We start from the raw sequence: 43,631 nt of genomic DNA, 5'->3' as shown, positions 1-43,631 counted from the left end.
TCCTGGAGCCTTAGTTTCACTTACGGTTGGAAGCTGGTTTTCATCCCCGAAGGATTCCCCTTGGCCCGCCCCCATCCAAATATCCAGTCCGTCCCCTTGGCCCGCTTTCCTGCGTAACTTCCTCGACTAAATAAATATCCAGAGCTTCTAATCCGCCGTTATATTCACAATCGCCGCCAGCCGTTTATCCCCTCTCTGCTCCAACGCATTCTGCATATAGAAATTATTCTCAAATTCCAGATGCACCACCCGGTAGGGATCCGTCTCAAGTTCCACTTTCACCACATTTTCTTCCATCTTAACGGTTTTCGCCAGCTTTCCGTTCATGTAAATCCTGGATTCGTCGCGGCCGCTTAAATTGCCGGGGTACATGAATTCCAACTGGATCACTCCGCTGGCTCCTGCCATCACCCGGATGCTGGCCTCTTCGTCCATCCAGCCGTCCCGGTAATAGCCGTACTCCACTTCGCATTTCTGGTTTCTCACATACTCCGTGATATCCTGGAAGCGGTTAAATTCCGGCTCTTCCCGCAGCACCAGCATGTGATCCGTGATCTGGCCGATGTCCCGGATGCTGTCGATGAATTCCACTCTCGTGCCCTCTGCTTTCCGCTCCTTATCAAATACTTTGAAAAAGGTGTCAGCGGTAAAGCGGCTCATTTCATAGCTGTCCCCGATGATATAGATGGTCTTTCCAAAAATGCCGTCGCCATATTTCTCATAGGTTTCCTCTGCCAGGGAATTATACCTCATCTGGTTGGGCCAGAGATAGATATTGGGGTATTGGGAACGGTAAAACAGTTCCACAGGGAACATTAAGATTACATACCCCAGAAGCAGGGCTCCGCAGACCAACTGGCGGCGGTATGTAAAGGTCTTATCATACCAGGCGCTCATGCTGCCGAACATATAGCAGAGGAACAAAAGGGCTCCTGCGTAGGACACGTAGACCCAGCGCATTTCCACCCGGATCGTAACGCTGGAAGATGCGATGCAGCCTCCCACAAATGCCACAAAGAGCAGGGAATTTGCCAGATAGGCGCCCCGTTTCTCCTTATTTCTGATGATCTCAACGATGAAGCAGACCACCACCAGCAGAAGGAGTACGTCCGCGGACAAAACCAGCACCCGGATATAACGGGGGGAATCCAGCCAGGACAAGCCGTTTAAATGCTCCGGCCCCGCATTGATCCCAAACACATATGCCACCTGGCTCAGCCCGTATTTGATGGCGCTTTGGATGGAGAAGGTATCGGCCACATCGGTTCCGCCCGTCCCCGCAGGCGATACGGTTCCGATGGTAAGGAGGCGGATCACCTGAACCAGCAGAAAGGTGAGAGCCGGATAACTCCAAAGCTTCAAGTCCTTTTTCTTCTTCAGAATCAGCACAATGAAAAACAGGGGCAGGAGCACCATATACCGCTCGTGAATAAAGCACACGGTAAAATAGAGAACCACCGCGCCTATAAATCCCCGGTCCTCATTGAGATAAAGGTAGAGGCAGTAGAGAATCCCCACAGCCGCCCACAGAGCCATGGTCTCCATCAGCCCGTACACCTGGCCGATCTGGTAATAGGACATTCTGGACAGCAAAAACATGATTCCGCAGAAAAATCCCACAGGCCCCAGACGGCTCATCTTCTTTCCCATCAGATAGATGGTTCCGGCCAGCAGGCCGTTTAACACAATATTCACCGGGACCAAAAGGTCAATATGATTGCCGATGAGCCCCAGTTCCAGGTAGGCCGCCAGATAATAGATAAAGCGGAACCTGGTGCTTCCTATGGGGAATACATATTGGAAAAATGACTGTTCCCCATAGCAGGACCACAGGTATAAATCGTCCATATACAGTCCTTTGATCGTAATCCCCCTGTTAATAAAAAAGGCAAATCCAGTCAAAAGGCAGAAAGCAATGATATCATTTTTCCATTGGTCTTTCTGTGCCTGTGTATATTTTTTCTCCATTTTTCCCTCACAATCTGCCGTATCGACGGCATTTCAATCAGTATTCCTATTTGTTGTGATCCACGCGGGCAATCATGTTGCCGTATTCGTATTTCACATCATACAGGCTTCCGTCCTCCAGCATGTAGCGGACGATTTCTGCGGCCCGGGGGCCGTCCGTCTCATCATCGGCCTGGACATACAGGTAATCGATCTTTGCATACCTGAGAAATTCTTTGAAATAATCCAGTTTCTTCACCAGATAGACATTGCCGCCGCTTCCTGTAACATCGTAGTAGCTCTGGACATTGCATGGAAATGTGACCACATCCAGATGTTCTCCCATGGCGATCACCCGGTTTCTGGGGTCAGACGCCAAAAGGTTCCAGATAGCCTCATTCCCCTTTTCCGCCATCCTGTTTCTGTTTTCCTCCAAATGGCTGTAATACCCGGAGTGGCGGACCTTCACAGGCGTCAGCCCAAGGGTTCCCGACCAATTGGTAATACAGGTCATCACCACAGCAAAAAACATCACAGGCGCCAAAATCCATTTCACAGCCCTTTGTGCCTGCCGGGAAATGCCTCCGTATATGGATGCCGCCGCCAATATGACGGTCATGCTGTAGAACAGCATAAAATAATTTCCATCCACCTGCCACAGCATCTGAACGCTTACCAACGAAATAAATGCCAGCGGCAGGTATAAAAACAACAGATAATTGTGCCTGATATCACGTTTTCCTCTAAATAAAACCACTGCCGCGGCCAGCACCGGGATCATGCTGCTTCCCCAGGCGATGATCACATGAGCCATGTCCTCACCCACTGGCGCCGCCGCCATTTTCCAAAGGCGGTCCCACAGGTGCATGAGATTCTCTGCTAACGTCAGCTCCCCGCCCGCGTCCGGTATCCCCTGAAAGGAAAAAGGGTATTTGATCTGAAATCCCAGCAGGTCCCACACCGAAGTGAACACGGAAGTCACCGGATACCCTGTAATCAGGAATGTCCTGGTCCAGATTCCGGCCCAGGCCGCCGCACAGACAGCGGCGCACAGCCAGATTCTGTGCTTCAGCTTAACGCGAAATTTCCGTCCGGCCAGAAGGTAAATGAAGGTCAGGCCGTAAATAGCGGTGGTAAAAACCAGGGATGTGGGTTTTAAAATATACGTAATAAGACAGGCGCAGCTTCCGGTTACGAAGAATTTTGTGCTGTCGGATTCTCTGGTTAAAGATCTGCCGGATTCCCTGGCAGAACCTTTGTAAAAGCCTCGGCCGGATTCTCCGTTAAAACCTCCGTCAAAATCTCTGTCAGGACTTCTGCTAAATCCCCCGTCAGCCACACTGTCCAAATATCTGAGCATCGTCAAAAAAAACACCAACTGAAAAAACAAGGTAATGCTGTCCGTCTTAGCGGTTATGCCCATATTCATGATTCCGGGAATACAGGCTGCCGCTGCGGCGGCGGCCAAAGCGCCATGTCTGTCTGTAAATTCTCTCCCAATCCGGTAAATGAGAGCCAGAATCCCGGCGCTGACCCACAGGTTAAAAGAAAGGACATATCCATAGGTAGCCGTTCCCGCCAGAGGCAGAACCAGCGCTTCCAGCCCTTTCGAATAGGTGTAGACCAGATTAATATTTCCCAGGTTTTCATATATCCCTTTTCCGTTGTCCAGGACATAGGGCGACCGCAGTCCGTAATGGATGGAATCATAATCAACCGCTATATTCATCCGTCCCGCCTGCAAAGCCAGCATTGCAAAGATCAGAGCCAGGGAAAACGCCATAAACCAGCCATTGGAACATGCGCCGCGAAACACTTCGGCCCGGCACATTTCCTCATCCCCGCCCTGTCCATTTTTCCGTTTTATGGCTTTTATCACTTCCGCCAGATACAGCCCCGCCGCCGTCACAGCGGCAATTCCTCTCCAAAGGGTCAGTCCGCCCCGGCCAAAAGCCGACACCAGGCATACGGTCAATATCCAGGTCCCGCTTCCCCATAAAAACCCCTCATACCAGGAAACCGGACATTTACGCTCTCCTGTCAGAAGGCGGAAAACGGCTTTTCCCAGAAGGATCAGGTATCCTGCATACAGGCCGGAAACCACCAGAGGCAGAAAGATCCTGTGGCACCAGGCGAAAATGACACCGCCCGCAGCCGCAGCCACAAAGCCCCACAGCTTATTTCCGCCTTTTTTTATCCAGAACAGATTCCACAAAAATACCAGGAGAATCTCCCCCATCAAAAACAAGGTTTCCTCCGCCAACAGGCGTTCTGTCATCCCGCCTTTTAAAAACATATAATAAATGCCTGCGGCAAGAGAGATAACAGCTATCGCCGCTATCCCGCCCACCGCGGCCTTTTCTCTCTTCTCCATATAAATTCCTTACATTCTTGAATTATTGGCAGCCGTTCAGACAGATGATCTTATTGACCGGCTTTTGGAGTCACGAAGATGATCTGCCTGAACCGCTGCCTAGTCATAGGCATGATAAGCCCTCATGTAAAAATGGGCGATCAGCTTAACCACCGGCGCAGGCCAGAACTTGGCAAACATCTCCATCTCTTCCCTGGACCTTCTGTTGTCCAGAATACATGCTTTTGTTGTGGCACCCTCATGAATCCGGTAAAACATCAAAGGTTTTTCCACACAGAGAAACCGTCCTGGCATTTTAGCCAGTTTCAGGGTGGTGTCCCAGTCCAATGCGAATTTATAAGGCGAGTCAAACAGAGGCTCGCCGATCAGCTCTTTATTATAAGTGCAGGACGGGCAGATGATGGGATTGCCGAATACCAGAGCGCTTGTCTTCACCCAGGACAGATGGCAAAGGGCCGGAACCCTCAGCGGCAGGCGGAGGATTTTTTTCACAAATGCCACTCCGTCCGGCTTTTGGAGGACGTCATTTTTTATGACCGCGCAGTCTGTGGTAAACATGGTGCAGTCCTGGTATTTTTCCATGGTTTTGATAGCTGTCAGGGCATAATCCCTTTGATACATATCATCCTGATGGGCTATGGTCACATATTTGGAATCCGCCATATGGTAGGCGAAATTCCAGTCCGCCTGGATGTCGCTCTCTCCCGCCCTCACAAACATGGGGATTTTGTATTTTTCTGCCAGGTTTTCAATATAACCGCAGGGGGTGGAAGTGCACAGGATCAGGCTGCTTCCCACCGTCTGGGCTTTCAGCGAGCGGATACAGGATTCCAGATAAGGGGATTCCCTGTAGGCGCAGATCGCAAATGTGTGTTGTTTCATTTAACCGCCTCATTTAAACAGACGTTCCGTCCGCTTCTTTTCAAACATATTGTTGTACTGCAGAATCTCAAATTGGTGCAGAATCGGATATTCCTTCTTCTCTTTCCAGTTGGTCCAGCTCTCCCACTGCATGTCCTCATTGTAGTATCCCAGCATATGAACTACGGGAGCGGCTTTCTGCATGGAATTCAAAAAATACAGATAATCCGTCAACTCCAGATTGGCCCTCTGAAGGATCACATTGGACAGATACTGGGCGCTCATCTTCTCTGACAGCCTGCTTTCCGAAGGATAATTGGTCCATACCAAAAATGGGGTGATATACCGCCTCAAATAATCTTCCGGCTTCAGCGTGTCAATGCTCTGGCCATAAAGCGCGTCATAAAATTCTGGCTCCACGCTGGGCTGATGATCCCCGAACAAAATGATCATGGTGGGCTCATCTATACTGCTGTAGTAATCCAGCAGATAGGAAAGGGCATCGTCCGATTCTTTCATCAGGGACAAATACTGTTCCGTCATGGGCATGTCCTCATACTCAGTCAGATGGACGGTGCTTTCAAACTCTTCTTCATAACCGCCGTGATTCTGCATGGTCACATTAAAGATGAATAAGGGCTGGCCCTCTTCTTTATTTTCCGTCACTTCAATAATTTTATCGTAATCCCCCTTATCGCTGACATAATTGCGGATCAGAGGGGAATTTTCATAATAAGCTTCATCTAAAAATTCATCAAATCCCATCCTGGCATAAGCTTCCGTCCGGTTCCAGTTATCCGCCGGATAAGGATGCATGGCCACGGTCCTGTATCCCTGATCTTTTAAAATCAATGGAAGGGAGAAGGTGGGATTTCTCATATAGATCTGATAAGGTACGGAACCGGAAGGCGCAAACGCCATGGAATTTCCGGTCAGCACTTCATATTCGGAGTTACTGGTCATGGAGCCGAACACAGGCATGTAGAGATCGCCTTTGATGCAGTTGTCCGTAATGGAATTATAAAAGGACAGATAGGGTTCATCCGTCTCAAAAGGAGCTATCACATTCAGTTCTGAAAAACTTTCATTCATAATGCAGATGATATTGACAGGCACTATGCCGGTATTGTCTCTCCATGGAAGTTCCTGTTCCTTCATCCCTTCAATCTCCGCCTGAATCCTCCCAACTTCCGCCTGGGAATAACCCTGGGGCGGTTTATTATCCAGATAGCCGAACATTCTCATGGCACAGAGCATGGTGCCGTAATTTTCATAGGATTCTTCCGGGTTCCACATGCTCACGTCCAGGCTGACGGCATTTACCAGCACCTTGAAGAACAGGACGAGAAACAGGGCGCTGCCAAGACAGGAAATCCCCGCCGCTGCCCCATGGACTTTCCCTTTTTTCAAACGGAACGGGAATTTGATCACCAGCAGGTCCAGAACAATCATGAAGAAAACCGCCGCCACAATATGAGGGGTGATTTCATAACTGTAATTTCCAGAAACCGTCGCCGCTGTCTTTACCGCCAGAACATCCCACAACATGATAGGGCGTGCCCTGAACTGCACCACATAATACTCCGCCAGCCCCCAAACGGTAAAAAATGTATTCAGAACCAGATAGGAGCCTCTCATGGAATTGGAAACGGCAAATGCCGTCCAATAGATCAGGCAGTAAAAACACAGATTCAAAAACAGATAAATCCCCCTGATCTGTGTCAGGCTGCCTGTTATGAATTCAAAGTTAAGGTAAATCAAAACCGGGGTAATGAAAAGCAGCGCGGCCCCGACGCGCCTGTAACCGTTCTTTTCTATGCTGTTTTCCATCATTTACCTATGATACAAAAAAGTGTTCTTCAAGCATCAGGCAGAGCGCATGATAAATCGGCAGATGCAGTTCCTGAATTTTATAAGTTTCCTGTTCCGGCACGATGATGGCCGCGTCCGCTGATTTTCCCAGCCTGCCGCCGTCCTTTCCTGTCAGTCCGATGACCTTCATGCCGATGGCTTTCGCCGCAACGACGGCGTAATCCACATTTTTTGAATTTCCTGAGGTAGATATCCCCAAAAGGACGTCATTTATCCTCCCATAACCATAGGTCTGCTGTGCATAAACCAGATCGCCGTCCACGTCATTCAAATATGCGGTGGATAACCCCGGATGGCCGGACAAGGCGATGGCTGGAAGGCCCCCCTGAAGCTTTTTGGCCAGTTCCGTTCCTTTTTCCTCGTCCACCTCTTTCAGCGCGGCTGCAAACTCAGGAGATACCGGCCTCCTTTTAACAAATCCTTTCATCAGCTCTCCCACGATATGTTCCGAATCCGCAGCGCTTCCGCCGTTTCCTGCCACCAGGAGTTTTCCGCCCTGTTCGAAGCAGGTTTCTAAAATCCGGTATGCCTCCAGAATCTGGCTTTTTACCGCATTTAAACAGGGATAGCGTTCTGTCAGTTCATCCAGGTACTTCATCTCGTTCTTTTCTTCCATATGTGCCTCCATTCTGCCTTGGTCATTCCCTTCCTCTGTTATCCTGTCCTTGTTCCAGGATATACCGGGCTGCGCCCATAAGATCTTCCGCGTAAAAGTCATAGGGTTCTTCCTTCCTGCCGGATTTCTCTTCTTTTTTTATTTCCTCATAAATCCCCGATCCATATCCGGTTCCCACCAGGATGGAACGGACGCCGTAATTGCGGCCCGCCTCCACATCGATCAGCTTGTCCCCGATCATAAAAGACCGCTCCTTGTCCACCTGATAGAATTCCTCCGCCCGCTCAAACAGGCCGGTTTCCGGTTTCCGGCAATGGCATTTCTTCTTATATTCGCCGATTCCATGTTCCGGGTGGTGGGGACAGTAAAAAAAGTGGTCGATGTGGGCGCCGGCGCATTTTAAAAGGTCATTCAGATACCGGTGCAGATTTTCCACATCCTGCTCGGTATAATATCCCCGGGCCACCCCCGCCTGGTTTGTGACCACCACCACCTGATAACCATTTTCATTGAACAGGCGGACCGCTTCGGCCACTCCTGGCAGAATCCGCAGGTCTTCAGGCTTGTACAGGTAATTCACCTCTTCATTCATGGTTCCGTCACGGTCCAAAAAGATTACGGGCTGCATGGTCCGGTGCCTCCTCTCATTCGTTAAAAATTGAAATTATATTCCTTATTGGGCATGTGGACACGCACGTTGCTGTAGTTCCAACGGTTTTCATCGGCCGTCCATGCCTGCGCTCCCCTCAGTTCGAAATTCCAGTCTGCAAGCTGTCCGCCCACCTCTTCCATGCGGGCCGCCACTTTATGTCTGACGTTATAAGGGCAGTACATCAAAAGGAATCCGCCGCCGCCGGCTCCCAGAAGTTTCCCGCCCAAAGCTCCTGCTTTCAGGGCTTCGTCGTACAGTTCATCTATCTGGGGATTGGTGATCTTGCTGCTCATCCGCTTCTTGCTCTGCCATCCATAGTCCAGAAGCTTTCCGAAGCTGTGGAGATTGCCCTTTAACAGCTCATCCTTCATGGCATAAGCCAGTGCTTTCACCTCGCACATGGCCTCAAACGCGTCCTTTTTCTCGTAGTTGCTCACCTGGTCTTTGATGATATTGGCGGAAACATGGATATTGCCTGTATAGCAGAGAAGCAGGTTATACTGGAGTTCGTGGATGATGTCTTTTTTAATCCTCAACGGGTTCACCACCACATTATTCCGTCCGTGGAATTCGATAAAATTAAATCCGCCGAAGGTGGCCGCATACTGGTCCTGGTATCCGCCGTCGATCTTTAAATCTTCCCTCTCCACCTGATAGGCCAGGTCGGCTAAAGCGTAGGCGTCCAGCTCCACGCCTTTCCATTTGGCCATTGCGATTAACAATGCCACCATGACCGTGGAGGAAGTCCCCAGGCCGGAGCCGGGAGGGGCGTCGCACTGGAGGTAAACTTCGCAGCCGTCCTTGATCTCCATTGCATTTAAGGCCGCCGTAACCAGATCCAGCTTGCCGTCGTAGACATAGTTTTCCTTTGTATTGTATTTTACAGTCATATCAAAATCCAGAGAATGGACGACGATCTGGTCATCCTCTCTGGGCACGATGGAACAATAGGCGTATTTGTTGATGGTGCTTCCTATGATCGCGCCTCCCTGTTCCACACAAAACGGCGCCACATCCGTACCGCCGCCGCCAAAGCTGACCCGCAGCGGGGCCCTTCCCCTGATTACCATGCCACGACTCCTTCCTTCACATCTTCTATGAATTTAAAATAATCTGCCGGAACGCCTATGTCGATAAAATAACCGTCATTAACAATCCCGCCCAGCCGTTTTCCTTCTTTCAGCCATTTGGGTATCATCTCATTTTCCAGTGACACTTTGCCGCCTGGTATTTCAGAAAGCAGTTCCCGCTTCATCAGATAGATCCCTCCGTTTATGGTGCCGGGGCGGGGCTCTGTGGTCTTTTCATTGAAAGCGGTCAGCATCCCGCCTTTTAACAGCGCCTCCCCATATCTGGATACGTCCGGCACCTTTCTTAACACCAGAGCCATGTCCAGGTTTTCTTCCTGCTGCAGCTGCATGATGCGGCTGTAGTCGATCTGGTAGAATGTATCTGCGTTCAGCACAAAAAAGCGGTCTTCCGATACAAATTTTCCCGCATTTTTAATGGCGCCCGCAGTGCCCAGAAGTTCTTCTTCGTAGGCATAAGAAACTTTTATGTTGAAACCGGAACCGTCTTTGAAATGCTCTTCCACCATAGAGCCCTTGTAGCCGACGGCAAAGATGATATCCGTAATTCCGTGTTTTCCCAGCTCATGGATCACATACTCCATAAATGGTTTTTCCTGTATCAGGGCCATGGGTTTGGGGCGGTCGTTTACAACGCTCTGCAAACGGGTGCCTAAACCTCCGGCCAGCAATATTGCCTGCATAATGGGTTATCCTCCTGTTTTTTACATCAAAGGGTGACATCAAAGGGGTGACATCAAAGGGTGAAGGCATTTTCGAAAATGACTTCATCCCTAATGTAAAAAAAGAACTCACCGCGTTGTAAAATCCTCTTCAATCCGCCCCCACACCGCATCCACACTGAAGTACTTCCTTATATAAGCCTGCGTCTTCTTACAAAGCTCCAAACATCTCTCATCATTCTGATAAAGCTCCGCCACCGCATCCGCAAAGCTCTCCGGCTCATCCCTCACAACCAGCACATCTTCCACATCCGGAATCCCTTCCGCGCCTATGGACGTGGTGACAATGGGAGCCCCGTTATAAATGGCCTCCACCACTTTTCCCTTCACGCCTGCGCCGTATCGGAGAGGAACCACCACCAGTTTACAGGAAGCGTACAATTGATCCAGTTCTTCTTCACTCACAAAGCCTTTGATCACAATGCCATTTCCCGGCTCTTCTAAAGCCTTGATCTCATCCGTAACTTTAGAGCCCACCACATACCAGTTCACCGGTATCCTGGCCCTGATGATCGGGAACACCTCTTTTGCAAACCACAGCACAGCGTCCGCATTGGGCGGATGGGCGAAACCGCCCACAAACAGGATTCCTTCCCGCCTGCTAAAGTCCTCTTCCAAATGTTCCTTAAATTCTTCATATACATACGCCGTGATATCCTTTACATGGATGTCAGGATTGACGGCCTTGATGGCATCCCGTTCAATATAAGAGGGATAATAGGACACTGCCGCCTTCTCCATCAGCGAAAATTCCACCGATTTCCAATAATCCGCCGCCTTCTTTTTCTCCAAATCCCCGGTCAGTTCATATTCCCGTCCCTCCCTGAGGAAATGGAGATCATGTCCGTAATAGATCACCTTCATATTGGTGTTGTCTAAAATATAATCCACATATTTTGATGCAATATGGGGCCGGTTTAAATAGGCGAATCCAATATCGTCCCCATGGTCTTTCAGCCAGTCCCAAATCTTAACCTGGAACTCCGCTCCATATAAAATCTCGATTCCCATCTGCAAAAGGGTGGTGGAATAGGGCTCCTCATGAAGGAAATTATCTCCCAGGAACTTGACCACATATCCCTTTTTCAGGAACATCTTCAGATATTGGAAGGTAGTTTTGGATCCTGCATCCTTATCAAAGGTAGGCACATAATGGTCCACAACCAGAATCATGGGTTTGCCCATGCTGCGCTCCCTGGCCCTGAAAGGATCGGGATTTCCGTTGTTCACACACTGCTTCGCAAACTCTTCGGCCCATTTTTCTTTTAATTTTTCGCTGTTGGCCACCTGGTAACGCTTCAATCCGCTGCCCTGGGTATCGGTTCCATTGGAAATGCCTTCAAAATGGATCACTTTGGAAAGCGGCTGGTAAACCACCCGGTATCCCGCTTTTCTCACTTCAAAAGCCAGATCCGAATCCTCACAATAGGCCGGGGCAAATCTGGTATCGAATCCTCCAATCTGCTTCCAAAGCTGGTTTGACAGCAGAATCGCCGCGCCCGAAATATAATCCACATCTTTCACATAATTGTATTCCGGCTTGTCCGGATCATCCAGCCGCCCGTAATTCCACCCACTGCCGTCGCTCCAGATAATGCCTCCTGCTTCCTGCAGCCGTCCGTCCGGATACACCAGTTTTGATCCAACCATGCCGATGGTGGAATCCGATTCGATCAGATTCACCAGAGAACTGAGCCAGCCTTCCGTCACCTGGGTATCATTGTTCAGGAACATGATGTATTTTCCCTTGGCGTAACGGGCCGCATTGTTGCAGTTGCGCAGAAATCCCTGGTTTATGCTGTTGCGGCAGATCCGCAGCCCTTCCGTAAACTGGTCAAGCTGGGCCGTGGCGTCCGTGGACACATCGTCCGCGATCAGAACTTCATAAGTTACATCCTGAGTGTGCTCCAGTATGGACACCAGGCAGGCATAGGTATAGTGAATCTGATTGTATACAGGAATGATAATGGAAACTACAGGGTTTTCCACAACAGGAAACTTCAATTTCCCGTGTTCCCGGTAAATGTCCCCGATCCTGAAGTCCCCTTCCCGCAGATTCTTTCCCTCTTCGGTGGAATAAAATTTATAAGAACGGATGGGATGCATCACATACTGCTTTTTATAGTTCAATTTCTTCCGTTCCAAAGATCCCTTGGGATATTTTTGATTAAATTTAGCTCCCAGTTTTCGTCTGAATTTAAAAACCAGCGCTTCATGGCTGTTGAGATAGGTGAGGGTTTTGCCCAGTTCATTGATCTCATGGCTCTGGTTTTTAATGGTGATTTCCAGGTTTGTCACATGGTTGTTGGTAAGCCGCTGGATCTCCTGGATTTTGCGGATCATCAGGTTCTTATCCGCCACCTCTGTCTTCAACTGCTCAATCCTCTCCCTGGCGTGGTTCAGTTCCCGGTCCGTCCGCCCGAAATCGGAAATATTTCTGGTATCCACATAATAGTTTTCCAAATAAATGCGCTGGTTCTCTCCATGGACATATTCCTGGAATCCCTGTTCCATCTGACGGTAAACAGCGGTCATCTCCGGCGTGATCCCAAATTCCATCAGAAAGCTTTCCGCGCTCTCATAGTTCATCAGCGCATGGTAACGGTCATAGAAATAGAATAAGGTGCGGTACTGCACAAAATGCACCGGAACCGGGAAGGTGAACACCCACTCGTAATCCAGGCAGTAAATCCCATCCTCCGTAACCAGCATATTTTCAAATAAGGCATCGATGTTTGCCACCGAATAGGCATCGTCCTCCAGAGGCCCGGTCTCTCCGAACACCTCCGTAAATTCAGCCGTCACCTCAAAAGGCTGGATATACTCCGGCTGTATCTCGTAGACCATGGCCATGGCCGCGCGAATCGCATCGAGGGGGGCTTTTCCGCCCCCTATCTCTTCGCCCAGCCGCTCCGCCAGGGTATCCCCCTCCAGATAGGGGAAACGGGCCACACACCGGTCGTCGCTGATCTGGGGTCTGGCCACTTTCAGATTGTGGTTCTGGCTGGAAAGCTGTTCATATTTGGACGCAAATGACCAGATATGAGGGACACCGCTGGCATTCAGCGCTGTCTTTTCCACATATCTGACTCCATCTTCTTCCAGAATGGTGGTCTTTATCTGAAATTGTTCTTTTCTCGTTCTGTTATATTTAACAAATTTAATCTGTGCCATGGTTTCCTCTCAATCCGCCTCTCAAATTGCAGCAGTTCAAACAGCGTGTCTGAACATGTTTTCAGACAGATTTTTTCCATATTACTAAAAATGAATTCGCATACTGTTCAAATTCCCCGTCCTCACACACCTCATCATACTTCTCCCCCACATCCATGCGGATATATTTGGGATAGTCATAGGCAGTGATGGTGTGGGTTAAATCCCCCTTTTTCGGCAGGTAGGACTGGGAATACACGGTGATCGGAATCCTGTAATCCGGCATGGGATAATACCACTGGGCCGTCCCTTCCCCGCCTGTCAGCGCGGCCAGTTCCTTTCTGGAAACGCTGACAGGTTCCCGTTCACAGCCGGCCCAGTATTTCATTCCAAACTTATTGCACACGGCCAGAATCAGGCATCCGCCCGGCTTTACCAGGGATTTCGCAATTTCTATCTGGTCTTTTATCCAGTCCTTGGGCTGGGCGGCTGACTGGCTTTTTATCCTGTCTTTCGGCCGGACACCTGACTGGCCATTTAACTGTGTTTCAGGTTCGGCGGCTGACTGGCCTTTTATCTGATTCTCATCCTGCGTTCCATATAATTCCGCCAGAGATCCGATCATCATCACATAATCATAGCCTTCGGCATGGTTTTTCCCATGTTCTTCCAGGCTCTCTTCCATATAAATGATGTTGTCAGCTTCGGGGTAGCGCATTTTCACGATTTCCATATTCCGGGAATCCTCTTCCAATACGCAGACTTCCTTCACCCGCCTGCTGTACAGACCGGTGAGGGCGCCATAACCAGCCCCCACTTGAAGGAGGCTGGCATCCGGTTTGAATTCAAACCATTCGATTACATTTTCCCGCTGTTCGCTGAGGGCATAGAGGTAGTCCAGATTGACATTCTCCTCCAAAATCCGCTTCGTATCCATGCCGTATTTTTTGAATAAATTAGCTAAATCAAAACTGATATTTTTCATAGTTTATTCTCGGGCTCCTGTCCTTTCCTTCCTCCTGCCTGCTGTAAAAATTCAATCCTGAGGGTTTAATTTTACCTCAACCTGGGATTCCATATCGTAAACGCCTACCGTATTTTTATTGGAAATGACCGTAATATTGGCCACATCGTACAGACGATGGTATACCACATGCTCGCCGTTTTCAAACCCGGTGCAGCTCATGGAAAGCAGATATTCCCCGCCCTGCAAGGTCATTTTCTGGGTAAATGAAGCTTCATAGGTATCTCCCCGCTTCACCGGCTTCACGTCCGTTCCTTCGAACATAGTATTGGTTCCGCTTAAATCCGTACCTTTTTTATCCTTAATTGTATAAGTGAAGATAGGCGCCTCCAAAGGCGCGTTAAAACGGATTCTCTCTTTTATGGTAAACATCTCGCCTTTTAATAGGAGGTTTGTCAGATTCCCTCTCTCATCAAATAACCCCAGATCATAAATCTCCGCCCTTCCGTCTCCATATTCGGTACGGTTTGAATTGATGGTAATTTTATCTTTCATAAGGCCGCCTTTGCCGCCTTTTTCCTTCTTCTCTTCTCTGCTGCCGGAAAAATCATTCATCTCCTGAAGTTCTTCTTCCAGGGAATCCATCTGATTTGCCAAAATCTTTTTATATAAATCCACCATGTGTCCCGGCGCGCCTTCTGCCACAAAGTCCCCTTTGTTTAACAGCACCACCCGGTCGCAATATTTGATAATACTTCCCATATCGTGGGTTACCATCAGGATCGTGGTTCCCTTTTGGCGTATTTCTTCCATACGCCGGTAGCACTTGGACTGGAAAAATACGTCTCCTACGGACAGGGCTTCGTCCACAATCAGAATCTCCGGCTCCACATTGATGGCCAGCGCAAATGCCAGGCGGACAAACATACCGCTGGAATAAGTTTTCACCGGCTGATAGACAAAATCTCCGATATCCGCAAAATCCAGAATATCCTGAAGTTTTTCTTCCATCTCTTTTCTGGAAAATCCCATCATAGTGCCGTTCATATAGATATTTTCAATCCCTGTATAATCCATATTGAACCCGGCTCCCAGTTCCAGCAGGGCGGAAATGGTTCCCTCCACCTGCACCTCTCCGGTCGTGGGCGTCAGCACCCCTGTTATGATCTTTAATATGGTAGATTTTCCAGAACCATTGGTTCCTATGATCCCTACCGTTTCCCCTTTTTTCACCTCAAAAGAAATGTTGTTCAGGGCGTAGAATTTCCTGTGGTATTCTTTATGGGTGGGATTCAGGGATTCTTTTAACCGGTCCACAGGTTTATCGTATAATTTATATATTTTCGTCACATCTTTTACTGTAATCGCATTGTCTGCCATCTGTTGGGACATAACATCCTCCATCATCTTCCACTTGCCGTCACCGGCGCATCTGTGTATTTTGCGCGGGTATAATGTCGAAAAACATTATACCATATATTTTCAACTTGTAAAAGGGAAGTTATTCCTTGGAAAATGGGGATATGATACAGTTCACGGCCCCCGCTGACCTGTCCGGCCAGTCCGCTGTGCCGTCCAAAAAGGCCACGGATTCCCCGTCAATTCTCCTCGGTAAAGGGAATAAATTCAGGACGCTCATAAATGTACTTTTCTCTGATTTCAATGGCCTTCTCTTCACTTATGGGCTCCGCATTTTCTGAATAGAATTCAGATTCTGTCGAATAAAACCATGGATCAGCCGCGTCCTTCATCCCATCATAAATAACCGCTTCCACTAAGTGAAGCTCTGATCCTTCAAAGGTGAAATAAGCATAATTGGAATTAGCAGCACCACTGGATCCCTCGTTGGCAATCATTCCATTTTCACAGAAAAAATACTTGTTTCGTTCCCATCCATTTAACACCTGCACCAGTTCTTCATCAGAAATGGTGTAGATATTGAAGATAACGCCGTCCCACTGGCTATCTGGGTTTGTTCCATTCTCCCCAAAAATCAGTTCGTCTATTCCGTTTCCATCAATGTCTTCAATCAAATATCCCCGCGTTCCATAGGAACCGGTGGTTATCAGCGCGGTACTGAAATCGAAACCAGCGGGTATTTCTAACTCTTTGTTTGTGATGCATTTTGTTGCAGCAGCTATTAACTCTGCATAAGATTGATCCGGGTTTTGTAATATATCTTCTTTTGTATTTTTCTCAGTATCTTGTTCTGTAGATTTCTCTGCAACATTTTCTGCGGCTTTCTCTATATCCTCTTTTGTTGCTTTCTCCATATCTTCTTCCAATTTTCGTTGGGAGGTAAGTACTGTTTCTTCCACCACACCGGACGGTGCTTTTATGTCCGAAGCAGCGCCGCATCCGGTTGCCGGAAATAATAAACACATGCACAAAGTGCCAATTAATAACTGATTTTTCATAAATATTGCCTCCGTAATCTTGATTTTCAGTTCTGTAAAATGAGAAGTAAGCAGGTATTAAACACTATGCAGCTAAAATAAACAGCAAACAAAAAGCTCTGCCTTTTCCCCAAGCAAAATGTCATCCATCTCCCATTCCATGTCTTGTAAATCGTTAAAGCCGCTCACCTGTCTGCAAAAACCCGAATTAATTGATTGAGGGTCAATTGATACAATACCTGCTTTTAAAAAAGCGGATTTATGTTCCTCTATAAATTTATAGTCAATGTCGAGAGTTCTGATTCCGTATTCTCCCCCATTTACCTTTTTCGTAACAGGAATTTCTTCATACAAAACAGTTTCTGCGGACGGTTCATCCCCGCTGTTATATGTTGTCACCACGAAAGAATAATAACCATCATTCCTATGTTGATAAAATCTCTCAAAAATCACACAGCGGTATCGGTTATTGACATGAACTGCAAGGATTTCTCCCCGGGAAAAGAGGACATTTGAGATTTTTTTATATTTTTTCCGCTTCTTAATTTTCTGGTTTGGCTGTTCAATTTTTTGCAGAAGCTGGCTAAGAACTCTCTGACGCTGTTTTTGGGCATCAGGGGAAATGTCCTTCCATATACTGCTCGCTCCTTTTGAAATGATATCCCGAACCGCCTGCATCTGCTCATTGGTAAGACCTCCAATTTCCCACATAGCCAGAGCACAAGCAGCCGTAAATATTTCACCGTCCATTTCATCGGATGATGAATTAAATTCCTTAATTTTAATTCCGATCTGTTCAATTGATTCCCCGTTATGATACATTTCCATGATGTGATTGTATACATCATAGGCCAGATCACTGTCTAAAATTCCGATTCCGTCAATGGCCATTCTTTACCTCTATTCACCGACCTTTATATTCACGCCGTTAACCTTTTTATAGATCCGCTTGCGGTTCTTCTCAATTTTATTCAATATCTCCTTCTCCAGATCAATTCCGAGAATTTCGGAAATGCCCAGCAGATAGATGGCAACATCAGCAAGCTCTTCTCCCAAGTCTTCCTTACGCTTTAAATACGCCTGATACGCTTCAGCCAGTTCTCCATAAGCATGACAAAATTCATATTCAATATTATCCAGATTAAATCCGTGATCCACTTTATTTTTATAGATCTGGGCCTGCAATTCCTTTAAGTCCACCATCCGCTTTTCCTCCGTTATTTCTGTATTTTCCTCCGTTATCCCTTCTGCTTCCCCAACATGCCAGAACCTCTTTTGTCCAGTCATGCGCTGAGTTCTCAACTTCTCATCTGGGATTCATTTTTGTGACTCCGGCTCATATTTGAGTGTAAAAATAGGGCGTAGGGATTATTTTTTCATACCATTTCCCTGTCTAAAATTATCAAATGATTTTGAAGCAACCGGCCGCAGCATTCACAAGCCTTTTTCTTGAAAATTCCGGGGACCGGGGGCATCAAACTGCGGATCGGATAAACTGTTGTATCGCATTCTGCCATAGGCATGATTATAATTCCACGATGGATATGACCGCAGTTCCTGCACATCCACGTATCCCGGACAACTACATGATAATAATCCTCTCCGTGCTTTAAACAATTTAACGGCAGCCACGAAAAACGCTCAATTCTGCTCCCGGAATGTATAAAAGCTAAATACATGCTAAACTCTGACGTTTTAACATGTTCACTGCATTTAATATAATATTTAATAAATTTGGGAGATGCAGACAACGATGACAGCAATAAATCATCCGAAGCAATGTCCCCGCAGAACTCAGGATCAACAATATACGTTTCAACTCCGCCTATAGGGCGTATTTCCATGCAGTATTCTTCTAATTGCCTCATACCATTCCTTCCATGCCAACACCAATGAACTTCTCTTCATTCTAATATCAGTGTATTGAAATGTCAAACGTATCATTTTACCTTTTCTCTAAGGGATATTATAATGCCGGGATGAACATAAAATAAGCGGCTGGAATTTTGTTTCCAACCGCTTATTTTATGCTTACTGCATGGTGTTATGTACTTCGCTGAAAGGCTTTTTAATATAAAGCGTGAAGGCCTTTTCTGAAATGCCTTGGGACTTTACTGTAAAGCGTGAAGGCTTTTTCCGAAATGCCTTGGGACTTTACTGTAAAGTGTGAAGGCTTTTTCGAAAATCCCTTGAGGCTTGGTTGAAGAGGCTTGGTTGAAGAGGCTTGATTGTAACCCCCCTCACTCATAAACCCTGATTTCCCCATCCTCAAATCCCATCGGCACAACATAAACCTGCCGGTCCCCGCTGGGATTATCATAATGGGTATGCGCATGATAAACACAATAATACTCCCCCAGCTCATTCCTCACCACACTGTTATGCCCGGGGCCGGATATCCTTTCGCTGGTACACAAAATAGGGTTCTTCTCATATTTTACAAATGGCCCCATAGGCGAATCCGCCACCGCTCCCCCGATCCCGTATTCCCTGGAAGCGTAATAATTGGCGGAATACATCATATGGTATCTCCCGTCTTTTTTGATAACAAATGCCCCTTCATTCCAATACTGGTTCACGGCTCCGCTGTTTTTCTCCCATTCCTGTTCCGGCCTGAGGATCAATTTTCCCTCTCCTTTTACAGAAATAAAATCGCCCCCCAATTCCACCACATAGATGTCCGATTCCTTAGCCCCATCCACCCAGTGGCCCTCTCCTGCCCGGGAATAATAGAGATAATTCCTGCTGCCATCCTTTAAGATATGGGCATCCAGCGCCCCGTAGCCAAAGTCAAACATTGGCTTCTGATCCAGGACATCTTCAAAAGGGCCTAAGGGATCATCGGATACCGCCACGCCGATCCGCAGGCTCTCTTCTTCATAGATTTTCCATTGGGCCGTATAGTACATGTAAAAACGGCCGCCAAATTCATAAACTTCAGGCGCCCAAAAACAACTGTTTCCAAAGCTCTTTTCTGTTGCGCGGTAGCAGATACCGCTTTTTTCCCAGCGAACCATATCATCCGATACCCAGCAGTAAAACCCGTTAAAATGACTGGTAGCATACAGATAATACCGGTTCCCGTAAAACAGCACATAAGGGTCTCCAATGTTGCTGATGGGAAGTGGATTTTTAAGTTCCATATCCTTTTCCTCCATTCAGATGTCAGTTCAAAAAACAGGCATTTCATCTCACCACCTGTAGAGGAAGGGAGAATTCTTGCAATTATATGTTAAAATACTGGGCCGGAGTAACGCCCGTATATTCCTTAAATACCTTAAAAAAATAATTGTAATTCTGGAATCCCGCGCGCTCCACAATATCCTTTAATTTTCCGTCTCCATTTTTAATTGCCTCAATCACTTTATCAATGCGCAGTTTGTTCAGATATTCGTTAAATCCAATGCCCACGTCATTTTTAAATGTATTGCTCAAATAGGCGGACGAAACTCCCAATTCTCTGGACAGATCCGTTAAGGATAAGGGCTCTGAATACTGGGTATGGATTTTTTTGAGAATGTATTTGGTATATTTGTGATAGTTCCCGCAGCCGAAGTCAGGGCAAAGCGCCTCACGTAAACGTTCAAATATGGCTTGAAACAATTTTTCCCACTGCGTCAGTGTCCGGATTTTTCCCATTTCTTCGTCCAAATTGCCATTTCCCTTCAGAAGATAGGGCTTCTTAACTCCCTGTTCCTCAGCGATCAGAAATACCCAGCCCAGCTCTTCCCGCAATCCCTTTACCAATTCCGGGATAGGCCCTCTTTTTTTACCAGCCTGCTCAAAAAAATGGAACCAGGACTGTTTCAAATCCTCTATCCGGCCTTCTGCTATCATTTTTTTACAGTCTTTCCTGGCTGGAAATGATACCACCCCACAGCCCTGCTCCTTTTTTCTCACATAGGTCCAGGGTATCACAAATTCCTGATTTTCTTCATAGAAAAATATGGATGACTGCTCCGCCGCCTGTCCATAGTAATGGCCCAGATTAAAAATATCCCCGCACAGATCTGAAATGCTGACTTTAAGGGATACATTGAAAAACTTTTTTCCGTTATTGATCAAAGTTCTTCCCCATATTTCCAGTTTTTTAAGCACCTGGGCCTGGCTGGTTTCCTTTTTAAAGGACAGAATAAAGCAGAATCCGTTTGTTTCCGCCTTCAGCGGCTGGACGAAATCCGCTTCTCCAAGAATCTGCTGGCACATATGGTAGAGGGAACGGTTCAGCATCTCATCCTCCGCTTCCGCATAATAATCCACCAGCATGACCGCCAGACATTCCCGGTTGAATTTAATATTCAGATTATTGATAATATTGCTGATCTGGGTCCGGTCAAAATCTCCCGGTTGTAAAAGACGGCTGAAAAATGATTCCAAAAGCTGGTCGTATGTTAAGCTCACATGGTCTTTTAAATCCCCCAGCGCCCGGTCCTTTTTCACAATTTCAGCGATCAGATTCTCCATATTTTCCCTGGAAAGCCTGTTCTTTAAAATGTAATCATGAGCGCCGTATTTCATGCTGCCCCGCACATAGTGATAGTCATCATATGCGCTCAATGCGATCACGTGGATATGGGGATAATGGGCGTTGATATGTTCAATCAATTCCACACCGTTCATTTTAGGCATATCCATATCTGTGAGAACCAGATCAATTTCATGCCGTTCAAGGACTTGAACAGCCTCCTGCCCGTCCGATGCATAGGCCGCGATCTCTATCCCAAGCTGTTCCCAATCCAGCAAAGCCGCCAACTGATTGCACATCAAGGCATCATCATCAACGATCATCAATTGCAGCATCCTATTCCCCCCTATACGCTTTCATAAATCACAGGCAGTTCCATGGTCACCTTAGTATAAAAATTCTCTTTGCTCTCAATTTTTAAGAAATACCCGTTCCCGTAAAACAGTTCAATCCGTTCCCTCACATTGTCAATGCCGATGTGGTGGGTTTTGTGCTGTTTGTAGTTCTCCACTGAAAATCCCACTCCGTTATCCGCCACCAGGACGATGAGACGTCCGTCTTTAATCTTGGCAGAAATCAGGATTTTCCCCTGTTTCTGCGATTTCGCAATGCCGTGCATAATTGAATTTTCCACCAATGGCTGGATAAGAAATTTCAGGATGCGGCACTTCTCGGCCTCTTCCTCCACCTGAAATATCACGTCAAACATCCCATAATACCGGTATTCCTGTATGACAAGATAATTTTTTATATACTCCACTTCTTCTTTTAAAGTGACCACCTGGTTTTTATTTTTCATGCTGTAATGAAGAAGGGTGATCAATGAAGCAGTTAATTCGCTGATATTGCCCGCCTTCTGTCGGTCCGCCATCCACCTAATGGTGTTTAAAGTGTTGGAGAGGAAATGTGGCGAAATCTGAGCATACAAAGCCTGGAACTCTGCATTTCTCTCCTTCTTCTTTCGCTCTTCTAAGTCAATCATAAGCTGGTTTACCCGCTTGATCATCTGATTAAAGCTGGCCCCCAGTTCCTCAATCTCATCTCCTGACGCGATGACTGGAACCTCCTTTAAATCGCTGGCATCCACATGATCCACATAACTTTTCAGTTTCAGAATATTTCTCGTCAAATAGCGGCTGAATCCGCCGATCAGCAGAATGCCTATGATTAAACATACGGCGCTGAGCATAAGCGTCATATTCAACGTCTTATTAATATCTCCCATGATCGCATCCATGGGCATCAGGCACAAAGTCGTCCAATTGGTATAATCCGATTTTTTATAAGACGCCAGATAGGTTTTCCCGCCTGTCTCCACCTCAAATTGATCCTCACCGGACGACAAATAGCCCGTCAGATTCCCAAATTCCGTATCATAAATGGATTCGGCAGGCACGATAGGCGTTTTGCTGTTGTAGATCAGCCCTCCCTGGTCATCTATGATCATCAGAACGCTGTCATCCGTCACCGCCTGGGAAAGCCGTTTATTGATGTAATCATAAGAAATATCCACCAGCAGATAGCCGATGTGTTTATCATTGGCCCATAATTTGCGGCCAACCGAGATCACGTAACTTTTCTTTTGTTTCTCCGGACTGTAGTTGGTATGGGTTTTGATGAAAATACCCGAATCTCCGGACTGATCAAGCTCCTCAAACCAGGGCATGGCGGCCAGTTCTTCCGGCGTCAGCGCCACGCCGTTGGAAAAACTTCTTCCATTGGTTCCGCAGAGCAGTATGCTGGAGATGTAGCTCCTGTAAGAATAAAAATCATTGACGCTTCTTGTCAGGATACGGTCCCTCTCCAACTGCTGATAAGTTTCAATATAATCCGGTTCTGTTAAAATGGGGCTTTGGTCGGAAGCGTTAAACGATAAAATCAGGCTGATATAATTTGTGTCTTTTAAAAGGCTGTCAAATTCCTCATTTAAAGAATTGACCGTGCTTTTAAAATAGGTGACCGCCTGTCCCCGGGCCATGTCTCCCATCATCTTGTGCCATACCATACAGATCAGCATGATAAGAACAATAAATATACAAGTAAAACTCATCTGCAGCTTTCTGTTAATGCTCTGTTTCATCGCTCCCCCAAATCCGCCGCTATATTGCCAGAAACTATTCCGCTCACCGGCTTCTCCGCCATATTTCCGGAAATTATTCCATTCACCGGCTTCCCCTCTATATTTCCGGAAATCATCCCGCTCACTGATTTCTCCACCTGCCGCGTTCCGCTCCTGCTGCAGGATTCCTTACTTCCTTACTGCCGCAAAGCGGGACGGGCAGATGGCGGCAATGATTTTTTCAATCCCCCTAATACATCGCCTCTCTCTCAGGAAGAGGATCGATGGTATACGCCATTAAATTCACCATGGTTTCCAGCATTTTCACCTTCACCTCTGCCGCCTCGGGACGGTTATAGAGGTTCTCCCGTTCTTCCTGATCCTGTTCCAAATCATAAAGTTCCGCCTCATCGGTGCTGTGGCAGTAAACCAGTTTATATCTGCTGCTGGCTGCCATGGTCACATATGCCTTGCAGTCCTGGTGGTTTCCCATGGAATTATAGTATTCCGAATAAACTGCGTCCCTATGATGATCCGGGGCATTTCCGTCTGTGAGAAGACAGGACAGGCTCTTTCCCTGCATCCCAGCGTCCCGTTCAAATCCGGCCAGATCAAGCAGTGTGGGGGCCAGATCTATAAGTTCCACCAGCGAATCCCGTTTTACCCCGGAAAGAACGCGGCCCGGATAACTGATGATCAGCGGAACCTTTACCAGAGGATCATAAAAATAAGGCCCTTTCAGGTAAATTCCGTGATCGCCAAGCATTTCTCCATGGTCGGACGTGAATATGATCACCGTATCCTCATATTGCCCTGATTCCTTTAAGGTCCGGATCACATTGCCCACCTCTGAATCCACCATCTCAATCATGGCATAATATGCGGCTCTTATCTGGAGATGGTCTTCTTTTGTCATCTCATCATAGTTGAAAAATCCCGGCGTCCCATAGGCGCCCTCATGATCCCGCTTTTCCACATATGTTTTATTCTCCAGCTCCCCTTCACGGTAATTAGGAAGATCTTCTTCCCCCAGACGGCTGATGTATTTTTCCAGAAGATCTGCAGGAGGGTCAAAATCGTGGTGGGGATCATAGAAATTCAGGGAAAAGAACCATGGGTTCTCATAACCGCTGTGGGCCCTTATAAAGCTGCACGCTTCTTTGGCGCACCAATGGCTGTGGTGAAGCCCTGCTTCCATGCCGGTATAGACGTATTTTGAGCCCTTATAAGGCACTCTGCTGTAAGCTTTCCCCATATCATTCAGCCACATATTGTATTCATTTAATGGCCAGTTGCTCTCCTTCTTCCCATAGAAATCAGGGTGATGGGACCAATGGAATACCCGGTAGCCGTCATCAATTCTGGGTTCATAGTCCGGGCTCACGCTTGGGTGGCAGGGGGAGATATGAAGTTTACCGGCCAGCCCTGCCGTATATCCATGATCTGAGAATATCTTGCTGATCAGGACTTCCCTGTCAGAAATACGCTGTCCATTCTGCCTGACCCCGCAGGTCCTGGGATACCTTCCTGTCAGAAATGACGCTCTCGACGGAGAACACACCGGGCTTTGGCAGTATGTATTGCGAAACAGCATTCCTTCTTCCGCCAGGCGGTCTATATTAGGCGTATCCAGTTTGGCATTGCCGTAACACCCCAGACAGTCATATCTTTGCTGGTCTGTACAGATCCAGAGAACATTCGGCTTTTTCATCCTATCTCCATTCTGAGGAATTCCTTCAACTCCCCGCGTTTTCTTTCTAATATATCTTCATATCTTATATCCAGAGCCAGATTCCTCATCTCGTAAGGGTCATCTTCCAGGTCATATAGTTCTTCTATCTGATCATTATTTTTTACATATTTATATTTTGCATCGGCCATCACCCATCCCCGGTGTTTAAAATGATGTCCAAAGGTTTCCGCATACACATTCTTTCTCCACCGTGTTCCTTCTTTCCAAATGGATAAAAGATCAAGTCCATCCACCTTCTGAGAAAAACCGGTACCCGCCGCAGATAATACCGTAGGCGCCAGATCCACATTGGAAACCAGCGCCTGGCTGTCCTCACCAGCCGGAATCCGGCCGTCAAATCTCATTCCAAACGGGATGCGCAGAACCTCTTCCGCCATATAGGCATCCTTATCAAAATGTCCACCGTGACAGGCAATTCCATCCCCATGATCCGCAGTCCATATGATCAGGGTGTCCTCTGCCAGTCCCATTTCATCCAGCTTATCAAGGATCATTCCTCCTGCCTCATCCGTCAGCGTAATCTGTGCATAACATCTGGCCAGCGTTTCTGCCCAGACGTCCCAGGCCACCGGATTAGGGGTTATGATCCTGTAATTCTCACTGATTCCTTTGCCGCCTTCAAAGTGGTATACATCCGGCTTCTGGCTCAGGTCATCATGAAAGCTGGGATATACGCCTATTTCTTCTGGGTTATAAAGTTCTGCATATTCCTTTGTCGGGAAATAAGGCTGGTGAGGTCCCCAAAAGTCCACTCTCATACAGAACGGTTTCTGGCTGTCCCTGCACTCTTCCAGTTTTCTGCACGCTTCATAGGCCAGATAAAATGCCTCGTGAGTCTCCTTAGGCGTGGTGAGTATCCCTGACACACATTCATTCATCGTTTCCCTGTCTAAACGGTACTCTTTGTTCTCCATTATATCACTAATCCATTCCGGCGTGCACCAGTTATGTTCCACAAATGCCCGGGGGAACGGAAGATTCTTATCTTCCAGGTATTTCTGGTAAGACGGCATCAGATACGGATTTCCATAGTCCCCGTGAAAGACGCCCTCCGCCCCAAAATCAGCGGGCGTCCCTTTTCCGGCATGCCATTTTCCATAATAAAAAATATCATATCCCTCTTTTTTAAGCCGGTCCATATAAGTATCATAAGTAAACTCCGCTGAAACCTGGTTGTTGATCTGGCCATGATGGCTGGCATAAAGCCCGGTTGCCAGGCTTCTTCTGGAAGGACAGCAAAGCGGGGTGGAACAATAGGCACGCTTAAAATCAACCCCCTTGGAGACCAGTTTCCGGTAATGGGGGCGTTTGATTTCACAATTCTGTTCATGTCCGTAATAAGCCTGATGATCTTCAACGATCAATAGAATATTGGGTTTTCTCTCCATATCTGCTCTCCTTTATTTTACCGCTCCCGATGTCATATCGGACTGGAAATATCTGTTTAGAAAGATGTATAAGAGGACGGAAGGCAGAATCGCCAAAATCAGGTATGCATATAGCTGGGCCTGCATTTCCATGGTCATATTTCCCGAATCCGTCAGGTAAGTGGTGGCCAGAGTAATCGTATATTTCTCCGTCTTCGTAATAAAAATCAGCGGGATCAGATAATTATTCCAGCAGTAAATGAAACTGAGAAGGCAGACATTGAGTATGGCCGGAAGTCCCAGGGGCAGAATCACCCTTCTGTACACCTGCATACTGGAAGCGCCGTCAATAATGGAAGCCTCCAGTACAGCGTCCGGAATCGTATCGAAGTAGTTTTTCATGGTAACCATCATATAAGGGGCGTGAAAGGCCGCCATAATAATGATAAGGGAAGTATAGGTATTGTTTAGATGAAATGTCTTACCGAAAAACACGAGCGGAACCATGATCGCCGCCGGAGGCAATGTCAGACATCCAACCAACAGATAGTAAAGAACCTTTTTTCCCCTGAACCGGAACTTAGAAAACGCATAAGCGGCCAGGGAAGCCAGAACAACCACAATGGCTGTCGATACAACAGAAACGAATAAACTGTTAAATAAAATTTTGAAATAATTGATCTTGGGATGGTGGAAAATGGCGCCGTAATTGCCAAAACCGTTAATTGCCAGTGATTCTGAAAAAGCCACTGCCAGCGGATAACACCAAATGAGGGCGACGGGAATTAAAACAACCCATTTCCATATTTTTTTCATCTTCATGTTCAGGCCCTCCTATTCAAACTGTGACTTTTCATAGCCTCTGTTCTGGATCACTGCCATGACCAGAGCAATTGCCAGAATGATGATGCCGATGGCAGACGCCTGGCCGCCGTTATACTCATCCAGAGACTTTCTGAACAGGAAGGTGGTCAGAAACTCGGTAGACCGCCCCGGCCCTCCTCCTGTCATCAGAAATACAATATCGAATGTCTTCAAAGACCCTACGATTCCAAGCATGACCAGGCTGGCTGTGGTTCCTTTCAGCATGGGCAGTGTGATGGAATACAGGGTTCTGAAAAACCCCGCCCCATCCAGTTTGGCCGATTCATAAATCTGTTCATCAATCGCCATAAGACCGGCAAAATACGTCATCATGCTGAACCCCATCCAGTTATAGATATTGACACAGATGATGGAAAACAGCGCAAACTTAGGATCTCCCAGCCAGGATACGGCCAGTTTATCGAGTCCCACAGCCCGAAGCATTATGTTTAGCGCTCCGATATTGGTATCCAGGATCATTCTGAATATGGTGGCCAGCACAACCGGAGCCATGATTACAGGCAGAAAATAGATCCCTTTAAAAACAATATTTCCATGAAATCTTTCTTTCAGCAAAACGGCCAGCAAAAGCCCTATGACTGCCTGCATGAATACGGTAACTGCAAAAAATATCAGTGTGTTTTTCAGCGCAATCCGGAACGTTGGGTCTGTTAGGGTATCTATATAATTTTCCAGTCCAACAAACGCCATGTCACTGCTGATCCCGTCCCATTCATGGAAGCTTGTAAAAAATGTATATCCAATACAATAATAGAGTATAAACCCGCTTACCAGAAAGATGGGAAGCAGCAGAAGATAGGGAGTAGCCTTGTTTCCAAATTTCAAAATATTCACCACCTGTAATCATCTTTGATTTATTTTAGTTTCTCATATGCGCTCTGGACTTCAGCCAGGGCTTTATTGATATCTTTTCCCGTAACCACATCCTGCATGGCTACGCCTAAAGCGTTAACAAGTTCCTTGTCATTTAAAAATCTCTTTCCAGCGCTTTCCTGGATTTTTTCCGTCGTATACGGCACAATGGCTCTCTCGGATTCAGATTTAAAATTATCCAGAGTGCGGGGGCTGACATCCTTTTTGGCAGAAGTTCCGCTCAACTGGTCGGCCATAATCTGATTTCCTTCCCCATGAATCATGAAATCCAGAAGGAGTTTGGCAGCTTCTTTGTTTTTCGCATCCTTATTGATCGCTACCGCAATATCCGTGCTGACTACGGCCTTAGGCTCTGACGGCCCGATCTGAGGCAGAATGAACATTCCGAATTCATCGTTATTGGTAGCTCCGTTATATTTAGGGCCGCCTTCCTGCAATGCGCCTGTCTGCCAGGAACCTGTCATGAACATGACCGCTTTTCTGTCAAAGAAATATTTGATGGATGCGTCCGGATACATCTGAAGGCCGATCGCCCCATCCTGGAAGATCTTATCGTCAAACATCTGCTTCCAGGCGGTCATGGTGTCCACAAACACCTGGTCTGTCCAGGGAATGGTTCCCTGTTCCGCTTCATAGAACTTTCCTGGCCCGAACTGCTGGCTGAGGGCATTGAACATGTCCACACATTTATCCGCTTCTTTTGCGCCGTAGACAACTGGAACGATATCCGGATATTTGGCTCTCAGGATTTCCACCGTCTCCTTCCACTCTTCATAAGTTTCGGGTGTCTTTGTAATTCCCGCTTCGTCAAAGAGAGTCTTGTTATACATTACAAACTGTTGTGCGCTTACATTGACCGGAAGGGCCACATAGCTGCCGTCTGCATTCTTACATTCATTCAGTGCATTCTCCAGATATCCATCTTCCCATCCCGCTCCAAATGCTTCGTCCGCAATGGGATCAAGGGGCTCTAAAAATTTCGAATACTGGTTCAGCATAGCCCCGGTCTGCATTCCCATCAGGTCCGGGCCTTCGCCGGAAGCGATTGCTACCTGAAGTTTTTTCTGGTAATCAGGCAGTTCTCCTCTCCAGTATTCCAAGTCGATATCCGGATAAGCCGCTTCAAACGCCGGTTCCAATACCGCAATCTGTTTATCTGTGGGCTGCCATGACCAGTAAACCACTTTCTGCTTTTCCCCGCCTGATCCGCTTTTATCTTCTGCTTCTGTTCCCTGATTCCCCTGTGCAGATGTCTGTTCTGTCTTTGGGGATTCCGCTGTTTTTGGCGCTTCCGGCGCCTTTGATGAACACGCTGTCATGGACAGGGCCATCACCATTCCCCCGAGCAATAATGACATTTTTTTCATATCTGTGAATACCTCCTGTATTTGTATTGAGTTCATTATAATGGAGCCAAATGGACGCCACAACTAAGATATTTTTAGATTTACTACAATATTTTAACTAAATCCGTTTTCCGTTGCCCAATACGGAAAATACAACTATAATAATTTAAAAAGCGGAAGGAATGGAGACTGGATATGTATGAAAGAATGCTGAACAAACAAGAGAAACCTTCTCTGGAAGACATGACGGCCTATTGCGGTGAAAATGCGGGGTTATTCACCCAGTTCAATGAATGGTTATCCAAAACCTATGACACCGACCGGGAAATCACCTTCCCCTACGGCAATCAATATGGCTGGGGAGTTGCCCATAGAAAAAAACGAAAACTTATATGCAATGTATTTGCGGAAAATAATGCGTTTACAGTCATGGTGAGATTGTCGGACAGACAGTATGAAACCGTGTATGGCAACGTACAGGCTTATACCAAGGAATATATAGACAATAAATATCCATGCGGCGACGGCGGCTGGATCCACTACCGGGTCACATGCAAAGAACAGTTGGGGGATATACAAAAAATATTATCTGCTAAGTGCTCATAACTGGCATGGAATTGTATTATTCCGCTCATGGAGCATTTGGCAAGACAGCGCAGCATTCTGCCCTGCTTGCCACTCCTAAGCGTTTTTTATTTTTTACATATTAGTAGTATATCTTTAATAACTTCCGATAATTGCTCAGGATTTTCAACCATAATCATATGACAAGCGTCATGGATAAACACTAAGTTTAGATTATTTAAAGTCTGGGCTGATAAATTTAAATCCTGAATTTTAGCTGGATACCCAGGTATACCCCGGTCACCATAAATCGCATAAATATCCTGTGAGATTTCATTTACCAGATTGGTATAATCAAAATCAACTTGAATTGACTTCAATAATTCAGCGGTATAGAATTCCCTTTCTTCCCTTAACATTTGGAGAATACTTTCTCCGTATAAATCCATGTTTTTTTGTGTCATTAAATTTCTATAGAATTCATTAGCTGGTTTCAAATTAGTGTCTAAGTAAATAATCTTATCGACTTTCATTTTATATTCTGCAATTAATTGCAATGCAACTATTCCTCCAAGACTATGGCCTATCATTGCATCATAACAATAGTGTCCATAGTTTTTATAAACCCATTCAGTAAGATCATCAACTTTTTTTGCATTTAGTGTTACATCATGTGGATACTCCACGTAATCAATTTCAAAGTTACTTAAATAAGGATTTATATAATCCCATATGTTTTTCGTACAATTAACACCATAGAGTATCATCAATCGCATAATTCATTTCCTTCTATAATTTTCTTTTTTCGCTTTACAGCTTACCCGCATTTTCGTATAATTATGGCAGGCAGTTCCTACTGCCGGGTGGCTTCCATCTCCAAAAGGGGGTGGTTTAACATGAGTACATATGAAACTCTTTCATTGATGATCGCGTTTGGAGTACTTGTTGTTATGATTATAGGTACAAAAAAATAGTCACCCGCCTCCCAAAGCAAACGTGACTATTTTTTTATAATATTCATTCTTTGGAAGCCACTCGTTGGAGTGAACTGCCTTTTTGTACCTTTATTATAATTCAATTATATCCCACATGTCAATCGTATTTTTACAGTTAGCTACGTCTTCATTTTCGTATTTCTCATCAAAGCAAAATTTTCCTTTTTCTATTTACAGTTTACCCGCATTTTCGTATAATTATGGCAGGCAGTTCCTGCTGCCGTGTCTTCCATCTCCAAAAGGGGGTGGTTTAACATGAGTACATATGAAACTCTTTCATTGATGATCGCGTTTGGAGTACTTATTGTTATGATTATCGGTACAAAAAAATAGTCACCCGATCTCCCAAGCACAGTGACTATTTTTCATTAAGTTATTAACTTGGAAGCCACTCGTTGGAGTGAACTGCCTTTTGTACCTTTATTATAATTCAACTTCAGTACATCTGTCAATTATGATTTTCCAGATATCCACCCGGACGCAGCTTTGCGCCTCCTTCTACCACTCATTTTCCAAAAATTCCACAATATCAATGGCCTTGGGCGGACATCCTTTCAAGCTCTTTTTAAACCCGCAGGTGCACTGCCCCACACCGATCTCTCCGCTTTTTCCTTTATATCCCTGTCCGATGCAGATTTGAGGCAGCCCTTTATGCAGGCGTCCGGAATCATTTAAACGGTCCAGCGCATAGATCAGGGAGCCATAGCATGCGCTGCAGGCGTCCTTGGCATCGGCATATCCCGCCAGTTTCTGAACCCGGTGGGTCATTCTGAAACGGCTTCCTGTGACGTCTTCATTCAGCATGATCACATTGGCATTTGCCGTGTCCGCGCTTCCAACTCCCAGTTTTTCCGCCATGCGGATATAGGGAACCTCATCCACAGCATATCCCATACAGTCACACACAAACGCGTCGCACAGTACAGGATCTTTAAATCCAAGGACCCGGTTCATGGTCACCGGGTTTCCGCCTTCTTCAAAATCCAGATCACCGCAGATATTATCCACCAGTATGAAATCATTTTTAGCGATGGTGTTCAAATGAGCGATGGGCTTATGTAAACCAAGGGTATGGAAACGCCTTTTCTCGGCATTGGGAATCACCCCTTTATTGTTCTTCAGCGCGCAGGTTACCGTGGTCTGGCAGTGGCCTTTCAGTACTGGCATATTGATCATATAATCCACAGCAGCCGCCTTATCGCACAAACGGATCTTCATCCCTTTGGCGTCATATTCCTGATAAGTGTCTTTCTGAAGATCCACCAGGGGAACATTGTATTTTTTAGACACATCCCTGTACCCGGCGGCTGAGAATGCGGACTGGGTGTTGTCTCCCACCCAGGAACCTTCCATAATGGAGATGTTTGTAAAATGATGTTCCTGCAGGTATTCAATCACACCCGCCAACAGTTCCGCGTGGGTAGTAGCCCCGCTGGAAGGATCTTTTGCCACAACCAGGTTGGGCTTTAGCGCAATTTTTTTGGATGTATCGCCGATGTCAGACGCCACATCCGCCTGTTCCAGCACCTTTTTCGCCATGTTTTTATAATCAGTTCCGTGTATCATAATAATATCATTTTTATTCATATTTACCTCCATAGCCGAAGCATTTTTTACGCAAATATTGTGTTACGTAATGTTTACGATACATAGGCACGTATTGAGAATTTCAGATTCTCAACTGCGAGGTGTGTAAAATAAGCCATCAGGATTATTTTTCACACTGCCACCCTTACCAATGTCTGACCAGCCAGCTTTTATAGCACATCTGAAAAATGAGGCCGCAGCCGTTTAAACACCTTCAATCCAATCAAGAATACCACCACCGTAAACACCCAGAAATACACCGTCAAAGTTGGCCGCTCCCAAAAATAATTCCCGGTCAGCATGCTGTCCCTGTATCCTGCCACAATATAATAAAACGGATTCAGTTTCAGCACCGGCACCACCCAGGGCGCTTTCTGCGAGAACAGGGATTCGTGGTACATGATGGGGGTCAGCCACATGCCGAACTGTAAGCAGATGCTGACGATCTGGGCCATATCCTTAAAAAATACATTGATAGCGCAGGTGAAATAACCGATTCCCAACGCCAGCATGGAGGCCGCAAAGGTATAATACAGGATTTGCACCCAGGTTGCCATCGGAAATCTCCCATAGCAGAGAAACATGATCAGCATGATCATGATAAAAAAGGCATGGACCATAAGGCAGGACACCAATTTGATGATCGGAAGTATTTCTACCCGGAACACCACCTTTTTTACCAGATAACTGTACTCCTGAAGGCAGTTGGTCACGCTGTTTAATGCTTCGCTGTAGAAAAACCAGGGCACAATTCCAGGCACCAGCCAGACCACATAAGCCACATCCGGCACAGGCGGTTCACTTTTAAACCCTACCTGGAAGATGAAGAAATAGATCAGCACCGTCACAAGCGGCTGGACAAACATCCATACTATACCAAAATAAGAACCGACGAACCTCTTTTTAAAATCCGCCTTCGAAAGATCCCAGATCAATTTCCTCTTTTTAACAATTTCCTTCAATAAGGATATCAAATAATTCATCCTGCTATCCTCTTCATTTAAAATTTGAATGTTTCCCTAAGTCCGCCCCACTTCTGGTCTTTCTCAGAGATGATCAGTTTCATATCCTCTGTAACCGGCCATTTCACGCCGATTTCCGGATCGTTCCAGGCCAGTCCGCCCTCATCGCCCGGATGATAGAAATCCGTACACTTATAAGCGAATTCCGCCTCATCAGACAATACTAAAAAGCCATGGGCAAAGCCTTCCGGAATGTAGAACTGTTTTTTATTCTCCGCGGATAATTCCACGCCGAACCATTTACCATATGTTTTTGAATCAGAACGGAGATCCACCGCCACATCGAATACGGTTCCACGCACTGCCCGGACCAGTTTGCCCTGGGGGAACTGTTTCTGGAAGTGAAGGCCTCTTAAAACGCCTTTCACCGACATGGACTGGTTGTCCTGGACGAATACCATGTTTAAACCGGCTTCCTTAAAGTCATTCTGGTTGTATGTTTCCACAAAATAGCCTCTTTCATCCTTGAATACGGTTGGTTCAATTACATATAATCCTTCTATGTCACAAGCTGTAACTTTGATCTTTCCCATGTTAATCTCCTTTGATCTGCATTTTTTTACATAAAGGGTGAAGGCATTTTCGAAAAAGCCTTCACGTTTTAACATAAAACGTGAAGGCTTTTCTGAAAATGCCTTCACCCTTTATGTTAAAAAATCTCACCGTTAATAATATACCACTACAACCGGATGCTGACAATACTAAACAGCCGGAGCAGCACGTACCCATTCAGCCAGCACATCAGATAGAGCACCGCCCTGTCCCCATTTTTCGTTAGCACCACCCAGTCATTCTTCACCGTCAGCAGAAATACCGGCAGCACAGGCAGGAAATACCTCCCCTGCACACCTGCAATTACCGCTGAACTCAAGGGCGTCCAGGCAATCAGCATGGATAGGCATACAGCCGCACCGCAGCCCAGACACAACACCCAGATCCAAACTCTGGCCCCCATCTTAAACGGCAGGTTCTCTCCGGGCTTTCGTAAAGCAAGACCTATGAGGCACAGGGTAAATGCCGCCGCCGCCAGATAGGGCACATTCAACACTTCATCGATATTTCCAAGATATGCCCCGATCATAGTAAGATGATAATGCTCCGCCTGATACAAAACCGTATTATAAAATATCCTGATCATTTTAACCGGATTATGGATCAGATAGGTCAGGCTGTATCCCGCTTCCTCAGCCCAGGGCACATAGCTTTCCGCCTGCGTCGCGTAAACCGCTATGGTCCGGCTGTTGATTAACAGCATGGACAGGGCAAAAGCCCCTGCCACCAGGGCCGCGGACAAAAACCATTTCCCCCAGCCGCCAAACTTCCGTACAGGGATCAGAAGGCAAAGTCCCATAAGCACTGCATATACCATTTTACACGGCCCCAGCACCGCCATGATCACCGCCATCACGACCACATCCACGGCCCTGACCCGTTCCCTGGAATATGCCAGATCCAGACAGCAGGCCGTGAAATAAAATGCCAGCGCCAGAATCATCACATCATAGGACATGGATCCGGTCAAATGAAGCGTCATCGGCAGCATTGAAGCTCCGAACACCACCTCTTTGCCAAATGGCATCCGCTTCATAGCCAGCCAGACGAAAAGCACATAAAAGAACAGGTTACATAACCGTCCCAGAAACATGAGCCCAATCCCGTTCATACCCATCATCCGTCCCAATGTAACTCCCAATGCCTGGGGCAGATAGGCGAGAGGCGTCGTGTTCACTGGAATCAGGTTGGAAACCGCAGCGCTTTCCCCCTCCCAGCCCTTCCCGCCATCCACCGGCTGCCCCTCATAGTCCAGGGCGTCAGGATTGTCCGAACCTCTGAATAATCCATTTTCATGAATCACCCGGTAAACGGATTCGTCCAGCAGATGGCCGAGTATCACCGGCTCAGCCTTCTCACCGGTTTTGTACCGGCTGTCCACCCCCATAAGGTCTTCAAAGTATAGATCCCGGGAGCGGATCAGCACATGGCCGTCCCGGTGGGTGGGATTTTTGCCCATGATCTGATTGGAGAGCTTATAGGCGCTGATATAGTGGCTACTCTCGTCCGGGGCGCATAAGGGCGGCAGCACACACAGATACAGAATTCCAAAACCCAGGCCGAAAACCAGAAACACCTGTTCCAGCTTCCATTCTCTTTTTACCAGAAGGAGATATCCCCCGGCCGCCACCACGCCAAACACGAAAACAGCCAGAATCAGATAATTTTTCAACAGCCAGGAATCCCCTGTCTCAAATACTCCGTCCTTCACATCCAAAAGGTGCCACCCAAACAGCAGCAGCAGGATCACAATGCTCACCGGATAAATGGCCCCGGCTTTCATTTTTTTAATATTCTTCATATTTCCCTACTCCACACCGCATTCCTTGTTTCCCCGGGACAGGTTCTCATCCCCTGCGGCTGTCATTTCCAGCCCGGCCTCCATATCTTCCCTCATCTTTTCGTCCAAAGCCATCCTCTGCACCAGATCCTTTAACTTCGTCTCCAGCTGTGAGATATGGATCGTCATATAAAATACCTTGATAATCAACAGGAAAATGACAAAGAGGAAGAGGAAATTGGCCGTGGAATACACTCCCGCCAGATGGGCCAGGAAATCCGCGGATTTTGGAAAAATGCTGAATACCACCAGCATCAGGGCCACGATCACCCAGTAAATCGCGGCTTCAATCTGCACCTTCGCCTGCCTGATCTTGCGCATCATGAGAAACAGAGTTCCAAATGACACCAGCACCAGCATTACCCTTAACATAGGCGTCATCATAATCCATCACCTGCTTTCGTCCAGTAACTTTTGTTCATGGTACATCTAAGCACCACCCACATGGGAAGTTTTTTATAACGTTTCCCCAAACGGTAACCCAGATATTTGCACCCGCTCTGCCATATTAATAAGGGGATCAAATGACCTTTTTTCGACCGCCACAGCCAGGCCGCCGTATTCTTCACCAGCCGGATCCCCTCACTTTCCGATGGAATCCCGCCAAATACCTCGGGATGGTCCGCCTGGGACACCGCCAGGTCAAAATTCCGTTTAAACTGCTCCGGGCCGCTTAAATTATGGGAATGCACCACCCGGGCCTTTGCCGCATATACGATGGAATATCCCGCTTTCACAGCTCCGGCCGCAAAAATCATATCTTCATTAAATATGGTTTTTGTGATAAATCCGCCCAGTTTAAGGTAAATCTCTCTGTCGTAAGCACAGCAGACATTGGAGGCAAAATAGGTCTTGATCCCCATTTGATCCAGATCATTTAATGTTTTTACCTGATTTTTATCAGGATAATTAAAAGACCTGGTGTACCGTTCGATCACCCGGCAGTCCTTTGCAGGAAGCTGCCTTCCATAGACTTCGGCCACATTGTCCGCCAGGTCAAAGCCTTCCACCAGCCGCCCGATCAGCTCTTCATTTTCCGGCACCGAATCGTCTGTCATGAATACGACAATATCCGCCTCCGAATACCTCACAGCCTGTCCCCTGGTTCTGCCATGGTCAAACTCCGCCTGCTTCAGATGATGGACTTCCAGAAGGCCGTCCGCCTCATATTCCTTCTTCCAATACTTCTCTTCCGTATTCATGATAATGATTTTACGGACAGGATAATTCTGCCGCTTCAGCATGGCCAGAAGCTGCTCAAATTTATGATCCGGTTTGTAGGCCGGGATGATCACATCCACCGTTTTTTCATTTTTCATAGTTTATCATTTCTCCCTGCGTAACGTCATTATAAACCTTTTGCGCCGCCCTTCCCCTTTTCATACGAAATATACGTAAAAAATGCAAATCCCACAGCCATCAAAATCATCAGGAAAAGATAGATGAGCGAAGCCCCCATCAATCCATATTTTATGACAAATACAGGCGACAGGATCAACGCGGCAATGGCGGCCACAAGATAAATGGTGAATACAAACCTCTGTTTCCTCATGATCACCAGCGCATAATAGAGAAGGTTTGAAAACGCGTAAAATGCGCCGCCCAGCACAATCACAGTAAATTCTCCATGAAGCAACACCAGTTTCCCAGCATAGCTCTCTCCCAGCAGAAACTCCAGAATTCCAAGCACCGGACGTCCGATCAGCCAGGTCAATCCCACAGCCAGAATGCTGAGCCCTAAAATTACCAGGCCGATTTTCCCCACCATGTTCCTGAACTCTTTCAAACGCCCCCGGTTCCAATACTCCGTAAGGGGCGTCAGGAATGGCCGGATCACAAAGCCCGCCACCAGGTTGATCACAGAAGTGGGCATGAATATAATATTAAAATACCCGGATGCCGCATCATTTATATGGGCATCTATGGCATATTTTGCCGAAGAGAACACGTAAAAATCCAAAAAAGTGGAAATGAACAATAAAAAAGTGCTGCCAAACAGCCCCTTCAAACTTCCCGGGCGCAGCTTCCAATTGATTCCCGTAAGCCTGCGTATGATGGAAACATCAAATACCAAAAGCCCCAGAACCTGTGCAGCCACAGCAGCCATACAGGACAAGGCCAGGCGCTTTGTGGCCGTCAAAAAGATCAAAAATACAGAAACGGAAAGCATGGTACGGAATGTATTGGACTTTCCGGTCAGATGGAGATTGCCGTTTCTCTGAAACTCCGATTCAAACACATCGGCAAACCCATCGATAATTTTATAGCAGACCATTAAAAATACAACCGCGCATTTTTCAGCCGTATATCCGCTGAACATCAGATACAGGATTCCCACTCCCAGCGCAGCGAAACAGGTAACAGCCCTGTGGCGGAGATAGTCTCCCATGGAATATTCATTGGAACCGTCCGTGATCTGAAACGGCCTGGTTCCAAAATAAGCCACAATAAACATCTGCTGCCCAAAGACGCTGAACGCAAACGCAAACCCCCCCCCCTGCTCATCGCCCATGATCCGCATCACAAGGAAGGAAAGAACCATGCTGGCTAAGGCATAGCAGAAACTGCCGATCATATTCCAGACCATGTTATCCCGGGCTTTGTCAGCACCTGTTTTCATAAGTTTTCGCGCTAAGAATTCCATAAATTTTCCTCATTCAGTTTTATGTGCCAGATTATTTTCCAGCCTACCCCCGCCTGTCCGGCCTGAAATTCTGTATCATCAGAATCGAAATTAGTATCCGGGTCATGTAGCGCACCGCCACCATGGGTTTTAAATAGCTCTCCCCGCCAGTCCTCTCATCAATCCTCACCGGCACCTCAGCCACCTTCGCCCCCCGCTTCAGCAGGTAGGAAATGGTATCCGGCTCCGGCCCATAGTTTAAATTAAGTGCAAACTGCTTGATCATATCCCGGTTAAACATCCGCATTCCCGACGTTGGGTCTGTAATTTTAACTCCGGTGGTCATCCGGATGGCCATGCTGATCAGACGGCTTCCGATCATGCGCGCGCTCATATCTTTAGGCTGATCCACAAACCGGGAGCCGATGACGATATCATACCCCTCGTCCATCTTTTTTCTCATCTCTCCGATGAATTCCGGACGGTGCTGGCCGTCCCCGTCGAACTGGATCGCATGGGAATATCCCCTTTGGTAGGCATATTTCATTCCCGCCTGAAAACAGCCGGCCAGGCCCAGATTGACCGGAAGGTCCAAAAGGTTATATCCGCGTTCCCGGCAGATTTCAGCCGTATGGTCCGTAGAGCCGTCATTCACCACAATATAATCAAGTTCAGGATGTCTTTTCAGGTCCTCAATCACGCGTTCAATGTTCGCCTCTTCATTATAAGAAGGAACCACCAAAAGTACTTTCTGCATCTGCCTTTGTCTCCTATGTCATCACCGGTCCGCCTGGTTTAAGCAGACCATTCTGATATCCTTGTACCCCTTAATTCCAGTTTGGGCCGTTAAAAGCTCAGGCCCTGCCGTCATCCCCCGGCTCCAGTTTATGATCGCCTGGGGCAGGTTCACCCCTGCCATGTGGCTGAACGGATATCCGCCGCCAAATCTGGCATTCAGTTCCAGTATATAGAATTCCCCGTCTTTCTCAAACAAATCCATATCCAGGTTGCCCCGGTGCTTTAAAAGTACCGATATCCTCTCACCAATCTGCCTTAAAGCCGGGATTTCCACCGTTTCCGCGCTGTCCGTTTCACCGGAACGCATGGCGTCTTTCCGCTTTTGAACCGCATTCCGGTAATTTCCGTCCAGATCATTGATCACATCCATGCCGTATTCCTGGCCTGCCAGGCATTCCTGAATGAGCACACAGGATTCCGGCGCCTGGACCGCCTCATATTTCAAATAGGATTCCCCTATATTTTTTCTCGTTTTTTCATAAAATATTTCCAGTTCTTTCCGGTTATCCGCCCGGTACAGGGCCAAAGATCCCATGCCCCATCGTGGCTTCACCATCACCGGAAAGCTGATCTCCCCTGCTTCCAATGCCTTTACAGCCTCATCCGGCCGCAGATAGGTGCGGGGCGCTAAAAAACCGTTTTCCAGTAAAAATGTATAAGTTTTCCATTTATCATTACAGATTTCTATGACTTCCGGTTCCGATACCACCACAAATGTCCCGATTTCCTCAAATTCTTTCCTGTGGGCAGCCAAAACAGGAAGGTCAATATCGAACAGGGAAACCAAAACCCCGATCTCTTCCTCCCGGCAGAGGTTCAGCAGAAACGGAATATAACCTTCATCATAAATGACAGGCGAAACAAATGCCTTATCGGCAGCCGTCCACGCCTGGGACACCGCGCTGTTGGTTACCACCACAGTCCCCTCTTCTCCCACCGCCTGTTTAAAATATTCCACCAGATAGCTGCGCCTTCCGACGCTGGTTAAAAGCACATTCATTTCGCATACCTCAATATTCCGTCGCAAACCCGGTCCACATCCTCCGGCGTCAGTGACGCATAGCAGGGAAGGGTCATAACCTGTTTTGCAATCTTCTTTGCAGTTGGCGTATCATCGGATGAATACTGTCCCTTATAACATTCAAAATCATTGATTAACGGGTAGAAATACTTGCGCGCATAGATCTCATCCTGAGCCAGCAGCTCATACATCTCGTCCCGCGTCTTAGAAAAACCGTCAAACAGCACCGGGAAATAAGCGTAATTTTTCTTTACCTCCGGCTGGTCCTTTGGCATCACCAGGCCCTTCACGCCGGAAAGCCGTTTCAGATAATGTTCCGTCACAGCCCTGCGCTTTTCGATCTCCTCTTCCAAATGATTCAGGTTGCAGATTCCCATGGCGGCCTGGAATTCGTTCATCTTGGCATTTCCGCCCACCTGGATTACGTGTTCCTGGTCGATGATACCGAAATTCTTCAAACAGGTCAGCCTGTTTTCCAGGCTTTTCTCCCTGTACGTGACCGCGCCCCCTTCAATCGTATTGAACACCTTGGTGGCGTGGAAGCTGAAAATGCTGGCGTCCCCTAAATTGGCAACGCTGACGCCATTTACCGTCTCCCCAAATGTATGGGCAGCGTCGTAAACCACCTTCAGATTATATTTTCGGGCAATTGCCTGGATTTTATCCACATCGCAGATATGGCCGTAAACGTGAACCGGAACAATCGCCGATGTCTTTTCTGTGATCAGCGCCTCGATCTTGTCCGCGTCGATGGTATAATGTACCGGATCGATGTCGCAGAACACCGGTGTCAGGCCATTTCTCACAATTGCGTGAGTGGTGGACGCAAAACTGAAGGGCGTGGTGATCACCTCTCCCGTCAGCTCAAGGGCCTGGAGGACCATCTCAAGCGCCATATGCCCATTGACAAACAGCACCAGATTGTCCGTATCCATATATTCTTTTAACCTGGCCTCCAGCGTCTGGTGATAATCCCCCATATTGGTCATCCAGGCGGTTTCCCAGATAGGTTTTATCATCTCCGCGAACTCCTCATAAGGAGGAAGGGAGGATCTCGTCACTAAAATCGGTTTCACTTTATCAGACATGTTCTTCCTTTCTGCGGCCTCGTAATATTCCCTACCACCGCAACCTGCATACTCTCGTCAAAAACCGGATCTCCAGCATCACAATTCCCAGAAATGCCTTCGCCGCCGCCATCTTAACAGGCCCGGCTCCCAGATAGGTTTTATAGTAATATAACTTGCTTTCATGCAGGATCTTTTGTTTCGCCTCAATACTCCCCACCGTCTTATCGATGGTTACGGAATGGGCATGTATATAGCTTTGGCCCGTCAAAAGCAGGGTCTTTTTCCCCTGTGTTTTTAACTTCTGTCCCAATATCTTTTCTTCATAATATAGAAACACCTCTTCATCGAACAGAGGCCCGCACTCCCTCACTGCCGCCGCTTTCACCATAAAAAATGATCCCGGCACCGCATCCACTTCCACAAAGGGCCGTTTCTGGTAATGGTCTGATCCGTAGCCCAAAAACCGTTTCAACAGCCGTCTGCTCACAAGTCCTGTATCCAGAAGGTCGCCAAACATGGGCAGCAGCTTCCAACAGGAAAACATGGCGCTGCCATCCGTCCCTTTCACCATGGCTGATACCATGGCATACTCCGGCCTGGCCTTCAGCGTATTCTTCATATCATACACGCATTGCCGGGAAAAAACAACATCCGGATTGGCGATCACAATATAATCGGAATCTAATTTTTCCACAGCATAGCGGATCCCCAGATTATTGCCGCTCCCATAGCCGCCGTTTTTTTCAGCCCGGAGAAGGTGAATCTTTCCGCCCTCCCATGCTTTTAACTGTTCATACGAATCATCGGTGGAATGGTTGTCCACCAGGATGATATCATCCAGGCAGGAATATGAAATGATCCGCTCCACAAGCTGCAGGGCTGTGGGCGCGTCATTATAATTCAGAATCACACAACTGATTTTACTCATAGGACTGTCTGCCACCTCATTTTTTCTTGCGGGAATCGATGATTTTCATACCGAACCGTTTGCTGATCCATTTGCGCACAGGAGGACAGATTCTGGTAACCTGGTTCATGGCGAAATATAGAAGCATATACAGTTCTTTTCCCTTTTCCTTAGGAGTTCCCCGCCATGGGGTCCGCTCCAGATAATAATCATAGTATTTCCTGTAATAATTCCGGTTTCCCGCCACCCAGGGCCGTTCATCCCCCATATAATGGATCACTGCCGGGCGCCGTCTGGCCTCTTCAAATTCTTCTTTTGAGACTTCCCGGTAAGCCCTGGTGGCCCCCACTAAAGTTTCATAGCGGAAATAGCGGTAATTGGTAAAAAAATTATATTTTGGAGGAAGCGTTTTAATCCTCCCTTTCAGGACGCCGTTCAGCGTATCCTGGTCGCAGGCAAACAAAAGGCCGTTCTTCCGGCTGTAAAATTCCATAAACTGCTTCTGGACGTCTTCTCTGCGCCAGCCTTCAAGATCCATCAAAAGCACGCCCGAATTATAATACGCCTCTTCCTGCCGTAAATCAATCACCGATTTTATTTCCGTATAAACGGTGGGTTCCATCACCATCCCCACCAGGCTGCCGGAAAGATCCGTTTCCCATAGCTCTTTCAGCCCGCCGAGAACCACTGTATCGCAGTCCAGATACAAAGCCTTTTTCACTTCAAGAGGCAGCACTCCGGCTGAAAACAGCCTGGTCATCGCGCTGATATCAAATCCTCTGGTGTCGATCTGATAATCGAACCTCTCTTTCAAATCACCAAGTTCAATGACTGTCACTTTCCTGCCAAAATCCGCCCCGATTTTCTTCAGCCGGTCCTGATATTCCGGGGACATTCCGGCAGACAAAAGATATACATTCAGTTCCTCCATCTCCGCGTTGTGTTCCAGCAGGGAATACAGGGATACGGCCAGATGTCTGGCGTAGCCGTCATTGGACGCATATACAATGTTCATATCCAGATCCTTCCTGATTTATTGTGGCAGTTCAGACGGCTCAACTTCTTGACCGGTATAACTGGTCAAGAAGCATCGGATGTCCATCCGATGTGACAATTGATATGGAAAGCTGCTTACAAGCAAGCTTGACGCTGCTTTCCACATCAATTGTCCCGCCGTCTGAACTGTTAGCATAAAATAGTAACAATTCAGATGGCTCATCTTCTTGACCGGTATAACTGGTCAAGAAGCATCGGATGTT

Annotated in this window: 36 protein-coding genes and 1 pseudogene; 1 reads left to right on the top strand and 36 read right to left on the bottom strand. The window is 47.0% G+C overall.

The genetic code is table 11. From position 1 onward, the window contains the following. Positions 1–147 precede the first annotated feature (147 nt). From GPL15_RS18035 to GPL15_RS17930, 22 genes are all read right to left on the bottom strand, one after another. Positions 148–1,968: a hypothetical protein gene (locus GPL15_RS18035; protein ID WP_215700086.1), complete on the bottom strand. Its 1,821-nt coding sequence runs from the start codon at positions 1,966–1,968 to the stop codon at positions 148–150. A 46-nt stretch (positions 1,969–2,014) separates the two neighbouring features. Next, on the bottom strand, positions 2,015–4,321 hold the full coding sequence (locus GPL15_RS18030) for a hypothetical protein (RefSeq protein ID WP_215700085.1): 2,307 nt from the start codon (positions 4,319–4,321) through the stop codon (positions 2,015–2,017). 99 nt (positions 4,322–4,420) lie between these two features. Continuing rightward, positions 4,421–5,203 (bottom strand): glycosyltransferase, encoded by a 783-nt coding sequence (locus GPL15_RS18025; RefSeq protein ID WP_215700084.1) that lies wholly within the window; start codon positions 5,201–5,203, stop codon positions 4,421–4,423. 9 nt (positions 5,204–5,212) lie between these two features. Beyond that, positions 5,213–7,015, bottom strand: a complete 1,803-nt coding sequence (locus GPL15_RS18020) for an LTA synthase family protein (protein WP_215700083.1) — start codon at positions 7,013–7,015, stop codon at positions 5,213–5,215. Positions 7,016–7,019: 4 nt separating this feature from the next. Continuing rightward, positions 7,020–7,670, bottom strand: a complete 651-nt coding sequence (locus GPL15_RS18015; RefSeq protein ID WP_252198495.1) for an SIS domain-containing protein — start codon at positions 7,668–7,670, stop codon at positions 7,020–7,022. A 22-nt stretch (positions 7,671–7,692) separates the two neighbouring features. Beyond that, positions 7,693–8,298 carry an HAD family hydrolase gene (locus GPL15_RS18010; protein ID WP_215700081.1) on the bottom strand — a complete coding sequence of 202 codons (606 nt, stop codon included), beginning with the start codon at positions 8,296–8,298 and terminating at the stop codon, positions 7,693–7,695. A 23-nt stretch (positions 8,299–8,321) separates the two neighbouring features. Next, entirely contained in the window at positions 8,322–9,392 is a 1,071-nt protein-coding gene (locus GPL15_RS18005; protein ID WP_215700080.1) for a GHMP kinase, read from the bottom strand. Further along, positions 9,386–10,093 carry a nucleotidyltransferase family protein gene (locus tag GPL15_RS18000; RefSeq protein ID WP_215700079.1) on the bottom strand — a complete coding sequence of 236 codons (708 nt, stop codon included), beginning with the start codon at positions 10,091–10,093 and terminating at the stop codon, positions 9,386–9,388. Before GPL15_RS18000 ends, GPL15_RS18005 begins: the two co-directional genes overlap by 7 nt. A 108-nt stretch (positions 10,094–10,201) precedes the next feature. Then, positions 10,202–13,306 carry a glycosyltransferase gene (locus tag GPL15_RS17995; RefSeq protein WP_215700078.1) on the bottom strand — a complete coding sequence of 1,035 codons (3,105 nt, stop codon included), beginning with the start codon at positions 13,304–13,306 and terminating at the stop codon, positions 10,202–10,204. Positions 13,307–13,367: 61 nt separating this feature from the next. Further along, the gene (locus GPL15_RS17990; RefSeq protein ID WP_215700077.1) at positions 13,368–14,270 is read right to left on the bottom strand and encodes a class I SAM-dependent methyltransferase; all 903 of its coding nucleotides are present in this window, start codon (positions 14,268–14,270) and stop codon (positions 13,368–13,370) included. Between the two features lie 51 nt (positions 14,271–14,321). Further along, positions 14,322–15,641 (bottom strand): ABC transporter ATP-binding protein, encoded by a 1,320-nt coding sequence (locus tag GPL15_RS17985; protein ID WP_252198494.1) that lies wholly within the window; start codon positions 15,639–15,641, stop codon positions 14,322–14,324. A 206-nt stretch (positions 15,642–15,847) separates the two neighbouring features. Continuing rightward, complete coding sequence (locus GPL15_RS17980; protein WP_215700076.1) at positions 15,848–16,666, bottom strand: hypothetical protein; 819 nt, start codon at positions 16,664–16,666, stop codon at positions 15,848–15,850. 72 nt (positions 16,667–16,738) lie between these two features. Beyond that, positions 16,739–17,536 carry a hypothetical protein gene (locus tag GPL15_RS17975; protein WP_215700075.1) on the bottom strand — a complete coding sequence of 266 codons (798 nt, stop codon included), beginning with the start codon at positions 17,534–17,536 and terminating at the stop codon, positions 16,739–16,741. A gap of 9 nt (positions 17,537–17,545) precedes the next feature. After that, a complete protein-coding gene (locus tag GPL15_RS17970; RefSeq protein WP_215700074.1) occupies positions 17,546–17,932 on the bottom strand; it encodes a MazG-like family protein in 387 nt (128 codons plus the stop codon). A 953-nt stretch (positions 17,933–18,885) separates the two neighbouring features. Further along, on the bottom strand, positions 18,886–19,788 hold the full coding sequence (locus GPL15_RS17965; RefSeq protein WP_215700073.1) for a glycoside hydrolase family 43 protein: 903 nt from the start codon (positions 19,786–19,788) through the stop codon (positions 18,886–18,888). A gap of 82 nt (positions 19,789–19,870) precedes the next feature. Next, on the bottom strand, positions 19,871–21,445 hold the full coding sequence (locus GPL15_RS17960; RefSeq protein ID WP_215700072.1) for a response regulator: 1,575 nt from the start codon (positions 21,443–21,445) through the stop codon (positions 19,871–19,873). Between the two features lie 11 nt (positions 21,446–21,456). After that, positions 21,457–23,190 carry a sensor histidine kinase gene (locus GPL15_RS17955; RefSeq protein ID WP_215700071.1) on the bottom strand — a complete coding sequence of 578 codons (1,734 nt, stop codon included), beginning with the start codon at positions 23,188–23,190 and terminating at the stop codon, positions 21,457–21,459. 229 nt (positions 23,191–23,419) lie between these two features. Further along, positions 23,420–24,880 (bottom strand): sulfatase-like hydrolase/transferase, encoded by a 1,461-nt coding sequence (locus GPL15_RS17950; RefSeq protein WP_215700070.1) that lies wholly within the window; start codon positions 24,878–24,880, stop codon positions 23,420–23,422. After that, positions 24,877–26,310: a sulfatase-like hydrolase/transferase gene (locus GPL15_RS17945; protein ID WP_215700069.1), complete on the bottom strand. Its 1,434-nt coding sequence runs from the start codon at positions 26,308–26,310 to the stop codon at positions 24,877–24,879. Before GPL15_RS17945 ends, GPL15_RS17950 begins: the two co-directional genes overlap by 4 nt. Positions 26,311–26,322: 12 nt before the next feature. After that, positions 26,323–27,111, bottom strand: a complete 789-nt coding sequence (locus GPL15_RS17940; protein ID WP_215700068.1) for a carbohydrate ABC transporter permease — start codon at positions 27,109–27,111, stop codon at positions 26,323–26,325. Between the two features lie 12 nt (positions 27,112–27,123). Continuing rightward, on the bottom strand, positions 27,124–27,999 hold the full coding sequence (locus GPL15_RS17935) for a sugar ABC transporter permease (protein ID WP_215700067.1): 876 nt from the start codon (positions 27,997–27,999) through the stop codon (positions 27,124–27,126). Between the two features lie 29 nt (positions 28,000–28,028). Beyond that, positions 28,029–29,414, bottom strand: coding sequence for an extracellular solute-binding protein (locus tag GPL15_RS17930; protein WP_215700066.1), 1,386 nt, complete (start codon positions 29,412–29,414; stop codon positions 28,029–28,031). Positions 29,415–29,588: 174 nt separating this feature from the next. Between GPL15_RS17930 and GPL15_RS17925 the strand changes: the two genes are divergently transcribed. Then, a complete protein-coding gene (locus GPL15_RS17925; RefSeq protein WP_215700065.1) occupies positions 29,589–29,999 on the top strand; it encodes a DUF3788 domain-containing protein in 411 nt (136 codons plus the stop codon). 86 nt (positions 30,000–30,085) lie between these two features. Here GPL15_RS17925 and GPL15_RS17920 read toward each other — a convergent pair whose 3' ends face one another. The 14 genes and pseudogenes from GPL15_RS17920 to GPL15_RS17855 all read right to left on the bottom strand — a co-directional run. Next, on the bottom strand, positions 30,086–30,733 hold the full coding sequence (locus GPL15_RS17920) for an alpha/beta hydrolase (protein WP_215700064.1): 648 nt from the start codon (positions 30,731–30,733) through the stop codon (positions 30,086–30,088). Between the two features lie 717 nt (positions 30,734–31,450). After that, positions 31,451–32,539 carry a DUF362 domain-containing protein gene (locus GPL15_RS17915; protein WP_215700063.1) on the bottom strand — a complete coding sequence of 363 codons (1,089 nt, stop codon included), beginning with the start codon at positions 32,537–32,539 and terminating at the stop codon, positions 31,451–31,453. Between the two features lie 170 nt (positions 32,540–32,709). Further along, positions 32,710–33,522: an ABC transporter permease gene (locus GPL15_RS17910; RefSeq protein ID WP_215700062.1), complete on the bottom strand. Its 813-nt coding sequence runs from the start codon at positions 33,520–33,522 to the stop codon at positions 32,710–32,712. Between the two features lie 17 nt (positions 33,523–33,539). After that, positions 33,540–34,094, bottom strand: coding sequence for a dTDP-4-dehydrorhamnose 3,5-epimerase (gene rfbC, locus GPL15_RS17905; protein ID WP_215700061.1), 555 nt, complete (start codon positions 34,092–34,094; stop codon positions 33,540–33,542). A 146-nt stretch (positions 34,095–34,240) separates the two neighbouring features. Then, complete coding sequence (locus GPL15_RS17900) at positions 34,241–35,914, bottom strand: DUF2142 domain-containing protein (RefSeq protein WP_252198493.1); 1,674 nt, start codon at positions 35,912–35,914, stop codon at positions 34,241–34,243. 6 nt (positions 35,915–35,920) lie between these two features. After that, a complete protein-coding gene (locus tag GPL15_RS17895; protein WP_215700060.1) occupies positions 35,921–36,337 on the bottom strand; it encodes a DUF2304 domain-containing protein in 417 nt (138 codons plus the stop codon). Continuing rightward, positions 36,334–37,272, bottom strand: a complete 939-nt coding sequence (locus GPL15_RS17890) for a glycosyltransferase family 2 protein (protein WP_215700059.1) — start codon at positions 37,270–37,272, stop codon at positions 36,334–36,336. Before GPL15_RS17890 ends, GPL15_RS17895 begins: the two co-directional genes overlap by 4 nt. 29 nt (positions 37,273–37,301) lie before the next feature. Then, complete coding sequence (locus tag GPL15_RS17885) at positions 37,302–38,597, bottom strand: lipopolysaccharide biosynthesis protein (RefSeq protein WP_215700058.1); 1,296 nt, start codon at positions 38,595–38,597, stop codon at positions 37,302–37,304. 43 nt (positions 38,598–38,640) lie between these two features. Then, complete coding sequence (locus GPL15_RS17880) at positions 38,641–39,333, bottom strand: glycosyltransferase family 2 protein (RefSeq protein ID WP_215700057.1); 693 nt, start codon at positions 39,331–39,333, stop codon at positions 38,641–38,643. Positions 39,334–39,354: 21 nt separating this feature from the next. Beyond that, entirely contained in the window at positions 39,355–40,374 is a 1,020-nt protein-coding gene (locus tag GPL15_RS17875) for an ATP-grasp domain-containing protein (RefSeq protein WP_215700056.1), read from the bottom strand. Beyond that, a complete protein-coding gene (locus tag GPL15_RS17870) occupies positions 40,371–41,483 on the bottom strand; it encodes a DegT/DnrJ/EryC1/StrS family aminotransferase (protein ID WP_215700055.1) in 1,113 nt (370 codons plus the stop codon). Before GPL15_RS17870 ends, GPL15_RS17875 begins: the two co-directional genes overlap by 4 nt. Positions 41,484–41,514: 31 nt before the next feature. Next, positions 41,515–42,393: a glycosyltransferase family 2 protein gene (locus tag GPL15_RS17865; protein WP_215700054.1), complete on the bottom strand. Its 879-nt coding sequence runs from the start codon at positions 42,391–42,393 to the stop codon at positions 41,515–41,517. A 16-nt stretch (positions 42,394–42,409) separates the two neighbouring features. Beyond that, on the bottom strand, positions 42,410–43,387 hold the full coding sequence (locus tag GPL15_RS17860; protein WP_215700053.1) for a glycosyltransferase family 8 protein: 978 nt from the start codon (positions 43,385–43,387) through the stop codon (positions 42,410–42,412). Positions 43,388–43,427: 40 nt separating this feature from the next. After that, positions 43,428–43,631 (bottom strand): annotated as a pseudogene (locus GPL15_RS17855) (hypothetical protein); the annotation flags it as partial.

This window comes from Clostridium sp. MCC353 (assembly GCF_018785315.1).
In the GTDB taxonomy this organism is placed as follows: Bacteria; Bacillota; Clostridia; order Lachnospirales; family Lachnospiraceae; genus CHH4-2.
This window is presented reverse-complemented; position numbering and strand designations above follow the sequence as displayed.

Bases quoted from the DNA above. Each gene is read 5' to 3' on its own strand.
- GPL15_RS18020 (WP_215700083.1), bottom strand. From the start codon at position 7,015: ATGATGGAAAACAGCATAGAAAAGAACGGTTACAGGCGCGTCGGGGCC.
- GPL15_RS17930 (WP_215700066.1), bottom strand. From the start codon at position 29,414: ATGAAAAAAATGTCATTATTGCTCGGGGGAATGGTGATGGCCCTGTCC.
- GPL15_RS17975 (WP_215700075.1), bottom strand. From the start codon at position 17,536: ATGGCCATTGACGGAATCGGAATTTTAGACAGTGATCTGGCCTATGAT.
- GPL15_RS18000 (WP_215700079.1), bottom strand. From the start codon at position 10,093: ATGCAGGCAATATTGCTGGCCGGAGGTTTAGGCACCCGTTTGCAGAGC.
- GPL15_RS17890 (WP_215700059.1), bottom strand. From the start codon at position 37,272: ATGAAAAATGAAAAAACGGTGGATGTGATCATCCCGGCCTACAAACCG.
- GPL15_RS17940 (WP_215700068.1), bottom strand. From the start codon at position 27,111: ATGAAGATGAAAAAAATATGGAAATGGGTTGTTTTAATTCCCGTCGCC.
- GPL15_RS18025 (WP_215700084.1), bottom strand. From the start codon at position 5,203: ATGAAACAACACACATTTGCGATCTGCGCCTACAGGGAATCCCCTTAT.
- GPL15_RS18015 (WP_252198495.1), bottom strand. From the start codon at position 7,670: ATGGAAGAAAAGAACGAGATGAAGTACCTGGATGAACTGACAGAACGC.
- GPL15_RS17995 (WP_215700078.1), bottom strand. From the start codon at position 13,306: ATGGCACAGATTAAATTTGTTAAATATAACAGAACGAGAAAAGAACAA.
- GPL15_RS17900 (WP_252198493.1), bottom strand. From the start codon at position 35,914: ATGAAGAATATTAAAAAAATGAAAGCCGGGGCCATTTATCCGGTGAGC.
- GPL15_RS18005 (WP_215700080.1), bottom strand. From the start codon at position 9,392: ATGGTAATCAGGGGAAGGGCCCCGCTGCGGGTCAGCTTTGGCGGCGGC.
- GPL15_RS17945 (WP_215700069.1), bottom strand. From the start codon at position 26,310: ATGGAGAGAAAACCCAATATTCTATTGATCGTTGAAGATCATCAGGCT.
- GPL15_RS17965 (WP_215700073.1), bottom strand. From the start codon at position 19,788: ATGGAACTTAAAAATCCACTTCCCATCAGCAACATTGGAGACCCTTAT.
- GPL15_RS17880 (WP_215700057.1), bottom strand. From the start codon at position 39,333: ATGCAGAAAGTACTTTTGGTGGTTCCTTCTTATAATGAAGAGGCGAAC.
- GPL15_RS17860 (WP_215700053.1), bottom strand. From the start codon at position 43,387: ATGAACATTGTATATGCGTCCAATGACGGCTACGCCAGACATCTGGCC.
- GPL15_RS18035 (WP_215700086.1), bottom strand. From the start codon at position 1,968: ATGGAGAAAAAATATACACAGGCACAGAAAGACCAATGGAAAAATGAT.
- rfbC (WP_215700061.1), bottom strand. From the start codon at position 34,094: ATGGGAAAGATCAAAGTTACAGCTTGTGACATAGAAGGATTATATGTA.
- GPL15_RS17870 (WP_215700055.1), bottom strand. From the start codon at position 41,483: ATGTCTGATAAAGTGAAACCGATTTTAGTGACGAGATCCTCCCTTCCT.
- GPL15_RS17955 (WP_215700071.1), bottom strand. From the start codon at position 23,190: ATGAAACAGAGCATTAACAGAAAGCTGCAGATGAGTTTTACTTGTATA.
- GPL15_RS17925 (WP_215700065.1), top strand. From the start codon at position 29,589: ATGTATGAAAGAATGCTGAACAAACAAGAGAAACCTTCTCTGGAAGAC.
- GPL15_RS17885 (WP_215700058.1), bottom strand. From the start codon at position 38,597: ATGGAATTCTTAGCGCGAAAACTTATGAAAACAGGTGCTGACAAAGCC.
- GPL15_RS18010 (WP_215700081.1), bottom strand. From the start codon at position 8,298: ATGCAGCCCGTAATCTTTTTGGACCGTGACGGAACCATGAATGAAGAG.
- GPL15_RS17915 (WP_215700063.1), bottom strand. From the start codon at position 32,539: ATGAATAAAAATGATATTATTATGATACACGGAACTGATTATAAAAAC.
- GPL15_RS17875 (WP_215700056.1), bottom strand. From the start codon at position 40,374: ATGAATGTGCTTTTAACCAGCGTCGGAAGGCGCAGCTATCTGGTGGAA.
- GPL15_RS17950 (WP_215700070.1), bottom strand. From the start codon at position 24,880: ATGAAAAAGCCGAATGTTCTCTGGATCTGTACAGACCAGCAAAGATAT.
- GPL15_RS17970 (WP_215700074.1), bottom strand. From the start codon at position 17,932: ATGACTGGACAAAAGAGGTTCTGGCATGTTGGGGAAGCAGAAGGGATA.
- GPL15_RS17910 (WP_215700062.1), bottom strand. From the start codon at position 33,522: ATGAATTATTTGATATCCTTATTGAAGGAAATTGTTAAAAAGAGGAAA.
- GPL15_RS17960 (WP_215700072.1), bottom strand. From the start codon at position 21,445: ATGCTGCAATTGATGATCGTTGATGATGATGCCTTGATGTGCAATCAG.
- GPL15_RS17895 (WP_215700060.1), bottom strand. From the start codon at position 36,337: ATGATGACGCCTATGTTAAGGGTAATGCTGGTGCTGGTGTCATTTGGA.
- GPL15_RS17920 (WP_215700064.1), bottom strand. From the start codon at position 30,733: ATGCGATTGATGATACTCTATGGTGTTAATTGTACGAAAAACATATGG.
- GPL15_RS17980 (WP_215700076.1), bottom strand. From the start codon at position 16,666: ATGAAAAATCAGTTATTAATTGGCACTTTGTGCATGTGTTTATTATTT.
- GPL15_RS17990 (WP_215700077.1), bottom strand. From the start codon at position 14,270: ATGAAAAATATCAGTTTTGATTTAGCTAATTTATTCAAAAAATACGGC.
- GPL15_RS18030 (WP_215700085.1), bottom strand. From the start codon at position 4,321: ATGGAGAAGAGAGAAAAGGCCGCGGTGGGCGGGATAGCGGCGATAGCT.
- GPL15_RS17865 (WP_215700054.1), bottom strand. From the start codon at position 42,393: ATGAGTAAAATCAGTTGTGTGATTCTGAATTATAATGACGCGCCCACA.
- GPL15_RS17985 (WP_252198494.1), bottom strand. From the start codon at position 15,641: ATGTCCCAACAGATGGCAGACAATGCGATTACAGTAAAAGATGTGACG.